The 45,292-nt window shown below is 61.8% G+C and carries 36 protein-coding genes and 2 pseudogenes; 13 read left to right on the forward strand and 25 right to left on the reverse strand.

The features are described from left to right. The 5 genes from IVB50_RS08540 to IVB50_RS08555 all read left to right on the forward strand — a co-directional run. A partial coding sequence (locus tag IVB50_RS08540) for a hypothetical protein (protein WP_247295462.1) occupies window positions 1–335 on the forward strand: 335 nt, incomplete at its 5' end. Between the two features lie 1,967 nt (window positions 336–2,302). Then, window positions 2,303–5,623, forward strand: a complete 3,321-nt coding sequence (locus IVB50_RS08545; RefSeq protein ID WP_256465344.1) for an adenylate/guanylate cyclase domain-containing protein — start codon at window positions 2,303–2,305, stop codon at window positions 5,621–5,623. Between the two features lie 130 nt (window positions 5,624–5,753). After that, window positions 5,754–6,323 (forward strand): ThuA domain-containing protein, encoded by a 570-nt coding sequence (locus IVB50_RS08550; RefSeq protein WP_346771297.1) that lies wholly within the window; start codon window positions 5,754–5,756, stop codon window positions 6,321–6,323. After that, on the forward strand, window positions 6,292–6,504 hold the full coding sequence (locus tag IVB50_RS42250) for a ThuA domain-containing protein (protein ID WP_346771298.1): 213 nt from the start codon (window positions 6,292–6,294) through the stop codon (window positions 6,502–6,504). Before IVB50_RS08550 ends, IVB50_RS42250 begins: the two co-directional genes overlap by 32 nt. 199 nt (window positions 6,505–6,703) lie before the next feature. Then, complete coding sequence (locus tag IVB50_RS08555; RefSeq protein WP_247295467.1) at window positions 6,704–7,822, forward strand: IS110 family transposase; 1,119 nt, start codon at window positions 6,704–6,706, stop codon at window positions 7,820–7,822. Window positions 7,823–8,428: 606 nt separating this feature from the next. Here IVB50_RS08555 and IVB50_RS08560 read toward each other — a convergent pair. The 11 genes from IVB50_RS08560 to IVB50_RS08610 all read right to left on the reverse strand — a co-directional run bounded on the left by IVB50_RS08560 (window position 8,429) and on the right by IVB50_RS08610 (window position 19,539). Beyond that, window positions 8,429–8,734 carry a hypothetical protein gene (locus tag IVB50_RS08560; RefSeq protein WP_247295469.1) on the reverse strand — a complete coding sequence of 102 codons (306 nt, stop codon included), beginning with the start codon at window positions 8,732–8,734 and terminating at the stop codon, window positions 8,429–8,431. A gap of 647 nt (window positions 8,735–9,381) precedes the next feature. Next, window positions 9,382–9,648 (reverse strand): helix-turn-helix domain-containing protein, encoded by a 267-nt coding sequence (locus IVB50_RS42395; RefSeq protein ID WP_256464688.1) that lies wholly within the window; start codon window positions 9,646–9,648, stop codon window positions 9,382–9,384. 323 nt (window positions 9,649–9,971) lie between these two features. Continuing rightward, complete coding sequence (locus IVB50_RS08570) at window positions 9,972–11,375, reverse strand: amidase (protein WP_247295472.1); 1,404 nt, start codon at window positions 11,373–11,375, stop codon at window positions 9,972–9,974. 185 nt (window positions 11,376–11,560) lie between these two features. Then, window positions 11,561–12,322, reverse strand: coding sequence for an SDR family NAD(P)-dependent oxidoreductase (locus tag IVB50_RS08575; RefSeq protein ID WP_247295476.1), 762 nt, complete (start codon window positions 12,320–12,322; stop codon window positions 11,561–11,563). Window positions 12,323–12,367: 45 nt separating this feature from the next. Further along, window positions 12,368–13,093: an ABC transporter ATP-binding protein gene (locus IVB50_RS08580; RefSeq protein WP_140479070.1), complete on the reverse strand. Its 726-nt coding sequence runs from the start codon at window positions 13,091–13,093 to the stop codon at window positions 12,368–12,370. Further along, window positions 13,083–13,802, reverse strand: a complete 720-nt coding sequence (locus tag IVB50_RS08585; RefSeq protein ID WP_247295479.1) for an ABC transporter ATP-binding protein — start codon at window positions 13,800–13,802, stop codon at window positions 13,083–13,085. Before IVB50_RS08585 ends, IVB50_RS08580 begins: the two co-directional genes overlap by 11 nt. A gap of 2 nt (window positions 13,803–13,804) precedes the next feature. Then, window positions 13,805–14,875, reverse strand: a complete 1,071-nt coding sequence (locus IVB50_RS08590) for a branched-chain amino acid ABC transporter permease (protein ID WP_247295481.1) — start codon at window positions 14,873–14,875, stop codon at window positions 13,805–13,807. A gap of 11 nt (window positions 14,876–14,886) precedes the next feature. Continuing rightward, window positions 14,887–15,753: a branched-chain amino acid ABC transporter permease gene (locus IVB50_RS08595; RefSeq protein ID WP_247288216.1), complete on the reverse strand. Its 867-nt coding sequence runs from the start codon at window positions 15,751–15,753 to the stop codon at window positions 14,887–14,889. A 97-nt stretch (window positions 15,754–15,850) separates the two neighbouring features. Next, entirely contained in the window at window positions 15,851–17,068 is a 1,218-nt protein-coding gene (locus tag IVB50_RS08600) for an urea ABC transporter substrate-binding protein (RefSeq protein ID WP_247295535.1), read from the reverse strand. Window positions 17,069–17,125: 57 nt separating this feature from the next. Continuing rightward, window positions 17,126–18,121 (reverse strand): acetamidase/formamidase family protein, encoded by a 996-nt coding sequence (locus IVB50_RS08605; RefSeq protein ID WP_247295483.1) that lies wholly within the window; start codon window positions 18,119–18,121, stop codon window positions 17,126–17,128. Between the two features lie 17 nt (window positions 18,122–18,138). Next, window positions 18,139–19,539 (reverse strand): amidase, encoded by a 1,401-nt coding sequence (locus tag IVB50_RS08610; RefSeq protein ID WP_247295486.1) that lies wholly within the window; start codon window positions 19,537–19,539, stop codon window positions 18,139–18,141. 408 nt (window positions 19,540–19,947) lie between these two features. Between IVB50_RS08610 and IVB50_RS08615 the strand changes: the two genes are divergently transcribed. Continuing rightward, window positions 19,948–21,123, forward strand: a complete 1,176-nt coding sequence (locus IVB50_RS08615; protein ID WP_247295488.1) for a transporter substrate-binding domain-containing protein — start codon at window positions 19,948–19,950, stop codon at window positions 21,121–21,123. After that, window positions 21,120–21,707: an ANTAR domain-containing protein gene (locus IVB50_RS08620; RefSeq protein ID WP_247477295.1), complete on the forward strand. Its 588-nt coding sequence runs from the start codon at window positions 21,120–21,122 to the stop codon at window positions 21,705–21,707. Before IVB50_RS08615 ends, IVB50_RS08620 begins: the two co-directional genes overlap by 4 nt. Before the next feature lie 65 nt (window positions 21,708–21,772). On the opposite strand, the pseudogene IVB50_RS08625 reads toward IVB50_RS08620, so the two are convergent. Then, window positions 21,773–22,145: pseudogene (locus IVB50_RS08625) on the reverse strand (NUDIX domain-containing protein). 235 nt (window positions 22,146–22,380) lie between these two features. On the opposite strand from IVB50_RS08625, the pseudogene IVB50_RS08630 reads away from it, so the two are divergent. Further along, a pseudogene (locus tag IVB50_RS08630) lies at window positions 22,381–22,518 on the forward strand (SRPBCC domain-containing protein); the annotation flags it as partial. Window positions 22,519–23,034: 516 nt separating this feature from the next. Here IVB50_RS08630 and IVB50_RS08635 read toward each other — a convergent pair. The 11 genes from IVB50_RS08635 to IVB50_RS08685 all read right to left on the reverse strand — a co-directional run bounded on the left by IVB50_RS08635 (window position 23,035) and on the right by IVB50_RS08685 (window position 36,326). Next, on the reverse strand, window positions 23,035–24,384 hold the full coding sequence (locus IVB50_RS08635) for an MFS transporter (RefSeq protein WP_247295492.1): 1,350 nt from the start codon (window positions 24,382–24,384) through the stop codon (window positions 23,035–23,037). A 39-nt stretch (window positions 24,385–24,423) separates the two neighbouring features. Then, window positions 24,424–25,365 (reverse strand): hydroxymethylglutaryl-CoA lyase, encoded by a 942-nt coding sequence (locus tag IVB50_RS08640; protein ID WP_247295494.1) that lies wholly within the window; start codon window positions 25,363–25,365, stop codon window positions 24,424–24,426. Continuing rightward, window positions 25,362–26,555: a CaiB/BaiF CoA-transferase family protein gene (locus tag IVB50_RS08645; protein ID WP_247295496.1), complete on the reverse strand. Its 1,194-nt coding sequence runs from the start codon at window positions 26,553–26,555 to the stop codon at window positions 25,362–25,364. The genes IVB50_RS08640 and IVB50_RS08645 overlap by 4 nt, the downstream gene beginning before the upstream one ends. A gap of 114 nt (window positions 26,556–26,669) precedes the next feature. After that, window positions 26,670–27,629, reverse strand: coding sequence for a LysR family transcriptional regulator (locus IVB50_RS08650; RefSeq protein ID WP_247295498.1), 960 nt, complete (start codon window positions 27,627–27,629; stop codon window positions 26,670–26,672). Between the two features lie 1,608 nt (window positions 27,630–29,237). After that, window positions 29,238–30,023, reverse strand: coding sequence for an ABC transporter permease (locus tag IVB50_RS08655; RefSeq protein WP_247295500.1), 786 nt, complete (start codon window positions 30,021–30,023; stop codon window positions 29,238–29,240). 85 nt (window positions 30,024–30,108) lie between these two features. Further along, window positions 30,109–30,894: an ABC transporter ATP-binding protein gene (locus tag IVB50_RS08660; protein ID WP_247295502.1), complete on the reverse strand. Its 786-nt coding sequence runs from the start codon at window positions 30,892–30,894 to the stop codon at window positions 30,109–30,111. Between the two features lie 44 nt (window positions 30,895–30,938). Further along, entirely contained in the window at window positions 30,939–31,961 is a 1,023-nt protein-coding gene (locus IVB50_RS08665; RefSeq protein WP_247295504.1) for an ABC transporter substrate-binding protein, read from the reverse strand. Window positions 31,962–31,987: 26 nt separating this feature from the next. Next, window positions 31,988–33,127, reverse strand: a complete 1,140-nt coding sequence (gene leuB / locus IVB50_RS08670) for a 3-isopropylmalate dehydrogenase (RefSeq protein ID WP_247295506.1) — start codon at window positions 33,125–33,127, stop codon at window positions 31,988–31,990. Window positions 33,128–33,158: 31 nt separating this feature from the next. Beyond that, a complete protein-coding gene (gene leuD, locus IVB50_RS08675; RefSeq protein ID WP_247295510.1) occupies window positions 33,159–33,785 on the reverse strand; it encodes a 3-isopropylmalate dehydratase small subunit in 627 nt (208 codons plus the stop codon). After that, window positions 33,786–35,195 (reverse strand): 3-isopropylmalate dehydratase large subunit, encoded by a 1,410-nt coding sequence (leuC, locus tag IVB50_RS08680; RefSeq protein WP_247295512.1) that lies wholly within the window; start codon window positions 35,193–35,195, stop codon window positions 33,786–33,788. Between the two features lie 177 nt (window positions 35,196–35,372). After that, window positions 35,373–36,326 (reverse strand): LysR family transcriptional regulator, encoded by a 954-nt coding sequence (locus IVB50_RS08685; protein ID WP_247295514.1) that lies wholly within the window; start codon window positions 36,324–36,326, stop codon window positions 35,373–35,375. Between the two features lie 356 nt (window positions 36,327–36,682). Here IVB50_RS08685 and IVB50_RS08690 point away from each other — a divergent pair, with 356 nt between their 5' ends. The 5 genes from IVB50_RS08690 to IVB50_RS08710 all read left to right on the forward strand — a co-directional run bounded on the left by IVB50_RS08690 (window position 36,683) and on the right by IVB50_RS08710 (window position 40,921). Further along, on the forward strand, window positions 36,683–37,093 hold the full coding sequence (locus IVB50_RS08690; RefSeq protein ID WP_247295517.1) for a hypothetical protein: 411 nt from the start codon (window positions 36,683–36,685) through the stop codon (window positions 37,091–37,093). A gap of 14 nt (window positions 37,094–37,107) precedes the next feature. Then, a complete protein-coding gene (locus IVB50_RS08695; protein WP_247295519.1) occupies window positions 37,108–37,557 on the forward strand; it encodes a hypothetical protein in 450 nt (149 codons plus the stop codon). A gap of 5 nt (window positions 37,558–37,562) precedes the next feature. Continuing rightward, window positions 37,563–38,288 carry an SOS response-associated peptidase family protein gene (locus tag IVB50_RS08700; protein WP_247295521.1) on the forward strand — a complete coding sequence of 242 codons (726 nt, stop codon included), beginning with the start codon at window positions 37,563–37,565 and terminating at the stop codon, window positions 38,286–38,288. Window positions 38,289–38,404: 116 nt separating this feature from the next. Beyond that, window positions 38,405–40,558 (forward strand): 3'-5' exonuclease, encoded by a 2,154-nt coding sequence (locus IVB50_RS08705; RefSeq protein ID WP_247295523.1) that lies wholly within the window; start codon window positions 38,405–38,407, stop codon window positions 40,556–40,558. A 138-nt stretch (window positions 40,559–40,696) separates the two neighbouring features. Continuing rightward, window positions 40,697–40,921, forward strand: coding sequence for a hypothetical protein (locus IVB50_RS08710; protein ID WP_247295525.1), 225 nt, complete (start codon window positions 40,697–40,699; stop codon window positions 40,919–40,921). A 299-nt stretch (window positions 40,922–41,220) separates the two neighbouring features. On the opposite strand, the gene IVB50_RS08715 is transcribed toward IVB50_RS08710, so the two are convergent. Next, window positions 41,221–42,201, reverse strand: coding sequence for a recombinase family protein (locus tag IVB50_RS08715; protein WP_256465345.1), 981 nt, complete (start codon window positions 42,199–42,201; stop codon window positions 41,221–41,223). 157 nt (window positions 42,202–42,358) lie between these two features. Next, the coding region (locus tag IVB50_RS08720; protein ID WP_247295530.1) for a CusA/CzcA family heavy metal efflux RND transporter at window positions 42,359–45,292 on the reverse strand (2,934 nt) is incomplete at its 5' end.

Below are 45,292 nucleotides of genomic sequence, written 5' to 3' on the forward strand. Positions count from 1 at the left end.
CGGCATATCGCTCCTTCGGTGGAGAAGTGGAGGCGTCAAGCACCCCCACGATATGCCGCCTTTCCGATTCTCGCCGTCACCAACTTTCGGCGATAGCTCGATTGCCAATAGAGGACAGTACTGTGCCCAAACAAAATTTCCTGATCGTACGTGCTGCCGGAAGACAATTAGATCTTTTACGCGGCGAAGCCTCCCGCATCGCTAAAAGCAATAACGCCGATTGGTGGATCGATCGCGCGGAAGTCGGAGCTCGTTTTTGCTTCGAGGATGTAAAGGCAAAAGAGTCATTCGCCCTCACTTGTGACAACTTCGGTATCCCTTGCCAAGACGGCTAGCCCGCAGTCGATGCTGTAAGCCGGCGGCGGGGCCGCACAACCATCATAGAAGTCCAGCGCTAATGCGGCTCCCGTGCTCGGAGGTCCGCACCTGATCCCAAGGACGGAAACCGAGCCCGTCGCGACTGCGCCGACAGCGGGCCATGAAGCAACGCACTGGCCGAGATGAGGACCAAGCTGTTCCACTGAACTCGTTCGTACCCGCGCTGAGGCCGCGCACTGAGATCAGATTGCGCTGTGTACAGCCGCGCCTAAATGGCGCGCCAGATCAGAACCAGCCGCGGTTATTTTGGAAGCACGCCTGTTTGATGAAATCCCCGCCGCCGCAGCGTAGACGGGGGCGAGAGGTCGCCGGGCATTCGTTCCGAACCTTGGCTCCCGTGCCCCAGCCGTCAACGACACATGCCCCACCGCTTGTCCTATGACAGCCCTCGCCACAGCCACCCGCTGCGCGTGCCCCACTAGCAGCACCAGCGAGAACCGTGGTGGCGAGGAGCATTCCTTGTAAGATTGTTATCACTGCGAGACTCCTGAAAGCGACTGATCCCGAGCGAGAAGGACGAGATAATAGCTCCTGCCGTGCCGCTTAGCTATGATCAGCGCGGCGCGAGGTCCCCGGCGCCGCACGAACCGCGCGAGGGCTGCGCTCCCCGGTTCGAAGCTGTTGATCCAGCATTTTTTACGACCTCTGAAAAAGCGACTAGGTCAGCGCAGCTGCAGTTTTCGAATCATCCACCTGTATGCGTACTGGGGGGACGTTCGGCTCCGGGTGCGCGTGTGAGCCACTTTTTCTCAGTCCTGCTATTGCTGACCAACTTGATGCTAACGCTATGTTTCGGCGTGGCAGCGTGGCGCGTTTCCGATGAGGGCGGCGTGGTAAGGCCGTAGGAATGGCGTATGGCTGGATGCCAATCTTGGCGAAGTGACACATCCGCCTCCCCTTCGCACATTTTTTCTAGCAACGGCTTATTGATCTCGCGCGCTGCTGTCCGCAGGCGACCACCTGCCGCGGCGCTGCTGCGCTCTCAAGGGGAAGGCGGTCCTGACGCATCTGACGTCTAGAGTGGGTCACGAGCGGCCTTCGGCGTCCCGGCTGCTTACTTCCGGGAATGCACATCATGGGCTCCGGTCAGGATGTCCGAGATGGGCCCGAAGCGGAAGTGCCTCAGCGCATAATCGCACTTGTGCGACCGTTCTTTGCTCGTATCACTCGCGCGGGTTGAACGCACTCCGCTAACTCTAGCGTCGCGTCTATAAGGGTTGCGTCAGTATGCCATACCATTTGCTTACGCGATTGACGCCGAGATGACGACGACGCAGACTGGGAAGATCTCGGAAAGGTCACCGTTCTCTCCCATAAACGAATCTTGAATTGGTCCGTACTCTTGGCGTTTGAACATGGGCGGGAAGCCGGCCGACAGCGCTGTGGAGGAAAGAAATGGCACCGATCCGTTCCATTTGGGTTGCTGTCATTCTAATCATCTGCTGGGTTAGTCACGACATCTCTTGCTGGGTCAGCTGAAGAAGACGTCAAGAGCGCGTACGCTGCGTTTGACGCTGCCTTCGGCAAAGGAGACTATGTCGACGACGCACTCTTTCTTCCGCCCAGCCATGAACTTGTCAAAGGACGGGCCGGCGTAGAACAATTCTTTAGCGGCCTTTTTCGCGGGAGGCGCGACGGGCCATAAGCTGGAAGTAATTGAGGCGCATGCGAGCGGCACGCTACTCTTCGGTGCAGCCAAGTGGTCTGCCAAAGGCAAGGACGCCAGTGGGAAAGATCAGCCATGGGGCGGCCTCGCGACGCATATGTTTGAGCGGCAGAGTGAGGGCAGCCTGAAGATCAAGCTGCACACTTCGCCTAAACGTCTTGATTGCTGGCCTGACTGGGCCCGAGCAGAGCAACAAGCATTCTGCCCGCGTCAGCCATAGCGTGACGACCGACGACCTCTGAAATTCGGGTGTCGTGTATGGAGTGCTCGAGCTGTAGAACTACCGTTCCAGAGGGCAGCAAGTTCTGCATTGAATGCGGGGCATTGGTCTCGGTCGCGTGCCCGACTTGTGAAAACATTAATCCACCGCAAGCGAAGTTCTGTGGGAAATGCGGTAGCGGGCTGCTCACTGACGCTACGACCACGTGCGCGGCGTCGTCGTCGTCCACGCTAACGAAATCCGGGCTGACCACAGTCTCGGCGGAGCGTCGGCAGGTCACCGTTATGTTTTGCGACCTCGTCGGCTCGACCGCGCTCGCCGCTCGTCTGGACCCTGAAGACCTGCGAGATGTCATCGGCGCCTATCACCGTTGCGTCGCGGTTACGGTCGCCTCTTGGGATGGTTTCGTGGCGAAGTACATGGGCGATGGCGTGCTCATCTATTTCGGATATCCGCAGGCACATGAAGATGATGCAGAGAGGGCGGTACAGGCCGCCTTAGCCATCATCATGGCGATAAAAGATGTCGAAGCACCTGACCGACTTCAAGTACGAGTTGGTGTAGCCACGGGCCTCGTAGTTGTCGGAGATCTGATTGGTGAGAACGAGTCTCAGGAGCGTGGAATTGTCGGAGAAACGCCCAATCTCGCTGCGCGATTACAAACGCTCGCAGACGCCGGCACTGTCGTCATCGAGCCAAGCACGCGCATTTTAGTCGGTGAATTGTTCGACTACCGTGATCTTGGAGAAGCTCCTCTCAAGGGGTTTTCGGCGTCAGTTCGTGCTTATGAGGTCATCGGGACGAGTGCGGTCGAGAGTCGATTCGAGGCGCTCCACACCGCGGCCCTTGCGCCACTCGTTGGTCGCGACGAGGAGATGGAACTGCTGCTCCGCCGTTGGGCAAAGGCCAAGACCGGTGACGGACAGGTGGTGCTGATTTCCGGCGAGCCAGGCATAGGCAAGTCGCGTCTCGCGGCAACGATGATCGAACGGATAGGCCAGGAACCGCACACCCGCTTACGTTATTTTTGTTCACCTCACCACACGGACACCGCCTTCTATCCCCTTATAAAGCAGCTCGAGCGAGCTGCCCACTTGCAGCGCGATGACGATGCGCATGTGAAGATCAACAAGCTCGGTGCGCTGCTCTCGCAAGGATCGGCTCAGCCGGACGACTATCGGCTTGTCGGGGGCTTGTTATCACTGCCCGACGTAGGACAACATACTGGGCTCCAGCTAAGCCCGCAGCAGCGCCGTCAGCGCACGATCGATGCGCTCATACGTCAGCTCAAAGGTCTCGCCCAACACCAACCAATTCTGCAGATTTTCGAAGACGTACATTGGGCTGATCCGACCAGCCTCGACTTGCTCCACCGCAACATCGAGCTGGTTCAGAAGGTGCCGGTGTTGCTTCTCATAACGTTTCGGCCGGAGTTCCATCCGCCGTGGGTCGGTGAGCCGCATGTCTCGGTGATGGCTTTGGGTCGGCTTGGCCAACGCAACGGCGCGGCGCTGATCGAGGCGATCGCTGGAGACCGGATGCCTCCCGAGATGGTCGGTGAGATAATAGACCGCACCGACGGCGTGCCTCTGTTCGTCGAGGAGTTGACGAAAGCGGTGTTGGAAGCTGGCATTGAGGGACCCGCGGCGGCGAGCGCGTTGTCGATGGTTCCGTCGCGTAGCGTGCCCGCCAGCCTGCATGCGTCGCTGATGGCCCGGCTCGATCGGCTAGGTCCGGGCAAAGACCTCGCTCAGATTGGCGCGGCGATCGGACGAGAGTTTTCATACGAGGTACTCGCGGCGGTCTCCTCGGATTCGGAGGCTGCATTACGCGCCGGCTTAAAGCAAATCATTGCTTCCGGCCTGGTCTTCTGCCGTGGCACGCCGCCCGACTCGTCATACCTATTCAAGCATGCGCTCGTGCAGGATGCCGCCTACGGCACGCTCTTGCGCCGTACACGGCAACAACTACATGCCCGAATTGCCGAGGTGCTCGAAACGCAGTTTTTCGATCAAGCGGAGCGCGAGCCGGAGGTTTTGGGGCGTCACTTCTCCGAAGCTCAGCGTCCCGACCGCGCTGCGGCCTACTGGCTCAAAGCAGGAAGGCAAGCGGCAGAGCGGTCCGCCAACTTGGAAGCCATCAGACACCTCTCCAGAGCGCTCGAGTCGCTAAAGATGCTGCCCGACAGTCCCGACCGGGATCGACAGGAGCTAATCGTTCAAAGCGCGATCGGAACACCACTGACCGCGGTCCACGGCTACGCTGCTCCGGAAACCGGAATAGCATTCAGGCGGGCGCGTGAACTCGGCGCACGCCTTGGAGACGCTGACGCCTTGTTCTCGACTCTCAGTGGCCAGTGGACCTTTCACTGCGTACGCGGCGACCATGACAAACTGCGCGAACTGACCGCCGAGACACAGCGCAGGGCCCGGGAAATGCACGATGAAATGCTGGAGCTGGCTGGCTACCGTCTTTCAGGACTTACCGCGCTCTACTTCGGGGAATTTGAACAGGCCAGGTCCGATTTCGAGACCATTCTCCGCGTCTATGTCACCAGCCGACATCGACCGCCGCCGGTGCACTACATTTGGGACCCGAAGTTCTATGCGATCGCATATCTGCCGATCCTTGATTGGGTTCTGGGGTTTCCCAAACGAGCCCGGACCTGGCAGCAAGCGGCGCTGGATTATGCAGCCGAACTGAATCAGGCCGTTCTCAACACTCACGTTAAGATTTACGCCGGCGCCGGTCTGGACGAATTGCTATTCAACGTTGCCTCCGTACGCGGCTATGCCGACACGATCGTGGATCTAGCCGATCAGCATGACCTGCGATACTTCAGGCTGAGCGGACTGATCCTTCAGGGGTGGACCATGTCCCAAGCGGGAGATGGTGAAGTCGGCCTGGCGCTGATGCGGCGCAGCGCCACAGAGCGATTGGCCATGGGCGTTAGCTGGTATCAGATCCGCTACTTGATCATGCTGGCGGAGAGTTATCTACGACAAGACCGTATCGACGAGGGCTTGGTCGCCATCGCGGAAGCTAATGACCTCAGGGCCCGCACTCAGGAACACATGTGGGCAGCCGAGCTTGATCGGATCGAGGGCGAGCTCCGGCGTAATCAGGGGACCGCCCCAGTGGAGGTCGAGATGCTCTTTCAAAAAGCTCTTGCAATTGCGCGAGATCAGAAAGCGAAATCATTTGAGCTTCGAGCCGCCATCAGCCTGGCGCGGTTGTGGCGTGACCAGGGGCGCCGCACCGAAGCCAAAGACCTGTTAGCACCTACCTACGGCTGGTTCAAAGAAGGGTTTGATTCACCTGATGTTGTTGATGCAAAGATGTTGTTGCAGGATCTGTGATTCAAACTCCACGATCTGCCGGGCGATACCAGGATCAGCCACCCTCAGATGTGACTTCTAGGCCGACACGGCCGGCGCTGGGGTGATCTGCGCAAGGCTTCTTCAACACATGCTTGTGGCGGAGGCCACTGTGAGGCGACGTGACTTCATCGAGCTTCTCGGCGGCGCGGCGGCGATCCGACCACTCGGCGCGCATGCGGAGCGTCCGCCAGAGCGCATCCTCTATTTCACATACTCCGCTGGCTACCGGCATGATGTCATACCGCTTTCCAAGGTCATCCTGACCCAGCTCGGAAGCAATTCGGGTGTCTTTGAAGTCATTGCAACGGAAGACACGTCCGAATTTTCTACCGAAAACCTCGAGCGCTACGCGGCGGTGATGTTCTACACAACCGGAGAACTTCCAATGAGCGCCGCGCAAAAGAGAGCTCTTCTCAACTTTGTACGCTCTGGCCGCGGGTTCCTGGTTATTCATTCGGCGGCGGACACCTTCTACAGTTGGCCGGACTATCTCGATCTGGTCGGCGGCTATTTCAATGGTCATCCTTGGCATCAGGCCGTGAAGATCGAGGTGGTTGATCCTCGCGATCCCCTAGTGGCGTTTCTCGGGAATTCGTTGCAAGTCGAGGACGAGATCTACCAGATCAGCGACTTCTCGTGGAGCACGCGTGCTCCTGCGCCTCGACCCGAGCTCGGTTGACCTTGGCAAGACCGGCGTACATCAACGATTCTATGGCTGGCCTCTCACTTGGACCCGATTCTATGGCGAGGGACGAGTATTCTATTCGGCGCTGGGCCACGAGCCGTCAGTTTGGCAGGATGGCCGCTACCAGCGAATCCTCACGAACGCAATCCTCTGGTGTATGCGAAGGTCGCCCTAGTAGACGCCGCAGCGGCGCTTCGCATTTGCGCCGCCGTCGGATTTGCAGGCTGGCGTCCGTACCAGAAGTTCGTCCCGTCTTCGTCTGCGACTTCCGCTAGACTGTATGTCCCCCCACAAAATGAGGCGACTCACCCTCGATGTTGCGACGAGGGTTGCCCGGATGGACCGGGTAGAGCCTCAAACAAGGAGGGCGAGTCGTGGGTCATCATACCGAGGTCTTTGTCGGAATCGATACGTCAAAATCGCGCAATGCTATAGCCATTGCCGATGGCGGCCGTGGCGGCGAGGTACGATATCTCGGGGAGTTTCCTGCCACGGAGGCAGCGATCCGAAAGCTGGTGGCAAAGCTTGCAGCGAAATGCTGTCAGTTGACGTTTTGCTACGAAGCAGGGCCAACAGGATACGGTCTCTACAGACTGCTCAAGAGCCTCGGCCATGACTGCCTGGTGGTGGCCCCCTCGCTCGTTCCGAAGAAGGCCGGCGATCGAGTGAAGACGAACCGGCGCGATGCGGTAAGCCTCGCCAAGCTGTTGCGCGCGGACGAGCTCACGGCGGTGTGGGTGCCGGACGAGCGCCATGAGGCTATGCGCGATCTCTCGCGCGCCCGTCAAGCAGTGAAGAAGGACCTCCAGGGCAAGCGTCAACAGATCTCGTCATTGATGCTGCGGCTGGGACGCATCTATCCGGGCAAGACAACGTGGGGACCAGCCCACATGAGATGGCTCATGTCGCAGAAGCTCGAGCATCGCGAGCAGCGCATCGCATTCGAAGAGTTACTTGAGGGGATACGCCAGGAAAGTGAGCGGCTGGAGCGTTTGGAAGATGCCATCCGCGAGGTAGTACCCGAGTGGTCGCTCGCCGAGGTTGTGTCGGCCCTGCAGGCGGTGCGTGGGATTGATCTCATTGCGGCTGCGGGGGTGCTGGCTGAGATCGGTGATCTATCCCGCTTTCAAAATCCGCGCGAGTTGATGGGCTATCTGGGTCTGGTGCCCACAGAAAACTCGACTGGCGACCAAGTCAAGCGAGGCGGCATCACCAAAGCCGGTAATGGGCGGGCGCGACGTATTCTTGTAGAGGCGGCCTGGAGCTATCGATATCCGCCGCGCGTGAGCCGAGACAAGCAGCCAAAGGTGGAGGCCGCACCGAGAGTCGCGCGCGAGATTGCGTGGAAAGCGCAAACCAGGCTGTGCGGACGCTTCCGCTCACTCGAGCGGAAGGGCAAGCGGCGAACCGTAATCGTCACGGCGATTGCCCGAGAGCTATCCGCCTTCATTTGGGGGATCAATCGCGAGCTCATGCCACCTCGACAGGCGTGACATCGTTGGGGGCTGTGGACCGCTCGAGTCGTGAGGTGCGCTCGACCGGCCCACAGCCCCCTTTGTTGCAATCAAGATCAGGGGCAGTCGCAGACATAATCGTGCAGAAGTGAAGGCGGGACCACGGCAGGGGAAATCCTGAAATCCATTATGTGGCCGATCATCCGATCGACGCCCGACGCTAGACCAGGGACAGCCCCAGACGAAAAAACGGAAATGCGGTATCCAACCCGCGCATCAGAGCCTGTTCACCGACCTCTTTGAGTCCCGCCTTCTCCTCTGCACGATCCATCGGCACAAGAACTTCACGATGAGTCCTCGTGGAGATGAGAAACCGTGCGCTGTGTGCTTGACTGGGGACATCAGAATGGAATGGTCCGGCCGTGCTCCGGCCCTGCCGGTACGAGAAGCTGGCAAGGGGCGCCCACAAGGAGCACGCCAGCGGAGAGTAGGAACGAAACCCATCAGCCACTCTTGGTTCTGCATGCGTTCAGACGCATGAGGCTATCGTTTGTAGCCGGGAGCGGCCTCAGCCCTAGGTCGTGCCACCTTGGCGTGGGGCCGTTCTTTGGGCTGAAGGCTTAGCGCTGCGTTGGGAGTGAGGCTTCATTCCCGGCTGAGCCGCCATTTATCGAAAACTGAGCGACGGACTTCCCGAGATGCCCCTTTACCTCTGATCCATCTGGCGAGTTCGATGCCGCGAACAATGAAGCGTTGTTCTTCGCGATGCTCGCGGGTGACGACCGCATCGATTGTAGAGTGGATATCGCCGCGCTGCGGGATCGCGCTGCGGCAGACGGAACCAGTCCAAACGACGTTATCGAGACGTTCAAGAGGCATCGCTCGACGATTGAGCGGATCGCAAGTGAACAATACGACACCGGCGCAACGATGCCCGTTGTGCGAACGCATCAGCTTACGCCGCGGTAGCGCGTTCGGCCTTCCTGTCTAGGTCCGCGAATGGTCGATCTTGGCGGCTGCAGCCTCGCCAATACCCTGCCGTCGGCAGCTCTGACGGCAATTGCCTTGTTGAGCATGGCCGCCATTTTTTTCCCAATCCGCAAAGCTTCTAGCTCGTCCTCGGCAGCCAAGGCCATGATCGAGCTTTCTGGACAAGCGACCTCATCGGATTCCTCCCAACGTCCGGGATCAACAGGATGGTTCTTCAGGGCACCACTCCATCGGTTTATTGGCCACTGTGGCCGTAAGCGGGCCCACCCGGACGGAGGAAAACGGCCCCGGCTTCAGGGGGCTGGAGGTTATAGGCCGGGGCCGCTCCGCCAGCTCGGATGAGCGAGCGAGACAACAAACCAAGCACTGAGAGCAGGTTCCTAACGGAGCGTCAGCAGGTCCTCGCGGCGTCAGCAGCCGCAGCGCGAAGTATCAACGGTGCATAACAGCAAATTAGCGCCTCCGCTTGCTCAGGACCTGCCGTTGCAGTGCGCCAACCGACGATGGGCCACGAGCGGCGCTGCTTTTAAAGTTTCTCAAAGAGGTCGCCCACTGAGGGCGGCCTTACTTTCCTGATTGGCCTCATAGGCTGTGAGGCTCTGAGTTTTCTAGCGGCTTGGCGTCAGATGGAGATAGGTCCGATCAAACCCTGCCAGCTCTTCCAAGCGTTCCTGGTCGAGCAAGTTGAAGCCGGATTTGTCCGCTTCGACCAACCGTTCCCCGCGTAGAGCTTGCAGGGTACGGTTCGTATGGACCACTGAAAGTCCCAAGCAATCGCCAAGATCAACATGAGTGATGGGCAAACTGAACTCGCCGCCGCGAGTGCGCCCGATTGCTTGAGAGGAAGTGCGAACATTCTCGCCAAACCACGCCAAATTGCGCGGCAGCCGCCGACGACCACACTACTCCCACTCGATTGTTGAGCAGGACGTTTCGTCCTTGTTCTACAAGCACAAATCTCCACATCTGACGGACATATCCCGATGGTATAATCCGCTGCAATTTTTCGATCTCGAATTCACAGGATAATTTGCGCTGTTCGAAGTACCGGCGATATCGCTACCTGTCGGAGACGATCGACGAATAGTTTACAGAGGTGGCGGAAATCGCCACTTCTTGAACTGCCACAGTATCATTCAAAATACCGTCAGTGATGCGGTAAGCGATGGTTCGGCCCCTGAGCCGGGCCGACATAGGTTCAATCCATCAGAGCACGCCGGGTGTGCCAGTCCGTCACCGATTGGAAGGCATGCCCGGAGCGGGCGAGCACATCCTCGGACAGATGAGGGCCGACCAGTTGCATGCTGAGCGGTAGGGCGTCCGATGCTATGCCGTTCGGCAGCGTGATCGTCGGGCTGCCGGAAAAGTCGAACACCGCGGTGAAGCGCAGGATGCTGAGCAGCACACTCGGATCTGCGCCGTATTCCCCCATCTTGGTTAGCGTCGGGATCGGCACGGGCATGGTGGGAATGAGCAGCAGGTCGACGTCACGGAACAACGCGGAGAGGCTGCCGCAGAACTTCAGGCGCTCGTGATGGATCTGCGCGATCTCGACGCCGCTCATTGACCTCCCCTGCTCGATCAGCTGCGCCAGATCGGGGCCGTATTCCGACTTCCGCGACGGATAGGTCTCGAGATGCGCCTCCGCGGTCTCAATCGAGCACATCGGAATCCACATGCTCACGAGCTTCTCATAGGCCGGAAACTTGACCTCGCGGATGTCGGCCCCCAAGGCCGCAAGCGTCCGCTCGGCGTCCAGCAGCGCGGCGACCACCTGCGGATCGATCCCATCCTGGGTGTAGCTGCGGTCCATGCCGATCCGTAAGCCTCGAATGCCGTCTCCGATCGCGGCTAGATAGTTCGGCACCGGCGCCTGCAGCGCCGTCGGGTCGTTGACATCCGCTCCCGCGATCACGCCAAGCATGGCGGCCGCATCGGCTGCGCTTCGACACATCGGCCCGACATGGTCGAGCGAGTCCGCCAGGGGAAAGATGCCGTGACGGCTGACGCGTCCCCAGGTCGGCTTGATGCCGGTCAGCCCGCAGGTCGCGGACGGAAACCGGATCGAGCCGCCTGTGTCGCTACCGATCGAGCCGAAGCAGAGCCCCGCCGAGGTCGCCACGCCCGATCCGCTCGAGGAGGAGCCGACCCAGTAGTCGACGTTCCAGGGATTGAGCGGCGCCTGATCGTCCGGATGGTGACTGGTGTAGGCACCCTCGGTCATCTTCAGCTTGCCGAGCGTAACGGCGCCGGCATGCTCGAGCCGGTCCACGATCGTCGCATTGAAGGACGGGACGAACTTGGCGTGGATCGTGGTGCCGCCCGCCGTCGGCGCAAAGGTGGTGTAGCAGAGATCCTTCAGCCCGATCGGCACGCCGTGTAGCGGCCCGCGCCAGATCCCTTTCGCGAGCTCCGCGTCACAAACTTTCGCCCGAGCCATGGCGCGCTCGGCGAGGACGAGTGCGTAACCGTGAAACCTGCCGTCGAGCTTCTCGATCCGGCTCAGCATGGCCTCCGTCACCTTCGACGGCAGGAGCTCACCCCGGCGGAACAGTTCGGAGAGTTCGGTGATCTGCTTGTAGTGGATTGGATCGGTGGACATTGGAGGCTCTTCTTCTTGGTGTTATTCTCAACTGAACGACAAACTCGGTGCACCTCGCCCGCTCGCGGGAGAGGTCGCGCCGCGGCGCGGATAAGGGCTTTCTCCTCTTGGGGATTCCCGACGCGGAGACACCCTCTCGCCGATCCTCCCCGCAGGCGGGGGGAGAAAGCGCGATGCGCGCGGCCCTAGAACTGCACGCCGCGCGTGAGCGCGCCATCAACCACGAGGTTGGTCCCCGTGATGAAGCTTGCAGCCTTGCTGGCAAGGAACACCGCACCGTTCGCCATTTCCTGCGGCGTGCCCATGCGGCCGGTCGGGTTCAGCGCAAGTGCAGTCTTGTACAGCTCGGGATTGCCATCCTTGATCTGGTTCCAGACGCCTCCCTCGAAATAAGTATTGCCCGGCGAGACCGAGTTGGCGCGGATGCCCTTGTCGGCAAGCTGGAAGGCGAGCCCTTGCGTGTAATGGATGATCGCGGCTTTGAACGTGCCATAGGGCCCGCTGGCGAAATCGATCTCGCGGCCCGACACGCTGGAGATGGTGACGATCGCGGCGGCGTTGCTCTTCTCGAGATACGGCATCGCCGCATTGACCAGCCGCACAGTGCCCATCATGTCGGTGGAGAACTCCTTCTCCCAGCTCTCCTCGTCCTGCCCGATCGACAACGCGCTGACATTGGCGACGACGACGTCGATGCCGCCGAGCCTGGAGGCCATATCCTCCACCCAGGCCTTGAGCGCCGGGCCGTTGGAAACGTCGACCGAGCTGCCGAAGGCGGCGACGCCCTTCGCCTTGATCGCGGTGACCGCGTTGTCGACGTCGGTCTGGTTGCGCGCGCAGATGCCGACATTGGCGCCTTCGGCCGCAAACGTGTCGGCGATCGCCCTGCCGATGCCCTTGGTGCTGCCGGTGACAAGAACCCTTGCTCCCCTGAGTCCCAGATCCATGTTCATTCCTCCCTATCGACGACTTCAAGACACGCATGCTGCCGTTCAGAGCAGAAGCTGTTCGCGGACGTTGTCCTCGTTGACCTCGGCGCCTGCCAGCGACTGCGTAATCTTGCCCTTCTCCATGATGTAGCAGCGCTCGGCGATCGCCAGGATCGTGTCGAGGTTCTGCTCGACGAAGATGATGGTGGTTCCGAGCTCGTTGCGGAACGATCGCAGCGCCTCGCAGATGTGCTGGACGATCGACGGCTGGATGCCCTCGGACGGCTCGTCCAGGATCATGAGCGACGGATTGCCGATCAGCGCCCGGCCGATGGCGAGCTGCTGCTGCTCGCCGCCCGACATGGTGCCCGCGGCCTGCCGGCGACGCTCCTTCAGCCGAGGAAAATACTCATAGACGAGCTCCGGCAGCTTCTTGCCCCCGGGGCCGCCGATCAGCTCTCCGACCTGAAGATTCTCCTCGACGGTCATCTGTGGAAACACGTCTCGCCCTTGCGGGATGTAGCCGAAGCCGGCCCGCGCCCGTGCATCGGCTTCCAGCGCCGTGACGTCCTGCTCCATGAAGCGGATCGTGCCGCGCCACGTCTGCAGCAGGCCGATCAGGCACCGCATCAAGGTCGATTTGCCGACGCCGTTGCGGCCGATCACGCCGACAATCTCGCCGCGCGCGACCGACATGGTGACTCCCTGCAGGATCGGCGTCGCACCATATCCGGCCCATAGTTCCGATACGTCCAGCATCCGGTCGGTGGGATTGGGCTTAGTGAGCATGGGTCTTGCCGAGATAGATTTCCGCGACCTTCTCGTCCTGCAAGACGCTCTCGAGATCGCCGCGCGCAAAGATCTTGCCGAGATGCAGCACCGTGACGCGCTGGGCCACCTGGCGTACGAAGGCCATGTCGTGCTCGACGACGAGCACCGTCATTCCCTCGGCATTGAACGATTTGATCAGCTCGCCGGTCTTGTAGGTTTCTTCCGGCGACATGCCGGCCGTCGGCTCATCCAGCAGCAGGAGGTGCGGCTTGAGCGCGAGCGCCATCCCGATCTCGAGCCATTGCTGCTGGCCATGCGACAGCGCGCCCGCGAGCTTGTGGCTGTCCGGTGCGAGGTTGAGCAGCGTCATGAGGCGATTTTCCTCCGCGATGCGTTCCGCGCCGGACAATCGCTCCTGGAGCGCAGTCTGGATGTTCTGTCGGACGGGCAATTCCTTGAACACGCTCGGGGCTTGCATCTTGATGCTCATGCCCCGCTGCACGCGCGCATAGGGACGCTCCTTGGTGATGTCGACGGTGTCGAACAGGATGCTGCCCTCGGTCGGGGGGTAGAGACCCACGATCAGCTTGAACAGCGTGCTCTTGCCGGCGCCATTGGGACCGATCAGGCAGTGGACCTCGCCGGCGTTGACCGTGAGGTCGACGCCGGAGACCGCGGTCAATCCGCCGAACCGCTTGGATACGCCTTTGACCTCGACCAGCGCCATGATCAGGACTCTTCCGACTGCAAGCGACCGGCCTCCGCGATGACGTCACCGTCACCGCGACGTCGTCCGCGCGACCAGTCCGCAACGAGCTTGCCGATGCCGAGCACGAAGCCCTGCGGCGCCAGCATCACCGTGGCGAGCAGCAACGCCCCCATCAGCACCAGCGCGGCCTGCTGGCTGTAGACGGTGATGGTCTGAAAGCCGAACAGCAGCAGGAACGACCCGACCAACGTCGCCGTCAGATCGCTGCGCCCGGAGAAGGCGACCCAGACGATCGGCATCGCGGCAGCCGGCAAGCCGATGCTGGACGGTGTGATGAACTGCCCCCAGGATGTGTACAGCGCACCACTCAGCCCAGCGAGGCCGCTGCCGATCACGAATGTCAGAAGCTGATATTTGCGGATGTCATAGCCCAGCATTTCCGCACGCTGCGGATTTTCGCGCGTCGCCACGATGACGTTGCCGATCCCCGAGTTCACCAGCATCCGCAGCGCGAGATAGACGATCACGATCAGCGCGACCATGACATAGTAGAGCGCCGATCCCTCAATGTAGAATTCACCCACAGTCAGCGGGTCCATGCCCTTCATGCCGTTGAAGCCGTTCAGCCGGGCCGGACCGATATGCCATTCCGGTCCAGCCGTCTGGCCGAGGAAGAAGGCCAGCACCAGCGTTGCGGACAGCGTAACGATGCCGAAGAAGATGCCATTGATACCGCCCCAAATCATGAAGTAGCCGAGGATGCCCGCCGCGATCATCGCGAGCACCACGGAGAGCACGAGCGCGACGATCGTTGCTGTGCCGCCGCCCATGTTGATCGCGAGCACGCCGTACCCGTAGCCGGCGATGCCGAAGAACAAGGTCTGGCCGAACGATAGCATGCCGCCATAACCCCACATCAAGCATAGGCCGAGCGCCATGAAGATCCAGATCAGAAAGTAGGCGAAATTGCCAACGTCGTAGGAATCAGCGAACAGCGGATATGTCAGCGCGCCCGCGAGCACGACAAGGAAGCTGGACCAGAAGACCTTGCCACGTCCGAGGGTCTGCGGACCTTCCAGCAGCTTCAACATCACGATTCCCTTTAGCGCCCACGACGAACTAGAACACTGGAGAGTCCCTCGGGCAGAACCCGAATGATCAAAATAACAGCGACCAGCATGCCAATCTGCCCGATGATCTGGCCGTAGCTCGCGTTCAGCGCCATCCGGATCATGGCCAGCAACACGGCCGCTGGCGCTGTTCCGAGCAGCACGTTCGCCCCTCCGATCACGACTGTGACAAAGCTTTCGACCACGAAGGTCGCTCCCATGGTCGGGATCAGCGTCATGGTTGGTGCGTAGAGGGCCCCGCAAAGCCCGGCGAGACCCGTGCCGATTCCGAAACTGATCGCATAGATGCGGCCAGTGCGCGCGCCCAGCGCCTTCGCCATGGCCGCATTCTGCATCGTGGCGCGCGAGATCACGCCGAATCGCGTCTTCATGAAGATGATGTAAAGACCGGCCAGCACCGCTACCGCGCACGCGAACAGCACCAGACGATAGGTCGAAAACGTATAGCCACCGATCGCAAAACTTCCCTCGGGCGTTCCGATGCCCCGCACCGCGGAGCCTACGATCAGAAGCATCGATTGCGTTACGATCAGACTAAGTCCCCAGGTCGCGAGCAGAGAGTCCAGCGGCCGCTTGTAGAAGCGCCGCACGACCAGGAACTCGACGAGGACACCGATGAGCCCCGCCGTGAGCGCTGCCAGGATCTGCGCAATCGCGAGCGGAACGCCCAGATTCACAAGGCCGACGGTGACATAAGCGCCGCACATGATGAACTCGCCATGCGCCATGTTGATGACGCCCATCATACCGAACACGATGGCAAGACCTGCAGCCGAGAGAATGAGGAACGCGAACACGTCGGCGAACTGATAGAATACTGAGAATACTTCAGCCGACATCTTGGTCCCTCTGTCGATCCCGGCGCCGCATCGTTGCGGCGCCGGCCTTGTACAGAACGCGACTCTCAATACGAGCAAAATCCGTGCCCGTCAGGTATCACGATTTCTTCGGGAGATGGCTTGGCGTGTATTGGTCCTTGTCGTTCTTCTTGGTGAGATCGCAACCGATTTCGCTAAGCCAGTACGGCTGGATCGTCCCATAGTCCTTCTCGACCTTCACCTCATGCTTCGGCCCGACCGAGATCAGACGCATGCGGTGCGATGTGTGCTGGCTCTTCGGATCGATGCACACCTTGCCTTCGGGAGCGTCGATGCATGCATCGCCGGTCGCGATCACCTTGCGCATGTCGTCGAGCTTGATCGACTTCGCTTTCTCGACCAGCGCCTTGTACATATAGAGCGCATTATAGGCATTGTAGCCCATGTCGTTGATGTAGAGTTCGTCAGGGAATTTCGCGTGCCATCGCTTCTTGAACTCGGCGGCCTCGGGCGTGTCGATCTCCTCGAACCAGTTCGCGGTCGCGTGCATGTTGTTGAGCGCCGGCGGCTTGAACCGCTTGTGCTCGAAGCCGAGCATGACCTTGATTGACGAGCCCATCGGCAGGTTGAGGTTGGCCGCGGCCGCCTGTTCGAAGAACGAATCCTGGGCGGCGCCGACATTGATCGTCAGCAGCCAGTCCGGCTTCGCCTTCTGGATGTTCTGGATGGTCTGCGCGAATTGCGACACGCCGAGCGGAATGAATTCCTCTCCGACGACCTCGCCGCCCAGGTCCTTCATGATCTTGCGGTTCCACTCCGCCGAGATCTGACCGAAGTTGTAGTCGGCGGCGATGACATAGACCTTCTTGCCAAACTTCTCGACCATCCAGGGGATCAGAGTCGAGAACTGCTGCTCGGGCACCGCGCCCATGCTGATCATGCTGGCGTCGCAGACACCGCCCTCGTACTGGTTGGTGTAGAAATACGGCGTCGTCGTGCGATCGACGATCGGACGCAGCGCCTCGCGCGAGGCCGAAGTGATGCCGCCGATCAGCACGTCGACCTTGTCGCGATTGAGCAGGCGGCGGCCAAATTCCTGATAGCGCGCGTTGTCGCCTTGCGGATCAAGGTGGATCAGTTCGATCTGCCTCCCCAGGATACCGCCACTCTTGTTGATCTCCTCGACAGCGAGCTGCGAGCCGTGCAGCTTCGGCATGCCCATGAAGGCGAGATCGCCGGACACGTCCTCGAGCAGGCCGACCTTCAGTGGCGGCTCCGCTGCGCGCCCAACACTCATCGACGCCACTGTGCCGAGCAGGGCGCCGAGCAAAACCATCCGTATTTTACGTCCCGAATTCATCGTGATGTCCCCTCTATGGAAAGCGGCTGGGTGTCATGGCTTGAGGTAATTCTTCAGGATGGACGCCCCCATCGTGTATTTGGGGTCGACCATGTTGCCGAGGCGCATGCGGCCGGCCTGGCTGAGCAGCATGTAGGCGTCGATCTCGTCGAAGCCGTAATCGGCCGCCATCCATCGCACCAGCTCGCGATAGGCGATGCGCGCCGCATCCTCGAGCGGACGCGCGCTGCCGATCGTCATGATGAAGTCCTTGGTCTCGAGCCGCGGCCAGGCGAAGTTCCAATTCTTGATCAAATCGACCTGGAGCGTGACGGTCGCACGCTGCTCGAGCGCAACGCCGGAGAGTTCGCCGTCGCCCTGCGTCGCGTGGCAGTCGCCGACGTAGAGCATCCCGCCGTCGGTATGCACCGGGAAATAGATGATCGCTCCTGGTGCGACGTCGGGCAGGTCCATATTGCCGCCGTGATAGTCCGGCTGCAGCGACGAGATCGCCTCGATCTCCGGCGAGACGCCGATGGTGCCGATGAAGGGCTCGTAGGGCAGCGTGAGCTTATCGTTCCAGCGCACGCCGCTCCTGTCGACATGCAGCTTCTTCACGCGCTCCCGCAACGGCGGATTGAGCAGCGCCGTCGACCCGGTCCCGACCAGCCCACCGAACTCCGGAATGATGCAGGTCGTGCCGGCCGGCTGCTCGCCCCGTGTCTCGACGTCGCGGATATAGATCGCGAGGCAATCGCCCTTCTTGGCGCCATTCACCGCGATCGGCCCGCATTGCGGATTGAGATAGGGGAAGTTGAGCTTGGCGGTGGGGCTGTCGGTCTCCTTGGTCAGCACGCCGCCGAACGCATCTTCGGTTTCGACGACGACCACCCCGCCCGGGTCGATCGACAGGGTCGGCTTGGCATAGGGACCGTAGACGTAATGGAAGTCCCCCTGCTGCTCGATGGTCAGGCTATGGGTCGCGCCGGTCGCGCCCTTGGCGACGGCGCGCCTGGCCAAGATGGATTTGTTCAACCACTCTTCGGACATGAGATCGGCTCCTCGGCTCAGATCGCGGGATGACGCTTGTGCCAGTCGGTGACGCGCTGGAGCGCATCGCCTGCGCGAACGAGGCCGGCCTCTTCGAAGTGACGGCCGACGAACTGGAAACCGACCGGGCCGCCATTCGCCGCGAAGCCGCCGGGCAATGTCACGGTCGGACTCCCCGTCATGTCGAACGGGCATGTAAAGCGGAGCAAGCCTCCAATCAGCGAGGCGTCCTCACCGAGCGCTGCCATCTTGGCAAGCGTCGGCGCGGCGAATGCCTGGGCCGGGATCGCGAGGAGATCGACCGTCTCGAACAGCGCACGCACGGCGCCGCGAAACGCTTCGCGTCGGAGCACAATCTTCTGATAGTCCATGCCGGACTGCTGCCGGCCGAGATCGAGCAGGCCCGCCAGCGCCGGGCCGTACTCGTCCTTGCGTGCCGGATAGGTCTCCTCATGCGCGACCGCGACTTCGATGCCACAGAGCGGGAACCAGTCGTCGATGATCGCCTTGGGATCGGGAAAGGCAACTTCCTTGATCTTAGCACCGAGATCGGCCGCCACCCGCAACCCCTCGGCCAGCACCTTGGCCGCATCGCCGTCGGTGCCGTCGCTGGTCCAGCGCCGGTCGACGCCAATGGTCACGCCGCGCAGATCACCGGTCAGCCCGGCAAGATAATCAGGAACCGCCAGCGGCACCGCCGTCGTATCCTTGGGGTCCTGCCCCGCGATCACGCCGAGGATGGCGCCGCAATCGACCGCGCTTCGCGCCATCGGACCGATGTGGTCCAGCGTCGCGGCGAGTTCGAAGGCGCCGTAGCGGCTGACCCGTCCCCAGGTCGGCTTGAGGCCGGTGACGCCATTGGCCGCGGAGGGAAAGCGGATCGAGCCGCCGGTATCGGTGCCGAGCGAGCCGAAGCAGAGGCCTGCTGCCGTCGCGACGCCGGAACCGCTCGACGATGCGCCCGGCCAGAGATCCGCGTTCCACGGATTTTTCGGTGGGTCGATCTTCGGATGATGATCGGCGTAGGCGCCTTCGGTCTGCTGCAGCTTGCCAAGGATGATCGCGCCGGCGTCCTTCAGCCGCGCCACGACCGTTGCATCCTCGGTGGGACGGAAGTCACCATGGATCGTCATGCCATGCGCGGCAGGTGCACCCTTGGCCCAGCAGAGATCCTTCACAGCCACAGGCACACCGTGCAGCGGCCCCCTGATCTTGCCGGAGACGATCTCCTTTTCGGCCGCGGCGGCATCGGCGAGCGCCGAGTCAGCCATCACATAGGCAAAACTCTTGAGCTTGCCGTCGAGCTTCTCGATCCGCCCGAGCATCGCCTTGGTCGCTTCGACCGGCGACAGCTCTTTCGCCTGGATCTTTCGCCCAAGGTCGACGAGCCCGACATAGTGGAGATCCGCTTGCGCCATCGCTCTTTACCCTCCCGCTCACATGACACACCGCCGTCTCGCGCATGCGTCACCGTTCTGGCGACGCGGACGCATCGCCAGCTTCTTCGGCGGCAAACGAAAAAAGCCACCCGTCCCTCCCGAATGAGCTGACGAATGGCTCAAATGCCGCGGCTATGATCTGTCGCTTTAGGGTCCGTGATCGAACGAAGCACTTAGTGCAAGGAACTGGACGTCATCGGCCAGATCGGCGCACGCGAGGTTCGAGAGGTTGCCCTGTAGGAGAAAAGTCTAAGTAACTGCCTATCGCGTTGTCAACGATGCTGTCTGCCTAAATTTCGAGAGTGCTGCGCAGCAAAACGGCAAGCCACTTGCGCAGTCATCCTCGATGATGATTTCATCTTCGCGTTACGTGATCGAAAGCTGTCAATGACAAAGTCGTCTGTTCCCGTTGGCATCATCTGCTCGCAGTCCGGGCCTTATCAGGCCATGGGACGCGAGATCCTCAAGAGCGCGATGATGGCGGTCGACGAGATCAACAGCCAGACGGAGTTCGACTTCGCGATCGCGCCTCATGTTCGCGATCCTCGCGGCATCGTCTCCGAGTATCACACCGTCTGTGACGACCTCATTCGAAATGTCGGCGTCGCGCACATCATCGGCTGTTACACCTCGGCCTCGCGCAAGCAGGTGCTTCCCATCGTGGAGCGCACCGATCGCCTGCTCTGGTATCCCGCCCGCTACGAAGGCTTCGAGTGCTCGGACAACGTGATCTATGTCGGCGCCTCGCCCAATCACAACGTGCTGCCGCTGGTCCGCTACGTGCTCGACAATCTGTCGCGAGAGATCTTCTGCGTCGGCTCCAACTACGTGTGGACATGGGAGACCAATCGCGTCACCCGTGAACTGGTGAGCGCGGCGGATGGCCACATCCTCGCCGAGCGGCTGCTCGAGCTCGGCGAGAGCGCCGTCGGTCACATCGTCGACGAGATCGTTCGCCGCAAGCCGCCGATCGTGTTCAATACGCTGGTCGGAAGCTCGAGCTACGACTTCATCCGCGCATTTCACGCCGGCACCAAGGCCGCGGGGCTGGAGATTCCCATGCTGAGCTGCAGCTTGTGCGAGCCGGAATTGGCAATCGTCGGGCCGCCATCGGCCGGATGCATCACGTCGTCGGCCTATTTCGAGAGCATCCGCCTGCCGGAGAACCGCGCCTTCGTCGCGCGCTGGAAGGCGCGCTATGGGGAGGACAGCTGCCCTTCCGTCGACGGGCAATCCGCCTATGTTGCAGTCTATCTGCTGGCGCGCGCGCTGCAACGCGCGGGCACGTCTGACATCTCCGAGGTGCGACGCGCCGCGGCCGGATATCGCTACAATTCGCCGCAAGGACCGGTGTGGATCGACGGTGGCAACAATCATTGCGTCCTTACACCGCGGCTTGCGGTATCCAATCCGCAAGGACAGTTTGATATCTTCTGGGAAGCCGACGCGCCTGTTAAGCCTGATCCCTACCTGACGCAGCTCGACGTTGCCGTCAGCCCGTCGAAAGAAACCTCGGCGGGCGGCGCATTGCCGAACGCGCCGCATTTGCGGGTTGTAAAATGAGCAGACCGTCTTCATTTTCGCTACGCGGACGCAAGGCGCTCGTCGCCATCAAGGACGAACGTGACGCATCCATCGTGCGACGCCAGTTCGAGCGACTGGGAATCGAGGGTATCGCATGGATGCCTGCGGAGCCCGTCGACTTTGATCCGGATCTGTCGCTGATCGACGACGAGTTCCTGCCCCTGCTGCAACCGGCGCAACGCAAGTCCCTAGCGCGATCGCCTGTCATCGCCCTGCTCGGCACCGAGACGCCGAGCCGCCTCAAGCTGGTGTTCGAACTGGACCCGGCGTCGTTCTTGATCAAGCCGTTGCGGTCCGCCGGCATCTACGCCGCGCTCGTCATGGCATTCGAGCGCAACGAGCGCACAGGCGAGTTGAAGCAACAGATTCTCAAGCTCGAGCAGCGCCTGCGGTCCCGTCGGGTAGTGCTGGCCGCCGTTCTCCAGGTGATGCACTCGCATGCGCTCGCCGAACCTGCCGCCTTTGCCCTGATCCGCAGAACCGCAATGGAACAGCGTAAGACGATCGAGGAACTCTCGGCGGAGATCACGGCCAGGGGTATGCTCCCGCGCGCAGTGGGTTAGATTGCTTCTGTCGGAGACGGTGATGGCGTTGTTCCGCTCGCGCGGTGAGCGGTTGGGCACTCCGCCTACTTCGGAAACAGCTTGTCGCGAATGTAGCGCGGGGTTGGGGTCATTTTCCCGCGCGGCTTTCGCCATTCTGCCCCGTCGAGCTCCTTCTTGTCGCCGATCTTCAATCGGCCGGAGGGCTTCATGCTCAGGAAGATCGCATCGCTCATCCTTCGGCCGGACCTGCGGTTCTTGCGTCGACTTCCTTCCAAAGCATCACCTCGCCAAGCCTGAGCTTAGGCAGTTCCCCCATGATCTCGCGACGGAGACACTTTCGCTCCCTCTCGCCGGCCCTTCTGAGGCCGCCCAGAGACATCCAGCGCTAGTCTCGCCTCCGCCGAACCAGGAGACCCTGCCGTTCTTCGCGACGGCAAACTTTGATGACTTCGCCATTCTTAGTCCGCCAGCTCGACCGCGAGGGGTTGATGGTCGGAAGCATCGGTTGCTTTGTTGACCTCGATTCTGCGCACACGACTGACCAGATCCTCCGCACGAAAATGAAATCGCGACAGTCCGGCCCGTCGGCGCACTGCGCGCGTCGTAGATCCCGCACGTCGCCGCCCGCGGGGCGCAGGACTGATTGGCGGTCCACGCATCTCGATAATTCGGTCGGGGCCGGCTGGCGCGGTCAATGCTGTCGTATGATGTCGAGGCACAAGCAAGCGGCAAGCTCATTCAGTTGGGCCAGCGCCTGATCAATGGCTCCGGCAAGAAGATTGCCGTCGAGTTCTTCGCAAAGTGCAAGGACGCGGCTGTGGCTGATTAGAGCGACACCGCCACTAGCGCGAGTCGGCTGACCGAAAGGCCAGCTGACCTTCCATTCAGACCTTCACGCCAGCCCAACCATCCACCCTTTCGACCATGCGCGTGCAGTCGCGCGCCGGCCCGCAGGTCGCATTAGCTATCACCAGGAACGCTGAGCGCGCCGCCGACGAGCATCGGCACGCCCATGGCTTCGGCCTCTTCAACTCACAGCCGCACATCCTTGTAAGGAAGGCCGGTCGAGAAGGCGAAGTCGAGGTTCGCGGGATGATGTGCTTCGGAAAGTTATCCTGCGTGGCACTGTTGCGTCCGCTGCTCTTATTGATGACGTCGGCCATGATGCTCCGATCGAGGCCCGCCTTGACCCCATGACGATGGCTTTCGATGAGATCGCCATGTCCACCAGAGCAAAGGGCGCTGGAACACCGAGGCCTACCGCTGAACAGGCATTCTAGAAGGCCGTTCAGGGCGATCGTTCCTCGGGTCGCGGGAGACCACATCTTCCTCATTACCGCCCCTGCTACCCTTCGGAACCCCGGAGATATGGCGGATCCGCAACGTCGTTGGCTTTCAGATCGCGCGGAAGAACCGTCAGCAGCAGGACGGCACAGAGCACGCACAAGCCGCCGATCACATAGAGTGCCGGCGTCGTGCTGCCGCTCAAATCATTGACTGAGCCGACCATGACCGGACTGACAATACCACCTACCTGCCCCAGCGTGTTGATCAGCGCGATTCCACTCGCAGCGCCAGCTCCGGTGAGGATCTTCGGAGGCAGCGTCCAGAATGTCGGAATGGCCGCGACCACGCCGCCGCCCAGGATCGCGAGCGCGCCAACCAGCGTGATGACGTTCCTGTCGAATACACCGGAGGCGAAGAAGCCTACCGCCGCAGCGAGAACCAGGCCTGCGACAAACTTCGGGCGTTCGCCTGACGCGTCCGACAAACGTCCGACGACGATCATGCAGATCGCGCCGCAGATATAGGGCACGGCGGTCAGAAAGCCGATGGCGGCTGCGCTGCCTCCGCCGGCCGCCTTGATCAGATCAGGCGTCCAGAAATTGAGGCCGTAAGAGGCGATTTGGATCAGGAAGTAGATGAATCCGAGCAGCAACACGCCCGGCATGAGCAGCGACTGCCATGCCGAGTGTTCGCCGATCTCGGTCTTCTGGCGGTCCAGCTGAACCGTGATCAACCGGCGCTCGTCGTCGCTCAACCATTTGGCCTGCTCGATCCCGTCGTCGAAGCGCAGCAGCACGACGAAGCCGAGCGCGACACATGGAAGACCACCGGCGAGGAACAGCCATTGCCAGCCGGCGAGACCGTGCAGCCCGTTCAGGTAGTTGAGGATGAGACCCGAGATCGGCGCGCCGATGATCCCTGAAAATGCCGTGGCGAGAAAGAAGATGGATGTCATGCGGCCGCGATGCGACTTTGGAAACCAGAGCGTCAGGTAATAGAGAATTCCGGGAGCAAATCCCGCCTCCATGGCGCCGATTACGAAGCGCAGCGCATAGAACTGCCACTCGTTATGAACGAAGACCATCGCCGCCGTCGCCAGGCCCCAGGAGATCATGATGCGCGCGATCCAGCGCCGTGCGCCGAAGCGATAAAGCAGCACATTGCTCGGCACCTCCAGCAGGACGTAGCCGACGACGAACAGGCTGGCGCCAAATCCGTAGGCGGTGTTGCTGAGGCCGAGATCGGCCTGGAGCGCGGCCTTGGCGAAGCTGATGTTGACGCGGTCGAAGAACGCAAAGAAATAGCAGACGATGATCAGCGGCATCAGCCGCCACGCAATCTTCTTGATGACCTGATGTTCTGTGAGCCCAGCATTGAGGTCGGCAGTCGCCGCCGTGGCAATCGTCATGGTTTCCTCCAATGTGTTTTGAATTTTGATAGTGATCGCTCAGCCCGAGCGTCGCAGCCGCTCCGGGATGGGATGTAGATCGAGGGGACGGCCGGCCTTGGCGACCTGTCCCGGCACCTCATGTCCGACCAGTCCAGGCAAGCGGAACGAGAGATCGATCAAGCGCTGCAGGTCGAGACCGGTTCGCAAGCCCGTCTCGTGACAGAGATTAACGAGGTCTTCGGTACAGACATTGCCAGTGGCGCCCGGCGCAAATGGACATCCACCGAGGCCGCCCAGTGCAGCGTCAAAGCGGCGCGCGCCGATGTCATAGGCAGCGAGGACGTTGACCAGCCCAAGTCCGCGCGTGTTGTGGAAGTGAAGCGTAAGCCTATCCGCAGGGACCAGCATCAAAGCCTGGGCCACCAGCTGCGAGACCTGATTGGGATTGGCCATGCCCGTGGTATCCGCGAGCGTGACGCCATCAACCCCGAGATCGAGATAGCGCTTGACGATATCGAGCACCTTCGCGAATGGCTGCAGGCCTTCGAACGGACAGCCGAACGCCGTCGCAACCGTCGCGTTGACCAACGCGCCGCCTGCATGGACCGGCTTCACGATCTCGCCGAGCGACGCCAGCGATATCGCATGTGTCATGTTCATGTTGGCGCGGTTGTGCGTCTCGCTCGCCGACATCACGAAATTGAGCTCGTCGGCACGTGCCGCCAACGCCAGTTCTGCGCCCTTCCGGTTCGGGATCAAGGCCGTGTAGACGGAGCCGGGCCGCCGTTCGATGCCGGCGAAGACGTCCGCGGCGTCGCGCAGCGACGGCACGGCCGCTGGTGACACGAACGACGAGACCTCAATGCGGCCGAAGCCAATCGCAGAGAGCGAATTGATCAGCCGGATTTTTTCGTTGGTTTCGACCCATTTCGCTTCGATCTGAAGGCCGTCGCGCGGAGCGACTTCCTGGATCCGGATGTCGGGCGGCGTTGCCGTCATCTCACCGCTCCGCTCCGGCGCAGCTGCGCGATATCGTCCGCCTGCATGCCGAGCCCCGTCAGCACCTCGTCGGTATGCTGTCCCAGCGTCGGTCCGGGCCATTTGACCGCACCCGGCGTGTCGGAGAGCTTTGGCGCGATGCCCGGCATCTTCACGGTGACGTCGCCCGGCAGCTCAATCGGCAGGATCATGTCGCGGGCGGCGTAATGGGGATCGTCGACAATATCGGCTACGGAATAGATCCGGCCCGCGGGAACGTCGGCAGCATCGAGAAGCGCGAGGATCTCGTCCATCGTTCGCTGCGAGGTCCATGCAGTGATGGCAGCATCGAGCAAGGCGTTGCTGCGGACGCGCCCGTCATTGCTGGCAAGGGCCGGATCATCGGCAAGGTCCGGCCGCCCGATGACCAGCATCAAGCGCTTGAAGATCGCGTCGCTGTTGCCGGCGATCACGACATGGCGCCCGTCGGAACTTGGATATGTATTGGATGGACTGATGCCCGGCAGGGTGCCGCCGGTGCGTGTCCGGACGTGGCCCATGAGGTCATATTCCGGCACGAGACTTTCCATCAGATTGAACACGCTCTCATAGAGGGAGACGTCGACGATCTGGCCGCGGCCCTGCCCCGTCTTGACGCGGAACAGCGACATCAGCGCGCCTATCACGCCGTGGAGCGAGGCCAGGCTGTCGCCGAGGCTGATGCCGACCCGGGCCGGCGGGCTGTCCGGGTCCCCCGTGGTGAAGCGCAGCCCGCCCATGGCCTCTCCAATCGCTCCGAACCCGGAGCGGTCGCGATATGGCCCGGTCTGCCCGTAGCCGGAGATGCGCACGAGTGTCAGGTCCGGATTGAGCTTCGACAGCACATCCCAGCCGAGGCCGAGCTTCTCGAGGGTGCCCGGCTTGAAGTTCTCAATGAGGACATCGGCTTGCGCGGCCAGCCGCAGCGCGACCTCGCGACCGTCAGGTGATTTCAAGTCGATCGCGATTGACTTCTTGTTGCGCGATTGCAGGTACCACCACAGCGAGGTGCCCTGATGCAGCTTGCGCCATCTGCGCAACGGATCCCCGCCGCCCGGCTGCTCGATCTTGATGACCTCGGCGCCGAACTCAGCAAAGAGCCGCGCGGCGAACGGCGCCGCGATCAAAGTGCCAAGTTCGACGACTCGTATTCCGGATAATGGTCCGTCCACGTCTGGCGCTCCCTCGATCGTCTTTGATCGTGGTGTCGCCGAGCGCAGGGCCTTAAGTCCAATATCCTTTGATGAACACGCGTTCGCAGATGACGAACGACGCGAAGGCGGCCATCAGTGAGGCTTGGTTCCCGGCAGTCGCAGATGATCGAGCATCAACTGGCTTGTCGCCGACAACCCCGCGGGATCCCTGGCCACCAGCACTAGTTCGCGATCGGCCCAGTCGTCGCTCAATTCGACGGCCGTCAGGTTCATGCCGTGACTGAGGACCTCGAATGCACGGTCGGGAATGAGGCCGATCCCCATGCCGGCCTGCACCATCCGGCACACCGCATCAAAACCCGGCACGTGGACCCGCAATCGGATCGACTTGCCGATCTGCTGCGCGGTGTATTGCGAGCGCAGATAGATCGAGCTGGTCGCAAACAGGCCGACATGGTCGTAGTCGAGGGTGTCGGCGAACGAAACGTCTCTTGCCGACGCAAGCGGATGGTCAGATCGCACGACGATGACGAGGCGGTCCCGCCGATAGGAGAACCGCTCCAGACCGCGGGTCGACACGTCGGCCGAGCAAATGCCGATTTCGGCTACCCCCTCCTCGACGCCGCGAACGACATCGGCGCTTGGGCGCTCCTGCAGATCGAGCCGCACCAGCTCGTGGGAGCGAAAGAAGCCGGGCAAATCGTCGGGAAGGAATTCGACGATCGACGACAGATTGGCCAGCATCCGCACATGCCCGCGCACTCCGTGCGCATGCTCTGCCATATCGACCGCGATTTTCTCGACGTTGAGCAGCGTCACGCGCGCATGATGCAGCAGAGATTCCCCTGCCGGAGTCAGCGCCATCCCATTCGGCTGCCGCTCGAACAGGGCGACCCTCAGCACATCCTCGAGATCATGCATGCGCTTGCTGACGGCGGAGGGGGCGATCGCCTCCCGCTGCGAGGCGCGGGTCAAATTGCCCTCTTCGCAGATGGCGATGAACAGTCGCAGGGTCGTAAGGTCGATCCGTCTGGCGATGTTGGTCTTCTGTGTCCCGCTCGCTGAGCGAGACGAGTGCGCTTTTTCCTGCATGGTCGTTTCCCACCGCAGGATGATATAGCGTTCGGCGCCCCCGGATTTCTCAAAATCCACGACGAAAACAAGCTATCTTGGAATCCTATGCCAATCTCAAGTGAAAATCGATCATTCTTTTCCAAGCCATCGGCCAACTAATTCAACGTACGAACCTGTCCCTGCGGCTCATCGCGGCGACGGAGTTCACCGACCGTCCTTCTTGAGGTGCACCGCCTCGAATGGATGCCGATTTTCCTGCCTGCGCTGTGGTTGTTCGCGATGTATTGGAGCACGCCATGGGCGGCCGCTTTCGGCACCGTGTGGATCCTTTCGTATCATCTATTGCATGGGCTACGCATCGGCCGCTGAGCGGCGTTTTGCGGGTTTCTTCATTCAGGCCATGGCGGCACTCGTGCTGCTCTTGGGAGCTTTTGGCCGGATCATTTATCTCATGTTGGTGTAGCCTAACACGCGAGCGGGTCAGGCATCACGCTCACTGATGGAGGACAGTTCACTGGTTTCAATCGGCGAAGAATCTGGATCATCGAAGGCGACATTGTCAGCTTTTACGGTTTCCCTTATCCAACCCGCAGTGTGGCGATCCGACTGCAAGATGGATGCCTCTGGATTTGGTCACCAGTAGAGCTGACCAATCAACTTCGGCAGGATGTCACCGCCATTGGTTCGCCAACCCATTTGGTTAGCCCCAATAAACTGCATCATCTCTATTTGAAGAGCTGGCAAGAGGCATTTCCTCATGCGAGATTGTGAGGGCCTGCATCTACCTTGAGAAAGCGGCCCAATCTCAATTTCGAGCCACCCCTTGTGGATGAAGCACCAAGCCATTGGGCCGGCCAATCGAGCAATGCTGGGTTCGAGGGTCGTTCATGATGGATGAGATTGTCTTCTTCCATCGGAAATCTCGCACAGCAGTACTGGCGAATCTTTCAGAGAACTTTTCGAACAGGTGGCTTCTGGAACACTGGCTCCCTGGCAACGCTGGCTCGCGCGCGTTTCCGGTATTACAGAGGGAAAAGGGTATGCCCCTCATGATTGGCGCTCCGCTTTTCTGCGACGGAAAGTGCTCCGCCAGGCCAGGGCAAAGATACTATCCTGGGATCCTTCCATGGTAGTAATGGCGCACGGTGAATGCCAGTTCCGCGACGGCAGGGAATACCTCGTCCGAGCATTTGAATGGATGGACTGAGCGCCCGAGCGCCGCGGGGACGATCCTGTGCGAATCTCGGCACCGGAATCATGCTTGTTCTCTTCTTGGGGGCCAAAAGGAAGTCAGGACGCGCCGGAATATGCGATTGTTCAATCCATTCTCCAAATCGTGACCACCTAGAGCCAATCAGGGCAGAATACCGAAAAGTACACATTTGGAACAACGACCGGAGCAAGGTTCACAGGGTGGGACCGCAGTGCAACTCTGGTGAATCTAGCGCGACGTCAGCTTCACGGATATCCTTCTTGAGGTGCACCGGCGCTACCCCCGACACCCGAAGACAATTGATCCGGCGATAGCGCGCGCCTGCTGATCACGCAGGTCGTCAGGATCGAGCAAAGATGCGGAGACTGAAGGATTGCTCCTCGCGCAAGCCCAGAACGTTTAGCACAGCAGAGTTATTCGGCTAGATTGTGCTGCTGCCAGCGCAGCAGGTAGGCCTGCAGTCGCCAGATCAACGCGGATAGCGCAACGCCGACCAGCATCAACACGATGACCGCGACCATCATTCCCGAGGCCTCCGCGCGCGCCTCGGACTCGATGATCAGGCGCCCGATGCCCCGTTCTGCGCCGATGAATTCACCGACAATGACCCCTATCAAGGCGAAGGAAATCGCAGGCGTCAACGAGGCAAAGACCCAGGCCATGGTCGAGGGAATTACCACCGTGCGGGTGATCTGCCACTCGCTGGCGCCTAGCAGCCGGGATGCGTTGACAAAGCCCTCGTCGATCGAGCGAGCGCCCTCGAACGTGTTGAAGAACACGAGAAAGACGACCACGATCCAAGACGTGACGACCTTCGACGTGTCGCCGATGCCGAAGGCCAGCACGATGATCGGTGCCAGCGCGATGCGGGGAATGGAGTTCACCGCCGTGATGAACGGCTGGAAAATGGCGCTCAGCCGGTCCGAGCGACCCAGCACGAGTCCCGCGGCAAAGCCGCTGCTGACGCCGGTTACGAAGCCGAAGAAGGTGTTCTTCAGGGTGACCGCGGTGGCGATCCAGAGATTGTTCTCGGATCGTGCCATGCAGCGGGCGAATTCGCCATTGAACCAGCCGTTGAACATTCCGAGCTTGGATTTGAGGCAGCTCAGGATCAGGAAATGTTCGAAGATCTGGGATGGCTTGGACACGAAATAGGGGTCGAGCAGATCCGGCACCAACCAGGGAAGGCGGCTGTGCAAATCGTATCCCCACTGCCAGATCGACAACAAGCCGATGCAGATCAACACCTCCAGGCCAGGGTTCTGCCGGGGCGGCGACCTCGTCTCATGGCTTGCGGCCCTTGATGAACTCCTCGCCGAGCGAGTGCCAGATCAGCTGGAACAGCTCGGCATAACGCGGCGTCTCACGGATCTTCACCGCATTGCGCGGGCGGGCGAAATCCACCTCGAAGGTTTCCTTGATCTGGCCGGGCCGCGCCGAAAACAGAATGATGCGGTCAGCCAGCGTCAGGGCCTCCCCGAGATCATGGGTCACGAACAGCACTGTCTGCTGCTCGCGCTCCCAAATGCGAAGCAGCACGTCGTGCATGTCGATCTTGGTGTGGGTGTCGAGCGCGCCGAACGGCTCGTCCATCAGCAGAACTTGCGGTTCGACGACCAGCGTTCGCATTAAGGCGGCGCGCTGGCGCATGCCGCCCGACAATGCGGAAGGGTAGGCATCGCCGAAACCCTCCAGTCCGGCTTGCGCGAGGCAGGCGCGGACACGATCCTTTCGCTCCGCCGCCGGGACACCGGCCAGCTCCAGGCCGTAGCCGATGTTGTCGGCGACGGTGCGCCAGGGAAACAGGGTATCGCGCTGGAACACATAGCCGACGTCAGACGTAGCCCGTCCGGGAACGACAGGCGCACCGTCAATCAGGATCTGTCCGCTCGTCGGCTTGACCAGGGTCGCGATCATGTTGAGGACGGTGCTCTTGCCCGAACCGGATGGCCCCAGAAGAGCAACAAACTCGCCGCGCCGGACATTGAAGGAGACGTCGCGCACCGCCTCGATGGCGGCTCCCGCCAATTGAAAGGTCTTGCACAATCCGCGCACGTCGATGCGCTGCATCTCCGGCGATGCAACGGACCGCGGCGCGGGTAAGACCTGCACCGTCAAGCCGGATAGGCCTTGCGTGCCGCTTCGATGAAGCTGGTGTTGACGACGTCGGCCATCGCCAGCGGCTTGATGCCGGTCATTTCACGGAACCAGACTTTCTCGCCGCGCGCGAAGCTGGCCGCATCGATGATGCATTCGTAGTCGGTGACCTTCTTCATGACCGCAATGTCGACAAGGTTCGCGTCGCGCGACGTACTGCCGACATAAGGCTCGATCGCATCATAGATCTCTTCGGGAGAATGCCCCTTGATCCACTGGGTTGCGCGCCACAGCGCCGTGAGGCACGCCTGCATCTTCTGCGGGTCCTTGTCGATGGTCGACTGCAGGGTGAAGTGAGACGTCACGGGGACCTTGCCGCCGATGTACTTGGCCCAGACCGTCTCGTCGGTTCCATCGAACAACAGCGCGCCCCAGCCCTGCTCGATCGAATCCTTCAGGATCGACGGCGAGTTGATGAGAACATCGACCTGCTTCGTCTTCAACGTGCCCATCATGGTGTCGACATTGCCGGTGCCGATCCAGGTCACCTTGTCGTCCAAGCCCATGGTTTCCATGTAATAGGAGGCCCAGACGTGATTTGTGCCGCCCAACGAGGATACCGAAACGATCGGCTTGCGTCCGTCAGGCCGCTTCCACTTCGCCAATGCCTCCAGGCTGGTGATACCCTGGTCGAACAGATCCTTACGGATGATGAAGATCGCGGCGTTGCTGCGGGTATCGACCGGCATCAGCACCCGCGCGCTGCGGCCGTGATTGCTGAGCTGCATCGGGTGGGTGATATCGCCGATGCCGATATCGCCCTGCGACGAGGCGATGATCTCGCGCGTCTTCACACCGCTGCCGCCCTGGATCAGCTTGCAGTCGAGGCCGGCCTCCTTGAAGAATCCGGCCCGATCCGCGACGAACTGAGACTGATAGATCGGAATGGCCACCGGATAGATCGCGCGGCCCGATGGGGTATCCGCCCACACTCGCCCTGCCGCCATCGAGGCACCGGCGCCCGCGACGATCGTCAACACGGCCCGTCTGCTGACCCGAGTTCTCATCACGCGTGCTCCCTCTCTCTGCCGACCACCTTGTCGAGCGCGTTCAGCACCGCATCGCCCATCTCCTGGGTCGAAAGTCGTTTGGCGCCGGGTTCGGCAATATCGGCCGTTCTTGCGCCCGCAGCCAGCGCCGTGTCCACGGCCGTCTCCAGTAGCGTGGCATCATCGGGCCGATTGAGGGTGATGCGCAACATCATCGCGACGCTAAGGATCGAGCCGAGCGGATTGGCGATGCCCTTGCCGGCAATATCAGGCGCGCTGCCGTGGACCGGTTCATAGAGCGCCTTGCGGCGTCCGAGCCGGTCCGGCGGCCCGAGCGAGACTGACGGCAGCATGCCGAGCGAGCCCGACGCCATCGCGGCGCAATCGGAGAGAATGTCGCCGAAGATGTTGCAGGTCACCATGACGTCGAACTGCGACGGCGCCCGCACGATCTGCATGGCGGCGTTGTCGACGTAGAGGTGCGTCAACTCGACGTCCGAGAATTCCGCTTCATGCAGCGCGGTGACCTCCTCGCGCCACAGCACGCTGGTTTCCAGCACGTTGGCCTTGTCGACGGAGCAGACCCGGCCCTTGCGCGTCCGCGCCAACTCGAACGCGGTACGCGCCACCCGGCGGACCTGGCTGGTGGTGTATTGCTGGGTGTTGAAGCCGCGGCGCTGGCCGTCGGGAAGGGTTTCGATGCCGCGCGGCTCGCCGAAATAGATGCCGCTGGTGAGCTCGCGGATGATGATGAAGTCGACATCCTTCAGCACCGCGGCCTTGAGCGGCGCGGAATCCGCCAGCGCCGGATTGGCGACGATCGGCCGGAGATTGGCATAGAGATCGTATTTGCTGCGCAGCGACAGCAGGCTTCCCGCCTTGCGCGCGGCCGGAGGCACTTCCGTGGTTTCCGGGCCGCCGGTCGCGCCCCAGAGAATGGCGTCGGCCTCCTCCATCGCCGCGACGGTGTCATCGGGCAGCACCTTCCCGGTCGAAAGGTAAGGGATGAGACCGTATTGCGCTTCGCGCAGAGCGACCGGGATACCGCGCCGGGCCGAGAACCATTTGAGAATGCGATGCGATTGGTCGGTCACCTCCGGACCGATGCCTTCACCGCCGACCACCGCGACCTTGATCATGTTCGAAAGCGTATTCATGCCTGATGTGTCCTGACGATTATCTTGCCGATTATCCTGCAAAGTGAATCCACGGCCGCGCGTCGCGGTCGGATGCCTGGAAGGCGCGAATCTCCTGCTCTCGCCGCAACGTCAGCGAAATCTCGTCGAGGCCTTCGAGCAGCCCCACACGGCGGCGCGGGTCGATCTCGAAGGCGTGCCGGACGCCCGACGGTGAGGTGACCGTCTGCTCCTCCAGGTCGACACTGAGACGTCCCGCGCCCTGGCTCGCTTCGATTTCCGCGGCGAGGCCGTCGATGACGGCCTTGTCCAGCACCACCAGGAGGATGCCGTTCTGGAAGCAGTTGGCGAAGAAGATGTCGCCGAAGCCGGATCCGATGATGGCGCGAATCCCCATTTCCTGCAGCGCCCACACCGCCGCCTCGCGCGACGAGCCGCAGCCGAAATTCGGACCCGCGACGAGGATTTCCGCACCGCGATAAGGCTCGCGATTGAGGATGAACTCCGGATTGTCCGAGCCATCAGGCAAATAGCGCAGCGAACCGAACGCCCATTTGCCGAGACTGCCGCGGACGGAATTTCCGATCATGCGGTTGATGCTGATGATGACATCGGTATCGACATTGGTGCGCATGATCGGCGCAGCGGTCGCGGTCAGTTTTGTGAAGGCTTGCGCCATCTAGCGCTCCATGGTTCGGACGTCGGCGATGGCACCGGACACCGCCGCCGCAACGGCCATGGCCGGGCTCGCCAGGTGAGTGCGGGCGCGTGGCCCTTGCCGGCCGATGAAATTGCGGTTCGAAGTCGACACCGAGCGCTGGCCGGGCGGCACCGTCTCGCCGTTGGCAGCAAGGCACATCGAGCATCCGGGCTCGCGCCATTCAAAGCCCGCGTCGATGAAGATCTTGTCGAGCCCCTCGGCGACCGCATCTCGCTTCACGGTCTCCGAACCCGGCACGACCCAGGCGCGCACGCCCGGCGCAACCTTGCGGCCACGCGCGACTTCCGCAGCCGCGCGCAGATCGCTGAGGCGGCTGTTGGTGCAGGAGCCGATGAAGACCCAATCGACCTTGGTGCCGGCGATCGGCGCGCCCGGCTTGAGGCCCATATAGTCGAGCGCGATCTCGATCGCGCAGCGGCGCGCCGGATCGGCGATATCGGCGGGATCCGGGATGCGGCCATCAACGCCGAGGACATGCTCGGGACTGGTGCCCCAGGTGATCTGCGGGATGATGGCCCCGACGTCGATCGAGACTTCGCGATCGAACACCGCGTCGCTGTCGCTCCGAAGCGTCCGCCACGCCGCGACGGCGCGGTCCCACATCTCGCGTTGCGGCGCATAGGGGCGGCCGCGGATGTAAGCAAACGTCGCCTCATCCGGCGCGATCATCCCCATCTTGGCGCCAAGCTCGACCGAGAGGTTGCAGATGGTGAGCCGACCTTCGACCGGCAGGTCCCGGATCGCACTGCCGGCATATTCGACTGCATAGCCGGTGCCCCCGGCGGCGCCGACACGGCCGATCAAGGCGAGGATGAGATCCTTCGCGGTGACGCCGAACGGCAGCCGCCCGTCGAATGTCACGCGCATGGTTTTCGGCCGGCGCTGGATGATGGTCTGGGTCGCCAGCACATGCGTGAGCTCGCTGGAGCCAATGCCGAAGGCGAGCGCGCCGAGCCCGCCATGGGTGCAGGTATGGCTGTCGCCGCAGACGATCAGGCAGCCGGGTAGGCTGAGACCGAGTTCGGGACCGATGACATGGACGATACCCTGCCCGGGCTGGTCGAGGTCGAACAGCCGGATGTTGCTGGCGGAGGTCTCAGTCCGTAACGCCGCCAGCAGATCCCACCCGGTCTTGATGGTGCCGGCACGCCCCGCCGCCGTCGAAATCGCATGATCGGGCGTGGCAAAGGTCAGCTCGGGATTATGGACCGGAATGTTGCGGCTTTTGAGGTCAAGCAGGCCGCGGGAACCGCCGAGGTCGTGCAACAGATGGCGATCCACGTGAAGCAGATCAGTATCATCGCTGAGCTGAGCGACGACATGCTGGTCCCAGATTTTGGCCAGCAGCGTGCGACCGTGCGTGTCCACGATCGTCCTCCCATGTTCGGCATCTGATGTGCCGTAGTGCTGCCGATCATGCGGACCGACGGCGATGTCGGCGAGCAGGATAGAAGTCCGTCTCAAGAATGTGCAGTGACGGTTTGGCAGCGAGCCATCGCGGCCGGCGATGGCAGGGGCTTGACAGGGGCGCTTGCAGGAGCGACGTCAGCCCCTGCCCGGCACGACCGTCAGCCGGTCGGAGACGTCGCTCGCGACGGGACGCGCATCGGCATGGATCCGCAGACGGTCTACCAGCAGCTTCGTGACTGGGGGCAGCGACTTGTAATCGCGCACGCCCATGACCAGCTCGCGTCGCGCCCAGGGCTCGTCGAGCGGGACGGTGACGAGACTGTCGACGCCGTAGCGGTCGCGAACGATCTCCAGCGGCACGATGCCGACCCCCATCCTGGCATCGATGACGCGGAACAGCGCATCGAAACTGCTGACGCGGATGCGCACCTTGAGGTGCTGCCCGAGCGCTGCGGCCGCCCTAACGCACAGCGTTTCAATCGAGCTGCCCTTCTCCAGGCTGACGAAGTCGAAATCGACCAGCTCGCGGAAGCGAATGCCGCTGCGGCCCGCCAGCGGATGGTCGCGCGTGACCAGCGCGACCAGGCTGTCGCTGCGATAGGACAGCACCTCCAGATCCTGTCCGTCGATGTTGCCGCCGAAGATGCCGATGTCGGCCCGGTTCTCCACCACCGCGCGCACGATCGCCGGGCTGAGATCCTCCTCGATCTCGATGTGGACCAGCGGATGCCGCTCCAGGAACACGCTGAGCTCGTCCGCCAAGGCTTCGAGAATCGCGGACTTGTTGGCACAGACCCGGATGAGACCGCGCTTGCCCTGCCGGTATCCCGTCAGCTCGGTCTCGAGCTTGCTCAGATTTCCAAGGATGATGCGGGCGTGCTCGAGCAGCGCGAAACCGGCCGGTGTCGGCTCGATCCCTTTGGAGTGGCGGTGCAGCAGTTCGACCTGGAAGCGGTTCTCGATATCAGAGATGCGGCGGCTGACCGCGGACGCAGCGATGCTCTTCTTCTCCGCCGCCTTCGCGATACTCTGCTCCTCGACGATCGCCACGAACAATTGCAGGGTCAGCAGATCGATTTTGGCCGTCATCCGCAAGATCCTCGGGCGGGTCTCTGACGCACGCATTGTGAAGAAGTTTGGCAGCTGGTCGCAAGTCCGGTGTTAGATCGCGCTTCACTCGGGACAAACAATTCCATTTGCGGGGTACACCTTTCACGGCGGTTGACATGGCGGAAAAGACACGGAATTTTGGGACGTTTTATGCCGTTCTGCCGATTTCCTGAAAAATGGAAGCCGGCGGGTTGTGGCCTACAGCATCGACTACATCGCGGACTACTTCGATGATAGCCGCTGCAGAACGCGCGGATGTGTCCCTCGCGTCCAACACTTACATCCGGGGCTTCGACGGACTCGACTCTAGAGTTCTTGTTATGTTCTAATGCGGCATGACTGACCGACCTGCCAGCTGGCGCATGCCGACCCGGAAGCAAATGGAGAAGATGGCCGCTGCCGTCGCCAGAAAGGGCCCTCCGGGACCCGTATCGGCTCCGGACGAGGATCTCCCGCCCGAATACTGGCGAGCTCTATTGGAAGACGCCCGTGCCGAAGGCGGTTCGTTGAATGATGGCAAAGCGGGAGTCCGGACGCGGCTGGCCCAAATTCCCCAGCATTTACTGAGGGTAGGCTGTCGGCGCTGCGGCAGAACCGTCGAAATCCAAAAAGCTGACGCGGCCCGCCTGTACGGTCGGGACGCGATCTGGAAGGACGTCGGCCAGCGTCTCCTGGACAACACCTGCACGCAGCGGACCGGCCGCCATGAGGAAGACGGCTGCTGGCCGGCCTACGACGTCCCTTAGGCAGTCGGGACGCCGTGGCCCACAAGCACCATCCGACGCCCCTCTCCGGAGGTGACCGCAAGGCCCTCGCCAAGGAACTCGGCAAGGCCCGAGCGATGACGACGATTCTGGCCGCGCAGTCCGCCGAGGCCAGGGCCAAGGGCGAGGCTCTGATCCGGACGGCGGACAAGCTGCTTGCGGAAAGCTGGAACGAGCGCATGTGGTCGGACGGCGAGCCGATCGACCCGTCCCCGACGATCGACCAGGCGATCAACGGTAGCTATAGATGGCTCCAGATCGAATGCTCACGCTGCAAGGGCGCCCGCAACGTCGATCTGGCGACGCTTATCCATGCATCGACGACATTCGTGCACGACCTCGCGAGCCGCTTGCGTTGCCGGGAGTGCGCCAAAGCCGGGAAGCGACCGCCTGCCACCCTGCTGCAGCTGCGGCAGCGGGCCCGGCATCCGGATCCGGAGACCTGACCACCGTGTGCAATCTTTATTCGATCACAACCAACCAGGCCGCCATCAGCACGCTGTTTCGCGTCGTCAACAGGTACGTCGGTAACCTTGCGCCGATGCCGGGCGTCTTTCCAGATTATAAGGCGCCGATCGTCCGGACCGGCGCCGATGGCCGCGAGCTCGCTACCGCGCGCTGGGGCATGCCGTCATCGTCGAAAGCATTGATGGACGCCACCAAGAAGCGGGCCGAGAAGCTGCAAGCCAAGGGCAAGACCGTCGACTTCAAGGAATTGCTCCGGATGGAGCCTGATTCCGGAACCACCAATATCCGCAACGTGAAGAGCAAACACTGGGCGCGGTGGCTGGGTCCGGAGCACCGCTGCGTCGTGCCGTTCAACAGCTTCAGCGAGTTCAACAAGACCGAGGGCGGCGACATCTGGTTCGCCCTTGACGAGACCCGTCCGCTCGCGTGCTTCGCCGGCATTTGGGCCAACTGGACGTCGGTGCGGAAGGTGAAGGAGGGCGAGACGACCAACGATCTCTATGCGTTCCTGACTACCGAGCCGAACGCCGAGGTCGGTGCCATCCACCCGAAGGCCATGCCAGTGATCCTGACGACGCCCGACGAGATCGAGACCTGGATGACGGCGCCTGCGGAGGAAGCCCTGAAGCTGCAGCGGCCGCTTCCGGACGGAGCGCTCCAGATCGTCGCCCGGGGTCTGAAGGAAGATATCCCAGCTTCGCCTTCGTGACTCCGCGGACGCCGAGCGCTGGGCAATCAGGAGAGCTGGAGCTCGTCGAGGCGATTGACTTCACTCATACCATTCGAAAAAAAATAGAACAAATGATTCCAACCGCGAAGGTCCGCTTGGCCAAACTGCCGCAACTGCCCGTCTACTATTATCTTGACCATTTCGCCGAAATGCTCGGGTTCGTGCAGCGAACGTACGAACCCGTGCTTGGTCCGGACCATCACGCTTTCATGGCGCGCTTCGAGCGCCTCTCGAGAGATGCCCGATGCCTGTTGATCCGCATGATCAACCGGCGTGGTGCGATATTCAATCGGTCCCTGTTCGACTACCCCGAGATCGACGATATCGAGCAAGCCACGTCGGATCTGATGATGGTTGGTCATGCCCGGGTGCTCGGCGAAGTCGACTATGCCGGGTTCGTCGCGTGTCTTCCCAAAGATGTCCTCTTCACCGGAGCACAGGCGGCTGGGCGCAAAGACGTCCGCAAGTCTTGGGCCAAAGCCAAGTTCATCGACTATTATATCGAACAGATCCCCTTCTCGACGGCCGCGCAGCACTGCGGCGCCCGGAAATTCATCGCTCTGGACGGCACGCGGCCAATCGAATTCCTGCTCTATCTCTACTTCGGCAAGACCGAGGTGAACCTCAAGAACTTCGCGCTGCGGGACCTGGGCATCCTCCACACCAACCGCGAGACCGCGTTCAGCGCCCGCTTCACCGATGCCGAGGAGGCGCTTGCCTCGTTCCACTACAGTCAAATTCTCGACAGCCTTGAGGAAGGATCAGAGCCTGTCCACAGGCGGGCCGCCATCGACGTGCTGTCCGGGCCTGCCTGCGGGACACAGTACGGCAAGGACCTCCGCAGCCGAGCGGCTCATCAGACCGGACTTTTCTTCGAGAAAGCGGGCGAGAGCGATCTTGCCCGTCAGCTCTACCGCGCGGGGTGCTCGCCGGACTGCAACGAGCGCCTGGTCCGCCTGCTTTACAATAGCGGAGATCGCACCGGAGCCGAAGACCTGCTGCAGCTGATGATCGATGATCCCGCCAGCGACGGGGAGCACGTTTTCGCGACTGACTTTTACGCTCGCAAGTTCGGAGGGAGGCGCACAGGCGTCTATACCGAACTGCTGCGGTCCGGGCGCACGATCACTGTCGACGACACCCATCGCGGCAATCCAGAAGCAGGGGTCGCCGGCGTTCTGCGGCGCAAGGGCACCAAGGTCTTTTTCACCGAGAATGTGCTGTGGCACACGCTGTTCGGCCTTCTCTTCTGGGACGAGCTCTTCGAGAGCACCCGAATGCCCAGCGAGTTCGACTGGCTACCCCATTGCCTGAAGGACCGCAGCTTCCGGCGGCTCTTCGCCGTACCGATCGACGAGAAACTGGCTGCCATCGCATCCGGAGCTTCTCTTCCGTTGATCCTCCGCACCGTCGCAGCAAAATGGGGCCGCCCGAATGGGGTCTTCAGCTGGGATCATGTGCAAGTGGAGGCGCTCCGCGCGCTGCTCGAAGGATGCGATCCAAGTGCTATAGCCAGCATCGTCCGCAGCATGTGCGACGATTTCCGCGGCATGCGGGACGGTTTCCCCGACCTGATGCTGGTGCAGGACGGCAAGGCGTCCTTCATGGAGGTCAAGGCCGAGGGGGACGTGATCCGCCGCAACCAGCTGACCCGTCTCCGCCAGTTCGGCGCTGCCGGCATCATCGGCGAGATCGGTCGGGTGGACTATCGTTTCGACCCCGAGCAGGACTACGTGGTGGTCGATATCGAGACGACCGGCTCCTGGTCGAATGGCGATCGCATAACCGAGATCGGCGCGGTGAAGGTTCGCAATCACTGTGTCGTCGACGAGTGGCATTCTCTCGTCAATCCCCAACGTTCCATTCCCGCGAAGATCGTTCAGCTGACCGGCATCACGAACGAAATGGTTCGGGACGCACCTTTGTTCGCGGAGGTAGCGGACCGATTCATGGAGTTTATGGGGGACGGCATTTTCGTCGCCCATAATGTCGGCTTCGACTATGGTTTCATGGCCTACGAATTCGAAAGAATCGCGCGGCGCTTCAGATTCCCCAAGCTCTGCACGTGCGCCGGAATGCGGCGGCGCTTTCCGGGACACAAGTCCTACGGACTCGGGAAGCTTTGCGAGATATATGGCATCTCGCTCGACAATCATCATCGAGCCTTATGCGATGCGCGGGCCTCGGCGCAGTTGTTGAATCTCATCAACAAGAAGCGGAGCGAAGAGGGGCACCTCGAAGCAGCGTAGCAATTCAAACCAAGCAGGTGACCGGCCAAGTTCCACTGCGATCATGTTTTTTCTGATAATACGAAATATCACTTGCTCCGTCGGGCAAAACAGTGGTTCATAAGGCGCTGGTCCTAGCAGGACGAAGGAGCCAGCCCGATGGCAAATGACGCCGATACATCCTCGGAATTGTCCAAGATTGCGAAGCTGAATGGTGACTTCCGAAGGAACTACGGCACGCTCATCGGAGCGATTTTGTATCTCCGCACCGTGAGCGCCGCCCGCCGAAGCCCTTGGCTCTGGGCCGGCCTGATTTCGATCGCTTTTTCGACGGTGCTGAGCTGGTTGGGGCGGCACGGTTGGTTTTTGCCAGCGTTGTCTTGATGGCGCCGAACAATGCCCCCTTTTCCTGGTAAAGCGCGCCCCGATGTCGACGAAGGGAATCAGATGAGAGCCAGACGTAGCGTCCTGACCTCAACGGGGCAGGCAACAGCACGTAATCCTCGATCTCCCGATTCGCCGCATCCAACCGCATCACGGCAAGTAGGCCCGATGAGATCTGCCTACGGTAGGCTTTCCATTGCGCCGCGTGGTCCTTTCCACGATGCGCCAGTCGTCGCGCGACGAGAAACGAAACTACGCGTGAGCCTCCGACGTCAAGCCCTATGCCGTCCGGAAGAAGATCAGCCTGGAGGCCAAGTTCCGTTCGCAGCGCCTCCGCGAGTTCGGTGGCATGCCTCGATTGTTCGGCGGCGCAAAAATTCCCGGGTATCAATCCAGTCGCAGTCGCGCGGGGACACATATCCGATCAGCGCATAGGCCTTCCGCAGCGAACCGAAGTGCTTCACGTACGAGGAGACGTGATTGAGACCGAGCGTCGTATTGATGATGTGCGAGTTGAGTTTACCGCGCCGGCGGAGCGTGAGACGAAGGCGCAACAGCATCTCTTCTTCCGGAATCTCCACGCGTCGATCGGCCAGCAGCTTCTGGGCGCGAGCGAAGATCCCCTGGTCCACGATAGGCTCGATCGCCGCAGCACCTCGGACCCAAGCGTTATCCGGATTCTTGACCAGCTTCTGGCCCAAGCGTCTTGAGGTGCGATTGTAGACGGTCTTGCCGATGTAGTTCTCGTTCCCGAGAATGGTGGGTATCATGAGGCCGTAGCCGACGGGAGCGCCAACGCGGTACCCGAGGCTCGCGACCCGGCAGTGTCCCGCGTGCACCTTGACGGAGAGCTCCCGGCTCCACTCGGCGGCCATCCCGCGCTTCAGGCTTTTTGCGATCCCGGAAACAAAGGTGCCGTCGTTCTTGAATATCTCCGCACAGTATTCGACCTGAACGCCGCTCCGCTTGCACAGGAACTCGTAGTAGGCACTCTCGTCGACATCCTGGAACCGGCCCCAGCGACTGACGTCGTAAACGAGGATGTGGTCGAAGGCGGCTCGGCCCGACTGAACATCTTCGATCAGTTCGATCAGACCTGGCCGTCCCTTGATCCGGAGGCCGCTGCGGCCCTCGTCGCGATAGGTGCGCACAATCGTGAGCGTGTTCGCCTCGGCATAGGCGGCGATGGCCGCCATCTGGTTCGCGGTCGAGTAGCGCTGGAGCTCCCTCGACATTCGGACGTACTGCGCAGCACGGCGCGCCCGGGTCCGCCTCGCCAAGCTTGTCCCTTTGGGACAACGAGCCAGTTACCCATGCAGCCTTCCTGCCATTCAGAGGTACCCGCGAGTGGAAATACACCTCGCCCGGTCGGGATAGCAATCTTCCAGAAGGACTGGGCGCGCCTCATGCCGGCGCCGGAAATTGGCGTTTGTCACCTCATTCGGCGGGCTCAGGGACATGCTGAACACGTTCGATCTGCTCGCGGATCCGCGGCGGAGTACGGCCGTGGTCGTGCGGTAATCCGAAGCCCTTCACCAGTCCGAAGATCGCCGGGATCACGATCAGCGTCAGCAGCGTGGAAGAAATCATCCCCCCGATCATCGGCACCGCGATGCGCTGCATGATTTCGGAACCGGTCCCGGTGCTCCACATGATCGGCAGCAGCCCCGCCATGATCGCGACCACTGTCATCATCTTGGGCCGGACACGCTCCACGGCGCCCTCCATGATGGCATCGTAGAGATCGCCGCGGGTCAGGGGTCGCCCCTCGGCGGCACGCCTCGCCGCGGTCTCTGCGAAGGCCTGGTTGAGGTAGATCAGCATCACAACGCCGGTCTCCGCCGCGACGCCGGCGAGGGCGATGAAGCCTACGGCGACCGCCACCGAAAGATTGAAGCTCAACCACCACATCAGCCAGAGCCCGCCGACCAGCGCGAACGGCAGCGACAGCATCACGATCATCGTCTCGGTGATTGAGCGGAAGTTCAGGTACAGCAGCAGGAAGATGATCAGCAGCGTCACCGGCACCACGATCTTCAGCCGCGCGGTCGCCCGCTCCAGGTACTCGTACTGGCCGCTCCACATCACGTAGTAGCCGGCCGGAAACTGGATGCTGGCCTGCACGGCGGCTTTGGCGTCGGCGACGTAGCCGCCGAGATCGCGATCGCGGATGTCGACGTAGATGTAGGTCGCGAGCTGCCCGTTCTCGGTCCGGATCGAGGTTGGCCCCCGCGCCGACGCGACCTTGGCGACCTCGCCGAGCGGTACCGCGCCGCCAGCGGGCATCGGCACCAGCACATCGTTGGCGATGGCCTGCGGATTGTCGCGCAGATCGCGCGGATAGCGCATGTTCACGGTGAAGCGCTGCCGCCCTTCCACGGTCGTGGTCACCGTCTGGCCGCCGAGCGCAGTCGCGATCGTGTCCTGAACGTCCTGGACCATGATGCCGTAGCGCGCCAGCACGGCACGGTCGGGGGTGACTTCCAGATAGTAGCCGCCGATGCCACGTTCGGCATAGGCCGATGAGGTGCCCGGCACGGCCTTGAGGACCTGCTCGATCTGCTTGGCGAGCTTGTCGATCTCGACCAGGTCGGTCCCGATCACCTTGACGCCGATCGGCGTTCGTATGCCCGTGGACAGCATGTCGATGCGGGCCTTGATCGGCATGGTCCAGGCGTTGGAGACCCCGGGAAACTGCAGTGCCTTGTCCATTTCGGCGATCAGTCCGTCGATGGTCATGCCGGGCCGCCACTCCTCCTTGGGCTTGAGGTTGACCACCGTCTCAAACATCTCGGACGGCGCCGGATCGGTCGCCGTCGCGGCGCGCCCCGCCTTGCCGTAGACCAAGGCCACTTCCGGAAACGAGCGGATGATCCGGTTTTGGATCTGCATCAGTTCGCCGGCCTTCGTGACCGAGATGCCCGGCAGCGTGGTCGGCATGTAGAGCAGCGTGCCTTCGTTCAGGTTCGGCATGAACTCGGTACCGAGTTGCCGCGCCGGCCAGATGCTCACGGCCAGAATGGCGAGCGCGAGCACGACCACCAGCGTCTTGGCGCGCATGACGCCCTTGATCACCGGGCGGTAGATCCAGATCAGGACGCGGTTGATCGGATTCCTGTGCTCCGGAACGATCCGCCCGCGCACGAAGATCACCATCAGAGCCGGCACCAACGTCACCGACAGGAGCGCGGCGGCCGCCATCGAGAACGTCTTCGTGAACGCCAGCGGGCTGAACAGCCGCCCCTCCTGCGATTCCAGCGTGAAGATCGGCATGAAGGACACCGTGATGATCAGCAGGCTGAAGAAAAGTGCAGGCCCCACCTCCGAGGCGGCGGCGATCAGGACGTCGATCCTGGGCTTTCCCGGCTCGGCGCGTTCGAGGTGCTTGTGGGCGTTCTCGATCATGACGATGGCCGCATCGACCATGGCGCCGATCGCGATCGCGATCCCGCCGAGGCTCATGATGTTGGAGCCGAGCCCGAGCAGCTTCATGGCGCCGAACGCCATCAAGACCCCGATGGGCAGCATCAGGATCGCGACAAGGGCGCTACGCACGTGCAGCAGGAACACGATGCAGACCAGCGCGACCACGACGCTTTCCTCGAACAGCGTGTGCTTGAGCGTGTCGATGGCCGCGTAGATCAGGTTGGAGCGATCGTAGACCGGCACGATCTCGACCGACTTCGGAAGGCTGGAGGCGATCTCCCGGAAGCGCTTCTTGACGTTCTCAATCACCTCCAGCGCATTGAGGCCGAAGCGCTGTAGCACGATGCCGCTGGCGACCTCGCCCTCCCCGTTCAGCTCCGTGATGCCGCGCCGCTCGTCGGGGCCCAGTTCGACACGGGCGACGTCGCGCAGCAGCACCGGCGTCCCGTTGTTCGTCTTCAGCACGATGTCGCCGAGGTCGTTGATCGACTTGATGTAGCCCTTGCCGCGGATGACGTACTCGAACTCGGACAGTTCGACGGTCCGGCCGCCGACGTCGGCGTTGCTGGCGCGGATGGCATCGCGCATCTTCTGCATGGTGATGCCGCGGTCGCGCATGCGTTGCGGATCGAGGACCACGTTGTACTGCTTGACGAAGCCGCCGACGCTCGCAACCTCGGCGACACCCTCGGCCTTCGCCAGTGCGAACTTCAGATTCCAGTCCTGGATGGTACGGGTGTCGGCGAGGTTCAGTTCCTTCGATATGACCGCGTACTGGTAGACCCAGCCGACGCCGGTCGCGTCGGGGCCGATCGTGGGGCTCACGCCGGCAGGCAGGCGGGCGCCGGCGCCGTTGAGGAATTCCAGCACGCGCGAGCGCGCCCAGTAGATGTCGGTGCCGTCCTCGAAGATGACGTAGACGAAGGAGACGCCGAAGAAAGAGAA

Source organism: Bradyrhizobium sp. 87, from assembly GCF_023073015.1.
Classification (GTDB): Bacteria; Pseudomonadota; Alphaproteobacteria; order Rhizobiales; family Xanthobacteraceae; genus Bradyrhizobium; species Bradyrhizobium canariense_D.

What these genes read in the sequence shown, in the direction of transcription:
- IVB50_RS08545 (WP_256465344.1), top strand. Translation starts at nt 2,303, where the DNA reads ATGGAGTGCTCGAGCTGTAGAACTACCGTTCCAGAGGGCAGCAAGTTC.
- IVB50_RS08560 (WP_247295469.1), bottom strand. Translation starts at nt 8,734, where the DNA reads ATGCGTTCGCACAACGGGCATCGTTGCGCCGGTGTCGTATTGTTCACT.
- IVB50_RS08570 (WP_247295472.1), bottom strand. Translation starts at nt 11,375, where the DNA reads ATGTCCACCGATCCAATCCACTACAAGCAGATCACCGAACTCTCCGAA.
- IVB50_RS08575 (WP_247295476.1), bottom strand. Translation starts at nt 12,322, where the DNA reads ATGGATCTGGGACTCAGGGGAGCAAGGGTTCTTGTCACCGGCAGCACC.
- IVB50_RS08580 (WP_140479070.1), bottom strand. Translation starts at nt 13,093, where the DNA reads ATGCTCACTAAGCCCAATCCCACCGACCGGATGCTGGACGTATCGGAA.
- IVB50_RS08585 (WP_247295479.1), bottom strand. Translation starts at nt 13,802, where the DNA reads ATGGCGCTGGTCGAGGTCAAAGGCGTATCCAAGCGGTTCGGCGGATTG.
- IVB50_RS08590 (WP_247295481.1), bottom strand. Translation starts at nt 14,875, where the DNA reads ATGTTGAAGCTGCTGGAAGGTCCGCAGACCCTCGGACGTGGCAAGGTC.
- IVB50_RS08595 (WP_247288216.1), bottom strand. Translation starts at nt 15,753, where the DNA reads ATGTCGGCTGAAGTATTCTCAGTATTCTATCAGTTCGCCGACGTGTTC.
- IVB50_RS08600 (WP_247295535.1), bottom strand. Translation starts at nt 17,068, where the DNA reads ATGGTTTTGCTCGGCGCCCTGCTCGGCACAGTGGCGTCGATGAGTGTT.
- IVB50_RS08605 (WP_247295483.1), bottom strand. Translation starts at nt 18,121, where the DNA reads ATGTCCGAAGAGTGGTTGAACAAATCCATCTTGGCCAGGCGCGCCGTC.
- IVB50_RS08610 (WP_247295486.1), bottom strand. Translation starts at nt 19,539, where the DNA reads ATGGCGCAAGCGGATCTCCACTATGTCGGGCTCGTCGACCTTGGGCGA.
- IVB50_RS08615 (WP_247295488.1), top strand. Translation starts at nt 19,948, where the DNA reads ATGACAAAGTCGTCTGTTCCCGTTGGCATCATCTGCTCGCAGTCCGGG.
- IVB50_RS08620 (WP_247477295.1), top strand. Translation starts at nt 21,120, where the DNA reads ATGAGCAGACCGTCTTCATTTTCGCTACGCGGACGCAAGGCGCTCGTC.
- IVB50_RS08635 (WP_247295492.1), bottom strand. Translation starts at nt 24,384, where the DNA reads ATGACGATTGCCACGGCGGCGACTGCCGACCTCAATGCTGGGCTCACA.
- IVB50_RS08640 (WP_247295494.1), bottom strand. Translation starts at nt 25,365, where the DNA reads ATGACGGCAACGCCGCCCGACATCCGGATCCAGGAAGTCGCTCCGCGC.
- IVB50_RS08650 (WP_247295498.1), bottom strand. Translation starts at nt 27,629, where the DNA reads ATGCAGGAAAAAGCGCACTCGTCTCGCTCAGCGAGCGGGACACAGAAG.
- IVB50_RS08660 (WP_247295502.1), bottom strand. Translation starts at nt 30,894, where the DNA reads ATGCAGCGCATCGACGTGCGCGGATTGTGCAAGACCTTTCAATTGGCG.
- leuB (WP_247295506.1), bottom strand. Translation starts at nt 33,127, where the DNA reads ATGAATACGCTTTCGAACATGATCAAGGTCGCGGTGGTCGGCGGTGAA.
- leuD (WP_247295510.1), bottom strand. Translation starts at nt 33,785, where the DNA reads ATGGCGCAAGCCTTCACAAAACTGACCGCGACCGCTGCGCCGATCATG.
- IVB50_RS08685 (WP_247295514.1), bottom strand. Translation starts at nt 36,326, where the DNA reads ATGACGGCCAAAATCGATCTGCTGACCCTGCAATTGTTCGTGGCGATC.
- IVB50_RS08690 (WP_247295517.1), top strand. Translation starts at nt 36,683, where the DNA reads ATGACTGACCGACCTGCCAGCTGGCGCATGCCGACCCGGAAGCAAATG.
- IVB50_RS08710 (WP_247295525.1), top strand. Translation starts at nt 40,697, where the DNA reads ATGGCAAATGACGCCGATACATCCTCGGAATTGTCCAAGATTGCGAAG.